The sequence below is a fragment of the Roseovarius sp. AK1035 genome, from assembly GCF_003288315.1.
Classification (GTDB): domain Bacteria; phylum Pseudomonadota; class Alphaproteobacteria; order Rhodobacterales; family Rhodobacteraceae; genus Roseovarius; species Roseovarius mucosus_A.
Genome location: NZ_CP030099.1, coordinates 843,258 through 900,928, shown reverse-complemented (window position 1 = coordinate 900,928; position 57,671 = coordinate 843,258). Strand labels below are relative to the sequence as shown.

Annotated in this window: 46 protein-coding genes and 1 riboswitch (2 of these 47 cut by a window edge); of the genes, 22 read left to right on the top strand and 24 right to left on the bottom strand. The window is 61.2% G+C overall.

Going from position 1 to position 57,671, the window contains the following annotated elements:
• The 5 genes from RAK1035_RS04380 to RAK1035_RS04360 all read right to left on the bottom strand — a co-directional run.
• Nucleotides 1-623, bottom strand: partial view of a sulfotransferase family 2 domain-containing protein gene (locus RAK1035_RS04380; RefSeq protein WP_008279728.1) — the 5' portion only. It extends 805 nt beyond the left edge of the window; 623 of the gene's 1,428 nt are visible here — the first part of the coding sequence; it begins with the start codon at nucleotides 621-623; the stop codon falls past the left edge of the window.
• 6 nt (nucleotides 624-629) lie between these two features.
• Entirely contained in the window at nucleotides 630-2,330 is a 1,701-nt protein-coding gene (locus RAK1035_RS04375; protein WP_008279727.1) for a DUF5927 domain-containing protein, read from the bottom strand.
• A 25-nt stretch (nucleotides 2,331-2,355) separates the two neighbouring features.
• Nucleotides 2,356-3,342, bottom strand: coding sequence for a glycosyltransferase family 2 protein (locus RAK1035_RS04370; RefSeq protein ID WP_008279726.1), 987 nt, complete (start codon nucleotides 3,340-3,342; stop codon nucleotides 2,356-2,358).
• Nucleotides 3,343-3,507: 165 nt separating this feature from the next.
• The gene (locus RAK1035_RS04365; RefSeq protein WP_008279725.1) at nucleotides 3,508-4,059 is read right to left on the bottom strand and encodes an ActR/PrrA/RegA family redox response regulator transcription factor; all 552 of its coding nucleotides are present in this window, start codon (nucleotides 4,057-4,059) and stop codon (nucleotides 3,508-3,510) included.
• Nucleotides 4,060-4,134: 75 nt separating this feature from the next.
• Entirely contained in the window at nucleotides 4,135-4,764 is a 630-nt protein-coding gene (locus RAK1035_RS04360; RefSeq protein ID WP_008279724.1) for an SCO family protein, read from the bottom strand.
• Between the two features lie 87 nt (nucleotides 4,765-4,851).
• On the opposite strand from RAK1035_RS04360, the gene regB reads away from it, so the two are divergent.
• The 11 genes from regB to hslU all read left to right on the top strand — a co-directional run bounded on the left by regB (nucleotide 4,852) and on the right by hslU (nucleotide 19,884).
• On the top strand, nucleotides 4,852-6,240 hold the full coding sequence (regB, locus tag RAK1035_RS04355; RefSeq protein WP_037297032.1) for a sensor histidine kinase RegB: 1,389 nt from the start codon (nucleotides 4,852-4,854) through the stop codon (nucleotides 6,238-6,240).
• A gap of 75 nt (nucleotides 6,241-6,315) precedes the next feature.
• On the top strand, nucleotides 6,316-7,842 hold the full coding sequence (locus tag RAK1035_RS04350; RefSeq protein WP_232279155.1) for a PAS-domain containing protein: 1,527 nt from the start codon (nucleotides 6,316-6,318) through the stop codon (nucleotides 7,840-7,842).
• Nucleotides 7,843-7,882: 40 nt separating this feature from the next.
• Nucleotides 7,883-8,368: a tRNA (adenosine(37)-N6)-threonylcarbamoyltransferase complex ATPase subunit type 1 TsaE gene (tsaE, locus tag RAK1035_RS04345; RefSeq protein ID WP_008279721.1), complete on the top strand. Its 486-nt coding sequence runs from the start codon at nucleotides 7,883-7,885 to the stop codon at nucleotides 8,366-8,368.
• Nucleotides 8,361-9,374: an aminoglycoside phosphotransferase family protein gene (locus RAK1035_RS04340; protein ID WP_008279720.1), complete on the top strand. Its 1,014-nt coding sequence runs from the start codon at nucleotides 8,361-8,363 to the stop codon at nucleotides 9,372-9,374. Before tsaE ends, RAK1035_RS04340 begins: the two co-directional genes overlap by 8 nt.
• Complete coding sequence (locus RAK1035_RS04335; protein ID WP_008279719.1) at nucleotides 9,371-10,054, top strand: nucleotidyltransferase family protein; 684 nt, start codon at nucleotides 9,371-9,373, stop codon at nucleotides 10,052-10,054. Before RAK1035_RS04340 ends, RAK1035_RS04335 begins: the two co-directional genes overlap by 4 nt.
• Nucleotides 10,047-12,986, top strand: coding sequence for a double-strand break repair protein AddB (gene addB / locus RAK1035_RS04330; RefSeq protein WP_008279718.1), 2,940 nt, complete (start codon nucleotides 10,047-10,049; stop codon nucleotides 12,984-12,986). Before RAK1035_RS04335 ends, addB begins: the two co-directional genes overlap by 8 nt.
• Nucleotides 12,983-16,354 carry a double-strand break repair helicase AddA gene (addA, locus tag RAK1035_RS04325; RefSeq protein WP_008279717.1) on the top strand — a complete coding sequence of 1,124 codons (3,372 nt, stop codon included), beginning with the start codon at nucleotides 12,983-12,985 and terminating at the stop codon, nucleotides 16,352-16,354. The genes addB and addA overlap by 4 nt, the downstream gene beginning before the upstream one ends.
• Nucleotides 16,355-16,413: 59 nt before the next feature.
• Nucleotides 16,414-16,734, top strand: coding sequence for a thioredoxin (gene trxA, locus RAK1035_RS04320; RefSeq protein WP_008279716.1), 321 nt, complete (start codon nucleotides 16,414-16,416; stop codon nucleotides 16,732-16,734).
• 81 nt (nucleotides 16,735-16,815) lie between these two features.
• Nucleotides 16,816-17,964: an amidohydrolase gene (locus tag RAK1035_RS04315; protein WP_008279715.1), complete on the top strand. Its 1,149-nt coding sequence runs from the start codon at nucleotides 16,816-16,818 to the stop codon at nucleotides 17,962-17,964.
• Between the two features lie 61 nt (nucleotides 17,965-18,025).
• The gene (gene hslV, locus RAK1035_RS04310; RefSeq protein WP_008279714.1) at nucleotides 18,026-18,580 is read left to right on the top strand and encodes an ATP-dependent protease subunit HslV; all 555 of its coding nucleotides are present in this window, start codon (nucleotides 18,026-18,028) and stop codon (nucleotides 18,578-18,580) included.
• Nucleotides 18,577-19,884 carry an ATP-dependent protease ATPase subunit HslU gene (gene hslU / locus RAK1035_RS04305; RefSeq protein ID WP_008279713.1) on the top strand — a complete coding sequence of 436 codons (1,308 nt, stop codon included), beginning with the start codon at nucleotides 18,577-18,579 and terminating at the stop codon, nucleotides 19,882-19,884. Before hslV ends, hslU begins: the two co-directional genes overlap by 4 nt.
• 69 nt (nucleotides 19,885-19,953) lie before the next feature.
• Here hslU and RAK1035_RS04300 read toward each other — a convergent pair whose 3' ends face one another.
• Both RAK1035_RS04300 and RAK1035_RS04295 read right to left on the bottom strand, forming a co-directional pair.
• Nucleotides 19,954-20,799: a DUF3037 domain-containing protein gene (locus RAK1035_RS04300; RefSeq protein ID WP_083803299.1), complete on the bottom strand. Its 846-nt coding sequence runs from the start codon at nucleotides 20,797-20,799 to the stop codon at nucleotides 19,954-19,956.
• Nucleotides 20,790-21,575, bottom strand: a complete 786-nt coding sequence (locus tag RAK1035_RS04295) for a HipA family kinase (RefSeq protein WP_008279710.1) — start codon at nucleotides 21,573-21,575, stop codon at nucleotides 20,790-20,792. The genes RAK1035_RS04300 and RAK1035_RS04295 overlap by 10 nt, the downstream gene beginning before the upstream one ends.
• Before the next feature lie 369 nt (nucleotides 21,576-21,944).
• On the opposite strand from RAK1035_RS04295, the gene RAK1035_RS04290 reads away from it, so the two are divergent.
• A complete protein-coding gene (locus RAK1035_RS04290; RefSeq protein ID WP_008279709.1) occupies nucleotides 21,945-22,538 on the top strand; it encodes an NYN domain-containing protein in 594 nt (197 codons plus the stop codon).
• Between the two features lie 44 nt (nucleotides 22,539-22,582).
• On the opposite strand, the gene cobN is transcribed toward RAK1035_RS04290, so the two are convergent.
• Nucleotides 22,583-26,299: a cobaltochelatase subunit CobN gene (gene cobN, locus RAK1035_RS04285; RefSeq protein WP_008279708.1), complete on the bottom strand. Its 3,717-nt coding sequence runs from the start codon at nucleotides 26,297-26,299 to the stop codon at nucleotides 22,583-22,585.
• A 92-nt stretch (nucleotides 26,300-26,391) separates the two neighbouring features.
• On the opposite strand from cobN, the gene RAK1035_RS20355 reads away from it, so the two are divergent.
• Nucleotides 26,392-26,553, top strand: coding sequence for a hypothetical protein (locus RAK1035_RS20355; RefSeq protein ID WP_008279707.1), 162 nt, complete (start codon nucleotides 26,392-26,394; stop codon nucleotides 26,551-26,553).
• Nucleotides 26,554-26,555: 2 nt separating this feature from the next.
• Here the strand turns inward: RAK1035_RS20355 and RAK1035_RS04280 are convergent, their stop codons facing one another.
• Together RAK1035_RS04280 and cobW are read right to left on the bottom strand one after the other, a co-directional pair.
• Nucleotides 26,556-27,005, bottom strand: coding sequence for a GNAT family N-acetyltransferase (locus RAK1035_RS04280; RefSeq protein WP_008279706.1), 450 nt, complete (start codon nucleotides 27,003-27,005; stop codon nucleotides 26,556-26,558).
• Entirely contained in the window at nucleotides 27,002-28,084 is a 1,083-nt protein-coding gene (gene cobW, locus RAK1035_RS04275; RefSeq protein WP_008279705.1) for a cobalamin biosynthesis protein CobW, read from the bottom strand. The genes RAK1035_RS04280 and cobW overlap by 4 nt, the downstream gene beginning before the upstream one ends.
• 71 nt (nucleotides 28,085-28,155) lie before the next feature.
• Between cobW and RAK1035_RS04270 the strand changes: the two genes are divergently transcribed.
• On the top strand, nucleotides 28,156-28,485 hold the full coding sequence (locus RAK1035_RS04270; RefSeq protein ID WP_008279704.1) for a DUF1636 family protein: 330 nt from the start codon (nucleotides 28,156-28,158) through the stop codon (nucleotides 28,483-28,485).
• Nucleotides 28,486-28,489: 4 nt separating this feature from the next.
• Here RAK1035_RS04270 and RAK1035_RS04265 read toward each other — a convergent pair whose 3' ends face one another.
• Genes RAK1035_RS04265 through RAK1035_RS04255 form a run of 3 tightly spaced genes read right to left on the bottom strand, consistent with a single transcriptional unit; the run spans nucleotide 28,490 to nucleotide 29,885 of the window.
• Complete coding sequence (locus tag RAK1035_RS04265; protein WP_037297028.1) at nucleotides 28,490-28,981, bottom strand: hypothetical protein; 492 nt, start codon at nucleotides 28,979-28,981, stop codon at nucleotides 28,490-28,492.
• A gap of 55 nt (nucleotides 28,982-29,036) precedes the next feature.
• Nucleotides 29,037-29,717 carry a CbtA family protein gene (locus RAK1035_RS04260; protein ID WP_008279702.1) on the bottom strand — a complete coding sequence of 227 codons (681 nt, stop codon included), beginning with the start codon at nucleotides 29,715-29,717 and terminating at the stop codon, nucleotides 29,037-29,039.
• A gap of 3 nt (nucleotides 29,718-29,720) precedes the next feature.
• Entirely contained in the window at nucleotides 29,721-29,885 is a 165-nt protein-coding gene (locus RAK1035_RS04255) for a CbtB domain-containing protein (RefSeq protein ID WP_008279701.1), read from the bottom strand.
• A 33-nt stretch (nucleotides 29,886-29,918) separates the two neighbouring features.
• Nucleotides 29,919-30,144, bottom strand: a riboswitch (cobalamin riboswitch).
• Nucleotides 30,145-30,355: 211 nt separating this feature from the next.
• Here RAK1035_RS04255 and smc point away from each other — a divergent pair.
• The 5 genes from smc to RAK1035_RS04230 all read left to right on the top strand — a co-directional run bounded on the left by smc (nucleotide 30,356) and on the right by RAK1035_RS04230 (nucleotide 43,082).
• On the top strand, nucleotides 30,356-33,811 hold the full coding sequence (smc, locus tag RAK1035_RS04250; protein WP_008279699.1) for a chromosome segregation protein SMC: 3,456 nt from the start codon (nucleotides 30,356-30,358) through the stop codon (nucleotides 33,809-33,811).
• A gap of 192 nt (nucleotides 33,812-34,003) precedes the next feature.
• Nucleotides 34,004-36,199, top strand: a complete 2,196-nt coding sequence (locus RAK1035_RS04245) for a mechanosensitive ion channel domain-containing protein (protein WP_008279698.1) — start codon at nucleotides 34,004-34,006, stop codon at nucleotides 36,197-36,199.
• A gap of 212 nt (nucleotides 36,200-36,411) precedes the next feature.
• The gene (locus RAK1035_RS20480; protein ID WP_008279696.1) at nucleotides 36,412-38,478 is read left to right on the top strand and encodes a calcium-binding protein; all 2,067 of its coding nucleotides are present in this window, start codon (nucleotides 36,412-36,414) and stop codon (nucleotides 38,476-38,478) included.
• A 237-nt stretch (nucleotides 38,479-38,715) separates the two neighbouring features.
• The gene (locus RAK1035_RS04235) at nucleotides 38,716-40,551 is read left to right on the top strand and encodes a matrixin family metalloprotease (RefSeq protein ID WP_008279695.1); all 1,836 of its coding nucleotides are present in this window, start codon (nucleotides 38,716-38,718) and stop codon (nucleotides 40,549-40,551) included.
• Between the two features lie 143 nt (nucleotides 40,552-40,694).
• Nucleotides 40,695-43,082, top strand: a complete 2,388-nt coding sequence (locus RAK1035_RS04230; RefSeq protein WP_008279694.1) for a calcium-binding protein — start codon at nucleotides 40,695-40,697, stop codon at nucleotides 43,080-43,082.
• On the opposite strand, the gene RAK1035_RS04225 is transcribed toward RAK1035_RS04230, so the two are convergent.
• Nucleotides 43,069-43,935, bottom strand: a complete 867-nt coding sequence (locus RAK1035_RS04225; RefSeq protein ID WP_008279693.1) for a sulfotransferase family 2 domain-containing protein — start codon at nucleotides 43,933-43,935, stop codon at nucleotides 43,069-43,071. The genes RAK1035_RS04230 and RAK1035_RS04225 overlap by 14 nt on opposite strands.
• A gap of 112 nt (nucleotides 43,936-44,047) precedes the next feature.
• On the opposite strand from RAK1035_RS04225, the gene RAK1035_RS04220 reads away from it, so the two are divergent.
• Complete coding sequence (locus tag RAK1035_RS04220) at nucleotides 44,048-45,100, top strand: hypothetical protein (protein WP_008279691.1); 1,053 nt, start codon at nucleotides 44,048-44,050, stop codon at nucleotides 45,098-45,100.
• On the opposite strand, the gene RAK1035_RS04215 is transcribed toward RAK1035_RS04220, so the two are convergent.
• Complete coding sequence (locus tag RAK1035_RS04215) at nucleotides 45,090-45,890, bottom strand: ABC transporter permease (RefSeq protein WP_008279690.1); 801 nt, start codon at nucleotides 45,888-45,890, stop codon at nucleotides 45,090-45,092. The genes RAK1035_RS04220 and RAK1035_RS04215 overlap by 11 nt on opposite strands.
• 88 nt (nucleotides 45,891-45,978) lie before the next feature.
• On the opposite strand from RAK1035_RS04215, the gene RAK1035_RS04210 reads away from it, so the two are divergent.
• Both RAK1035_RS04210 and RAK1035_RS04205 read left to right on the top strand, forming a co-directional pair.
• Entirely contained in the window at nucleotides 45,979-47,217 is a 1,239-nt protein-coding gene (locus tag RAK1035_RS04210) for a sugar transporter (protein ID WP_232279154.1), read from the top strand.
• 13 nt (nucleotides 47,218-47,230) lie between these two features.
• Nucleotides 47,231-47,905, top strand: coding sequence for an ABC transporter ATP-binding protein (locus tag RAK1035_RS04205; RefSeq protein ID WP_008279688.1), 675 nt, complete (start codon nucleotides 47,231-47,233; stop codon nucleotides 47,903-47,905).
• Between the two features lie 43 nt (nucleotides 47,906-47,948).
• Here the strand turns inward: RAK1035_RS04205 and RAK1035_RS04200 are convergent, their stop codons facing one another.
• From RAK1035_RS04200 to bluB, 9 genes are all read right to left on the bottom strand, one after another.
• On the bottom strand, nucleotides 47,949-48,788 hold the full coding sequence (locus RAK1035_RS04200) for a hypothetical protein (protein ID WP_008279687.1): 840 nt from the start codon (nucleotides 48,786-48,788) through the stop codon (nucleotides 47,949-47,951).
• Between the two features lie 11 nt (nucleotides 48,789-48,799).
• The gene (locus RAK1035_RS04195; protein ID WP_112303128.1) at nucleotides 48,800-51,088 is read right to left on the bottom strand and encodes a rhamnosyltransferase WsaF family glycosyltransferase; all 2,289 of its coding nucleotides are present in this window, start codon (nucleotides 51,086-51,088) and stop codon (nucleotides 48,800-48,802) included.
• A gap of 130 nt (nucleotides 51,089-51,218) precedes the next feature.
• The gene (glmS, locus tag RAK1035_RS04190; protein WP_008279685.1) at nucleotides 51,219-53,042 is read right to left on the bottom strand and encodes a glutamine--fructose-6-phosphate transaminase (isomerizing); all 1,824 of its coding nucleotides are present in this window, start codon (nucleotides 53,040-53,042) and stop codon (nucleotides 51,219-51,221) included.
• Entirely contained in the window at nucleotides 53,042-54,397 is a 1,356-nt protein-coding gene (gene glmU, locus RAK1035_RS04185; RefSeq protein ID WP_008279684.1) for a bifunctional UDP-N-acetylglucosamine diphosphorylase/glucosamine-1-phosphate N-acetyltransferase GlmU, read from the bottom strand. The genes glmS and glmU overlap by 1 nt, the downstream gene beginning before the upstream one ends.
• Nucleotides 54,398-54,851: 454 nt before the next feature.
• Nucleotides 54,852-55,073, bottom strand: coding sequence for a 50S ribosomal protein L31 (gene rpmE / locus RAK1035_RS04180; protein WP_008279682.1), 222 nt, complete (start codon nucleotides 55,071-55,073; stop codon nucleotides 54,852-54,854).
• Between the two features lie 11 nt (nucleotides 55,074-55,084).
• Entirely contained in the window at nucleotides 55,085-55,468 is a 384-nt protein-coding gene (rplS, locus tag RAK1035_RS04175) for a 50S ribosomal protein L19 (RefSeq protein WP_008279681.1), read from the bottom strand.
• A gap of 247 nt (nucleotides 55,469-55,715) precedes the next feature.
• Entirely contained in the window at nucleotides 55,716-56,519 is an 804-nt protein-coding gene (gene trmD / locus RAK1035_RS04170; RefSeq protein WP_008279680.1) for a tRNA (guanosine(37)-N1)-methyltransferase TrmD, read from the bottom strand.
• Entirely contained in the window at nucleotides 56,516-57,025 is a 510-nt protein-coding gene (rimM, locus tag RAK1035_RS04165) for a ribosome maturation factor RimM (protein WP_008279679.1), read from the bottom strand. The genes trmD and rimM overlap by 4 nt, the downstream gene beginning before the upstream one ends.
• Nucleotides 57,026-57,095: 70 nt before the next feature.
• Nucleotides 57,096-57,671, bottom strand: partial view of a 5,6-dimethylbenzimidazole synthase gene (gene bluB / locus RAK1035_RS04160; RefSeq protein WP_008279678.1) — the 3' portion only. 54 nt of this gene lie beyond the right edge of the window; 576 of the gene's 630 nt are visible here — the last part of the coding sequence; its start codon lies off the right edge, out of view; it ends in the stop codon at nucleotides 57,096-57,098.

Here is a 57,671-nt window from a genome sequence, read left to right as displayed (position 1 = left end):
TTCTGCTTCTTGAGCGAAGCATCCAGCGCCTCGAGCCGCGCGTCGCAGCCCAGATAGCGCGCCAGCCCGTTCATCACCTCAAGGCTCTGCAAATCCTCATAAGCGAGGTAAAACCCCGTCTGGCCCGCCGCTTGTAACCGGTTGAGCAAGAAAACCTGAAACGCCTGCAACCGCCCGACATGCAGCTCGAACTCAGCCGGATCAAAGGTGATCTTGCTGTCGCGACGCCGTTTGACATTGGTTAGCTTCCATTGCCCCGTCGCCTGCGCGATTTTCCACGATACATAGCTCTCGACCGGATTGCGCGTCAGGATGATCTTGGCACAGCGCGGATCATCCAGCATCAGGTCCAGAATGCGCGGGTCGTGATCATGGAAATAGCGAAACCCGCCGATCCCCTGTGACTGCCCCTTGACCGCCCCGATCAGACGCTCTGGCACCTCGTCGCGCTCGGCCTGTGTCAGCCCTAGCATCTCGGTCTTGTTGGGATAGCCTATGAAATGTGGGTTGAACGCCTCGCCATGGCATTCAATTCCGTCAAAGGCATTCAGGTTGGTTTCCAGAAAATTGGAGCCGGTGCGCATTTCCGCGAACACCACGAAGTAATCAAAATTGCCTGTCATTCGGCCTTATCGCACAAGATAGGGTTTGCGGGGACTGCTCTGTGGTTCGTTCATACCCTGCTCTACCGGGAAATCTCCCATCACATAGGGATGCATCCCCTGATTCTTGAGGTTCTGCAGGAACTGGCCAAAGCCGGTCAAATCGGCCATGCGCGGCACTTCGGCCAAACCGCGCAGGTTCTGCTGGCCGATTTCGTCGATGATGGTCTGCAACGGCTCCATCGGGGCCTCGATGAATTCGGCCATGGTCCAGATGCGCACCCGCGCCTTGATCCATTGCGAGCGTAGAACCTCCAGATGCTTGCTTTCGACCCGCTGCAACTGCGCCGCTTCGCGCCGGATATCCGAGAAATTGGCATTGGATTTAAAGAGCGGTACGGCCCAAGCCCCTGAAATCACAGAAACCTGTGCATTGGGATCGCGGACAATATCCCACTCGATATCCGTCAACACATCGCGCGGCCCCATCTGAAAACACTGCCGCTCGCCGCGCGTGTTCCAGATCAGATTGGCCAGAAAGGCGCGGGGGTTGTAATCGCGCAGCGCAGCACTGTCCGACAGCGCCCCATTCATCACCGTTTGCCCATCCGAAAACTCGGCCCGCTCCGGCGCAAAGAGATGGCCATGCACCCGCATGCCCGTCATCCGCGCCAGCCATGGCTCGAAATTCTCAAAGAGATCGCTGAAGCCCTCAAACACCGAATAGGGTGCGCAGGTCAGCCCGTTTTCGCGACCCTCCACCGGAAACCGGCTTTGCATATAGAGGCCCGGACGGCCGCGCGTGCGCCGCTCCACCGCCTTGGCGAAAATGCGGTCAATCTTGCCGGGGTTCGGTTCCGTGCGCTTCATTGCACTGGCCTGATCGGTCAAGAACGCCTCATAAAGACGATCCGCAAAGGGCCAGATCTTGCGCGCGACGAAACAGTCAGAGCGCCGCAAGAGTTGCAGGTGATCATCATAGAAAATATGCGGCTTGCCCTGATAGTCGAATTTCGACAGCGTCAGCGACCGGCTCTCGATCTGGCGGGAATATTGTCGTGCCAGCGTCTGAAAATAGCTTTCGTCAGGTATCCAGACTTTGGAAAAATAGCGGTCATAGACGCTGCGCTCGGGGTCTTCCAGAATGGCCGAGAGCGTTTGCCGTGTCAGGCACCACCACTGGCTGCCCATATGGGGCACGATCCCGTTGGGGATGCGCCGCTTGAACCGCACCAGCCGTTGCAGGGCCACGTATTTATCAAAGAGATAGCGGTTCTTGCGCCAAGAGAACGGAAACCGCAGCGTGAACCGTTCCTGATCCAGCCCGCCGATGGTCCAAGGTACATCTGCCGTCGTCGCGCTTTCGATGAAATCGGTATGTGGCCGCTTGCCCAGATAGTCGATCAACTCCTGCACCGGGCGCAGCGGCAGACATGAGCCAGAGGCCAGATAGACATGCCGCACGTCCTTGAAATCGCGTAGCATGATCTCAGACGCCCCTTGGGTGGCGGCCACTAGCCCCCATGTGCCCCATTCACAGCGATGGCGCGGCGCAAAGCGCACATCGCTCATGTCTGACAGCGCTTGCACAAAGGCGTTATAGGTCTTGCGCGGCACTGCCTTGTCGACATGGATCACCAGCGGACAGCCAGACGCCGCCCAATGGCGCGCCACCTGTTCGGCGCGACCAAAGGCCGTGTGAACCAGCATGATGATGCCGACGCTCATTCTGTCCCTGTATCTTTCCTCGCGCTCATGCCCAGTTCCCTTTGGACATTAACCCGAGAATTTCTAATTGCCGCCAGTTTATATATTTTTCTGACCATTTGCACCAAAGTTCGGGATTGTCCTTCACGATCTCTGCATAGGCTTTGTATTCGACGCTGCCGGAATAATGCTGGCGGCGGGTCAATTCCTCTGCGGCCTTGACGGTAAAGGTATCCAGAAACTTGGCATGAAGCAGGATGCCGCTCGCCTTTTCTCCGCCCCACTCGTCATAGGTCAGGTTCAAACCGCGCGGCAGGATCATATGGGTCGAGCTTTCATAGGCATAGCGCCGGTCCCATCGTACCAGCGGCGTCTTGTTCAGCGCTGGTGCTTTTTTGGGGTTGTCCGGGAAAAATACCCGCGCCCGTGGCCCGCCCTGAATCCAGAGATTGCCATAAAACTTGTTCTTCTCGATGATATAATTGCCCGGATCGAACCACGCGGCAATTTCCATCGGGTTTTGCCCCGGCTGGTAAGGCACCGCATCAATCCTGCCCTTGGGATACATATCCAGCAGCATCGCGCCAAAGGATTTCACCTGAGAGGTGTCCAACCAGTCGGTCAGCGCGCGAATGGGCCGCGTGTCGCAGAACGGGTAGATAAAGAATTCGTCCGGATCGACCACAAGCGTCCAATGGCCATGGCCATATTTTCCCTGCAGCCAGTTAAGCCAATCCACCCCGAACCGGGCGCGCTTGTAGCTCGACTTGGTGGACCAAAGTGACACATCCTCTTGCGCGGCCAGATACTCTGCGCCGCCGTCGGTGCTGTCATTATCGACGATCAGGAAATGCGAAATCCCCAACTCGCGGTAATACCGTAGGAAATAGGGTAGGCGGATATGCTCGTCGCGCATGGTCGAGAACAACAGCACATCGCCCGGTTTGATCCGGTCGGTGCGGTTGATGACCGGAGTGAGCGAGAAATGCTTGCGAAACGCGCGAATCTTCGCCCGTTTGCGCCGCAGTCGCATCCGATATGATTGCCATGCCCCCAAAAAATCACGTCCTGTTGCCTGCCCGAAGTGGCGTCAAACTATTCTCCAAGATTTAATACGAGCTTTTGAGAAACAATCTTAGCTAAAAATATAATTTGTTGACGCAAAAATGATCAAATTGCGCCCCTCACGGGCGCAAACTTACTTGGGCGACCGCTTGGCGAGGATACGTTGCAAGGTGCGGCGATGCATGTTGAGGCGGCGCGCCGTCTCGCTCACGTTACGATCACACAGCTCATATACACGCTGGATATGTTCCCACCGCACCCGATCTGCGCTCATCGGGTTTTCGGGCGGTGGCGGCAGGTCTGCACCAGTGGCCAAGAGGGCATTGGTGATGTCGGTGGCATCCGCAGGCTTGGACAGGTAATCCGTGGCTCCGATCTTGACTGCCGCCACAGCGGTGGCAATCGCGCCGTATCCCGTCAGCACAACGATCCGGCTATCGGGCCGTTTTTCCCGGATCACCTCGACCACGTCGAGCCCGTTGCCATCCTCTAGCCTCAGGTCGCACACGGCATAGGCAGGGGGGCGTGCCGTGGCAATCGCGCGCCCGGCTGCGACCGATCCGGCGGTTTCAACCTCGAACCCGCGCTTTTCCATCGCCTTGGCCAAACGTTTCAGAAACGCTTCGTCATCATCGACAAGCAGAAGCGACCTGTCTTCGCCGATATCCTGAACCTCGTCAGTCATGCCGTTCCTCCCGCTCTGCCGTCCTGACACAGGTTCTAGCCCGCAGCCTGACCTCCGTCAAACAAACGCGCTATTCTAACGAGCGTCAAGAAAACACTGAACACGATCAGCTATTTGCTCTGCGGTCGCGTCTCGACGGAAAAACTCGACAAAGCCATGTTCGGGCAGTGTCAGATAGGTCATCGTGGAATGGTCCACGAGATAGAAATCTTCCTCGCCCTCGGTCGGCTGATGCGCCTGAAAAAACGTGCGATAGGCCTTCGAGGCGGCGCGCACCTGTTCTTCGCTACCGGTCAGACCCAAGAGGCGGGGATGCACATAATCTGTGTATTCGGCCATCACCTCGGGCGTATCGCGGTTGGGATCGACCGAGATGAACACCGGCTTGACCATGAGGCCCCGCTCCTCCAGCAGATCAACCGCCTCGGCATTGCGCGTATTGTCGAGCGGGCAGACATCTGGACAGAACGTATAGCCAAAATAGATGAGCGACGGTTGGTCGATCACCTGCTTGTCGGTCACGGTCTCTCCGGTCTCGCTGACAAGGGTGAATTCCCCGCCGATCTGCGCCGCGCCCCCGGCAACGCTTGACGCCCGGCATTGTGCGAACTGGTCTTCTTCGCCCCCCATCATGGTCAGGGCAAAGGTTAGCCCCAGCCCGGCGACAACAGCGAGTGCAGCGGCAATGGCGATCAGGTGGGTCATGGGATGTCCTTGCGTTCGTAGGGGCAGAGTGCGACTTTGCTTATGTATCATCCCACCTCTCGCATGCAATGGGACGCAGGCGCACACATGGTCCATCTTTCGCCCGAACCCTTGAAATCCCGCCAGCGTGGTAACTGGATTCGCCTGCGCACGCTGGTCCTGTTGCGGTGGTGGGCCATCGTGGGGCAGGCCACGGCCCTGATCATCGCCGAGCGGGTTTACCGCCTTGATCTGGAGATTGGCCTTTGCTTTCTGGTGATCGGAGTTTCAATCGCAAGCAATCTTGTCGCCGCCTTCGTTTTTGCCGAGAACAAGCGTCTTTCAGAGCAAGACACCTTTCTGGTCGTGCTTTTTGACATGCTGCAACTCGGGCTTTTGCTCTATCTCACAGGGGGGCTGCACAATCCCTTTTCAATCTTGATCGTGGGGCCGGTCACGGTTTCGGCCTCTGCGCTTTCGGGCCGTTCAACCGCCTTTCTCGGTGCGATGGCGATCATGATCGTGACCTTGCTCATGCAGTTCTACTTGCCGCTGCGGCTTCAGGATGGGTTCGTTTTGGCAATGCCGGATGTGTTCCGCTTTGGAAACTGGGTGGCCATTGTCATCGCGGTGCTCTTTCTCGGGGTTTATTCGCGCTGGATCGTGCAGGAAATGCACGCCATGTCCGACGCTTTGCAAGCCACGCAAATGGCCTTGGCGCGTGAACAGAAACTGACCGATCTAGGGGGGGTGGTGGCGGCCGCCGCGCATGAGCTGGGAACGCCACTGGCGACGATCAAACTGGCCAGTGCCGAATTGGCCGAAGAGCTGACCGATCACCCGGACCTGCGCGAAGATGCGCTCTTGATCGTGCAGCAAACTGACCGCTGCCGCGACATCCTGCGCTCCATGGGCCGCGTGGGCAAGGATGACCTGCACCTGCGCACCGCCCCCCTGACCGCCCTCATCGAAGAGGCGGCAGAGCCGCATGTCGATCGTGGCAAACGGATTCATTTCGACCATGGCGTTGGGGATCTGATCACGCAACCCACCGTGCTGCGCCGCCCCGAGGTGATCCACGGGCTGCGCAACCTGATCCAGAACGCGGTGGATTTCGCCCGTGATAATGTCTGGGTCGAGAGCGGCTGGACCGAAGATGCCATTACCCTGCGGATCATGGATGACGGGCGCGGTTACCCGCCCGACATGCTGGGGCGCATCGGTGATCCTTTTATCCGCCGCCGCGCCCCCGCCAGCGATCCAGAGCGTCCGGCCTATGAGGGCATGGGATTGGGTCTCTTCATCGCCAAGACCCTGCTCGAGCGGTCGGGTGCCGATCTCACCTTTGCCAATGGCTCGGATTCTTTTCGCACGCAAGTCAGCCATGCCGCACGCACCGGCGCACTGGTCGAGGTGTCATGGCCCCGCGATGCGCTCGAGGCCCCATCCGGTCCGCTCGCCCCCGCCTTGGGTCTCAATCAGCCTTTGCGTGGGTGATCCCGGTCGGCGTTAATGCCCCCTTAACCACTCTGCGCCAGACTTACCCCCGATAACAGCCTGCGGGGGATGCAGATGCCTGAGATGACCGTTTCGGATATCGCCGTGCTCGTGCCGCTGGCCCTTCTCTTGTCGTTGGCGGTTCTCTGGCTGATCGGTGGCCTCAGCCTGCCCGTCCGGCGCGGGCAACCGGTGCCGGGCACACAGGATGCGGCCTTTCTTTTTCGCGATGGTGCGCTGCTGGATCACGACGCCAGCAGCCTGTCTCTGCCCGATGCTCTGCCCGATGGATCGCCCGAGGACAGCGATTGGTCCCGTTTCCGCCTTTGGATGGGCTTTCGCTTTGGCGATCTGCCGCAAGATCAAGAGGATATGCGCCTAGGCCAAAGCCTGTGCTTGCAGGCCGAGGATGGCGCAAGCCTCACCCTGACCCGGCAGGAACACAGCCTGCGCGCCGTGCTGCGTGACACGGCCCCCGCCGATGCTATCACCCGCCATGCCGCAGCGCAGGAGCGTTATGATCTGCTGGCGCGCGCCCTAGCCGCCGAGCATGCGCCGATGCCAGTCTGGATCATGAATGCGGCCGGCACCGTGATCTGGCACAATGACAGTGCCCGCGCAGTGCCGCCCGCCCATGTCTCGCCCCTGACCGCACAGCCCGACATCCCGCCAGAGCTGGGCGAGACCTCTTGCGTCCGGCTCGACCTTGCCGGGGATACGGGGCAGCCGGATCATATCTATGACCTGCATGTGACCCGCACCGCGCTGGGCTACATCCATCACGCACAGGACATCACCCGCCTCATTCGCGCCGAAACGCTGCAACGCGAGTTTGTCCAGACGCTGAGCAAGACATTTGCCGATCTCACGACCGGCCTTGTGGTCTTTGATCGGGCCAAGACGCTGGCAATCTTTAATCCGGCGCTGACCGATCTTACGGGGTTGCCTGCTGAATTCCTCAGCGCGCGGCCTAGCCTATTTGGATTTTTCGATGCTCTGCGCGACCGGATGGTGATGCCGGAACCCAAAAACTACGCAAGCTGGCGCAGCCAGATCACTGATATGGTCAAAAGCGCCACGGGTGGTCTGTATCACGAGGTTTGGACACTGCCTTCGGGCCAGACCTACCGCGTTACCGGACGGCCCCATCCCGATGGTGCTGTTGCCTTTCTGTTCGAGGATATCTCGCTTGAGGTGTCGACCACCCGCCGCCACCGGCTCCAGATGGACTTGCGTCAATCCGTTATCGACTGCCTGCAAGAGGGGATCGCGGTGCTGGCACAGGATGGCCGCCTGCTCTTTTGCAATACCGCTTTTGGCGAGATGCTGGGCATCGACCCGGATTCGAGCTTTGCCGATATGGGCCTGCATGACGTGATCGCGGCCTGCGCCGCGCGCTACCCCGATCCCGGCCTCTGGCCCGAGGTAGAGGATCGCATTGCCTCCCGGCGTCTGGTTGCGACCCTCCATGATCGCGCCATATCGTCGGGGCAGGCGGGGGCGGATCTTCGGGTTGTGCCCTTGGGGCGGGGTCAATCCATGCTTTGCCTCAAGGATCGCGCCCCCATCGCGGCAGACCGCGTGGATCTGCCCCTGCGCTGAACCGGGTTGCGGGCGGACGCGGCGCGTGTAGTGTCGGGGCATGTCCGATGCCCGCGCCCAAATCCTCCTTGCCAGCCCCGAGGCGACCTGCGCCTTGGCGCGCAGCTTGGCATCCTGCCTTTGCCCCGGCGATACGCTTCTGCTTTCGGGTGGTGTCGGCGCGGGCAAGACCCATTTCGCCCGCTGCCTGATACAATCCCTGCTTCTATCGCCCGAGGATGTGCCCTCGCCAACCTATACGCTGGTGCAGACCTATCAGGGCCAAAGCGGTGAAATCTGGCATGCCGATCTTTACCGTTTGGGCGATGCGATGGACCTGGTCGAACTTGGCCTGACCGACGCATTCACAGACGCCATCTGCCTGATAGAATGGCCTGACCGGCTGGGTGACCTGACCCCGCCCGATGCGCTTTTGCTGGACTTTGACACTGTGCCACGACCCGGCGCAGAGGATCACCGCCTCTTGCGGATCATGTGGCAGGGTGACAGGTGGGGGCAGCGATTGAAGGGGGTGTTGAATGAGTGACCGCAGCGCATTGATGCAGGATTTTGTCGCCAAAACCGATTGGGCAGGCGCGGCCATTGCGCCCTTGGCGGGCGATGCCTCCAACCGGCGCTACCTGCGCCTCACCCATCCCAAAACCGGGACAACCGCCGTGCTGATGGACGCCCCGCCCGAGCGTGGCGAGGATGTGCGCCCCTTTCTGCAAATCGCCCGCTACCTGACCGGCCTTGGCCTCAGCGCCCCGCATATTCTGGCGCAGGACGAGGCGCGCGGCTTTCTCATCCTCGAGGATCTGGGCGATGCGCTCTTTGCGCGTGTCATTCCGGTTGCCCCTCAGATGGAGGATCAGCTTTACGCCGCCGCGACCGACGCCCTGATCGACCTGCACCGTGCGGCACCCCCTCAAGGTCTCAAGCCTTATGGCCCCGACACCATGACAGACATGGCAGCCCTTGCCTTTGACTGGTATCTCACCGGGGCGACAGGAGAGGTGAGCCCCCAACGTGCCGAAGCCCTCGCTGCGCTCAACCGCCTCTTGCGTCAGCACGCCGCGACCACTGATGTGATCGTGTTGCGAGACTATCACGCCGAAAACCTGCTTTGGTTGCCGGGGCGCAGAGGGTCGGCGCGGGTGGGCCTGCTCGATTTTCAGGACGCCATGACCGGGCATCGCGCCTATGATCTGGTTTCGGTGCTGCAAGACGCCCGCCGTGATGTGCCCCGGGCTATCGAGACAGCGATGATCGCCCGCTATTGCCGCGCGACCGAGACGGATCAGTCCCTTTTTGAGGGGGCCTATTACTGCCTTGGCGCACAACGCAATCTGCGCATTCTGGGCGTCTTTGCCCGCCTCTGCCTACGTGATGGCAAGGCGCATTACATTGATCTTATCCCCCGCGTCTGGGACCATTTGCAGCGGGATCTCGATCACCCGGCGCTGGCCCCGGTTGCAGATCTCCTGCGTGCGGCGCTGCCTGTGCCGACCTCTGCGATCTTAGAGCGCTTGCGCGCACAACGCGCGTCATGAGCCTGCCTTTGATGCTCTTTGCCGCCGGGTTCGGCACGCGCATGGGGGCGCTGACCGCGACCCGTCCCAAGCCGCTGATCGAGGTGGCGGGCCGCCCGCTCATCGACCACGCGCTCGATCTTGCCACGGCGCATGGCGCGGCCCCGGTGGTGGCCAACCTGCACTACCTGCCCGACCAACTGGCGCAGCATCTGGCGGGGCGTAACATCCGCCTCTCTCTTGAAACGCCTGAGATTCTGGAAACCGGCGGCGGGCTTCGCGCCGCGCTGCCTCTGCTTGGCACTGGCCCGGTCTTTACCATGAATACCGATGCCGTCTGGCGTGGCCCCAATCCGCTTGACCAACTGGCTGGCCTCTGGCGTCCCGCAGAGATGGACGCGCTTCTGCTCTGCATCCCGCGGGCGCAAACCGTCGGCCATTCCGGCACGGGCGATTTCCAGATTGAAGCCGACGGGCGCGCCACGCGCGGCCCCGGTTCGGTCTATTCCGGGCTTCAGATCGTGAAGCCTGACCTGCTGCATACCATCCCCGAGCGCGTCTTTTCCCTCAACCGCCTTTGGGATCTGATGTTGTCCGAGGGCCGGCTCTTTGCAGCCGATTACCCCGGCCAGTGGTGCGATGTCGGCCACCCAGAGGGGATTGCCCTTGCCGAATCCCTGCTCGCGGCCCCCGATGTTTGATCCTTCAGACACCCCCCGCCTCTATGGCGTGCCGCCCGGTGTGGATTTCCCCCGTGCTCTGGTCGAAGGCCTGCGCGCGCACCACGCAGGAAAGCCGCCCGAGGCCCTCGCGCGCGTGCAACTCATCGTCAACACCCGTCGCATGGCCCGCCGCATCCGCGAACTCTTCGACGCAGGGCCCCCCTGCCTTTTACCGCGCATCAGCCTCCTGACTGATCTCGGAGAGTTGTGGGATCTGGCCCATATCCCCGATCCGGTGCCGCCCCTGCGCCGCAGGCTGGAATTGGTGCAGCTTATCGCGACACTTCTCGACAACGCCCCTGATCTTGCCCCCCGCAGCGCGATTTACGACCTGTCGGATAGTCTTGCGGGGCTGATGGATGAAATGCACGGCGAAGGTGTCGCACCGCAGGCGATCGAAACGCTCGATATCACCGATCAATCCGGTCATTGGGCGCGGATCAAATCCTTTCTCGGCATCGTCCGCCACTATTTCGAGATCGGCGGCGCCGCGCCCGATGTGGAAACCCGCCAGCGCCTTGTGATCGAACGGCTGGCCGCCCTCTGGGCCGATACCCCGCCCGCGCATCCCGTCATCCTCGCGGGGTCCACCGGCTCACGGGGGGCGACACAGCACCTTATGCAGGCGGTAGCGCGCCTGCCACAGGGGGCGGTCGTGCTGCCCGGCTTTGATTTTGAGATGCCCGCCCCCGTCTGGGATGCGCTGGGTGATGCCATGCTCTCTGAGGATCACCCGCAATACCGTTTTTGCCGGGTTGCCGCCGGGGCTGGAATCACGCCTGCGGACATTCGCCCATGGTCTGATATCTCCCCCGCCAACCCGGCGCGCAACGCGCTGGTGTCGCTGGCCCTACGCCCCGCCCCTGTCACCGATCAATGGCTGCGCGACGGCCCGCATCTGCGCGACATCGCCGGGGCCATGGCCAATGTCACGCTGGTCGAGGCCCCGTCGCAACGCCAAGAGGCGCTCGCCATCGCCCTGCGCCTGCGCCAAGCGGCAGAGGACGGGCGCACCGCCGCCCTCATCACGCCAGACCGCACGCTCACCCGCCAAGTGACCGCAGCGCTCGACCGATGGGATATTCTGCCTGATGACAGTGCCGGTCTGCCGCTGCATCTGTCACCACCGGGGCGCTTTCTGCGCCATGTCGCCGATCTGTTTCGCACCCGGCTCAGCGCCGAATCTCTGCTCACACTGCTCAAACATCCGCTGGCACATCAGGGGGCCGAGCGTGGCCCACATCTGCGCCTCACCCGCGAGCTGGAATTGCATCTGCGCCGCCACGGCCCCCCCTATCCGACCGAGGAAAGCCTGCGACTTTGGGCAGCCGATCAAAAAGATCCCCTTGCCCCTGAATGGGTGAACTGGCTCTGTGCTTGCTTCGTGAACAGAGACTATTCCGGCGAAATCCCTCTTGATCATAGCGTGGCCACGCATCTCGACCTCGCGGAAAAGATCGCCCAAGGCTGCCATGGCACAGGCTCTGGCACGCTCTGGCTGAAGGATGCTGGGCAAGAGGCGCAAAAGGCCGTGACCGAACTTCGGGCCGAGGCCCATCATGCGGGCGCGCTCAGCGCCAGTGACTATTCCAGCCTGTTTCACAAGATTCTGAGCGCGCGCGAGGTGCGCAATCCTGTCGATCCGCACCCCCATATCCTCATCTGGGGCACGCTGGAGGCGCGCGTTCAGGGGGCCGATCTCTTGATTCTCGCCGGGCTGAATGAAGGGAGCTGGCCCGAATCCCCCAAACCCGACCCATGGCTCAACCGCGCCCTGCGCCATCAGGTGGGGCTTTTGCTGCCCGAGCGGCGCATCGGGCTCTCGGCGCATGATTTCCAACAGGCGATCGCCGCGCCCGAGGTCTGGCTTACCCGGTCCGTCCGCTCTGCCGATGCCGAAACCGTGGTCTCGCGCTGGCTCAACCGCATTTTGAACCTGCTCTCTGGACTGCCGGATCAGGGGGGGCAGGCGGCGATTGAGGATATGCGCAACCGTGGCCGTCTCTGGCTTGACCGCGCCACGGCGCTAGAGGACCCGGGCGAGGTGCCGCGTGCCACCCGGCCTGCGCCCGCGCCGCCCGTTGCCGTACGCCCCGACCATCTGACCGTAACCGAGATCAAGCGGCTCATTCGCGACCCCTACGCCATCTATGCCCGCCATATCCTCAAACTGCGCCCGCTTGATCCGCTGATGCGCGCGCCCGATGCGCTTTTGCGCGGCACCGTGCTGCATGAAATTCTTGAGGGGTTCATTCGCGAAACACTGGATCACCCGGAGCACTGCGACCACGCCACATTGATGCGCCATGCAGAGACTGTTCTGGCCGAAAATGTCCCTTGGGCCGAGGCGCGCGCGTTGTGGCTTGCGCGGCTGGACCGTGTTGCCGACTGGTTCATCGACACTGAGGCGCGGCGTCGAACGCTGGCCCGCCCCGTGCATTTCGAGGCTAAAGGCCGCGCCACCCTGCCAGATCTGGGCTTTACCCTTTCGGCCAAGGCCGACCGGCTCGATCTCGATGATCTGGGGCAGCTGCATATCTATGACTATAAAACCGGCGCGCCCCCTTCGACCAAGGAACAGACCAGTTTCGACAAGCAATTGCTGCTTGAGGCCGCGATTGCCACCCGCTCCGGCTTTGAGGGGATGGGCCCAACCCGTGTCGCCCGCGCGGTCTTTATCGGGCTGGGTAGCGAACCCAAAGAATTGGACGCGCCGCTGGACACAGAGCCGCCTGAGAAAATCTGGGCCGAGTTCCACGCGCTGATTTCGGCCTATTTCGACCCTGATATGGGCTATACCGCGCGCCGCGCGCCGCGCAATGCCGATGAGGATGGGGATTACGACCAGCTGGCGCGCTATGGCGAATGGGACCAGACCGATACACCCGAAGTGACCAAGGTGGGCCAATGACTGCGCGTGATGCCGCCACTCAGGCACAGGTCGAGGCCGCGCGCCCCGACCTCTCGACATGGCTGTCGGCCAATGCCGGATCGGGCAAAACGCGGGTGCTTACAGACCGTGTGGCGCGGCTTTTGCTAGATGGGGTCGATCCTCAGCATATCCTCTGCCTCACCTATACCAAGGCCGCGGCAAGCGAGATGCAGAACCGTCTTTTTCGCCGCCTTGGCGCTTGGGCGATGCTGGCCGATGCCGCGCTGATGCAAGAGCTTGACCTTTTGGGCCATGAGGGCGCGATCACCGAACAGACCCTGCGCGATGCCCGCCGCCTCTTTGCCCGCGCGATCGAGACGCCGGGTGGGCTGAAAATCCAGACGATCCACTCCTTCTGCGCCTCACTTCTGCGTCGTTTTCCGCTCGAGGCGGACGTCACGCCGCAGTTCACCGAGATGGAGGACCGCACTGCCACCCTCTTGCGCGCCGAGATTGTCGAAGACTTGGCCGCCGGGCCGCAGGCCGCCACGTTTTACGCCCTTGCCAGACACTATTCCGGCGAAACTCTGGAAAAACTGACCGCTGAAATTGTCCGCAACCGCAGTGGATTTGCACAGCCGCTCAGCGATGCTGATCTGGCCGCCCTCTTTGATCAGCCCGAGGGGCTGAGCGCCCAGATGATCCGTGACGGGGTGTTTCTGGGCAGTGAACAGGCGCTTCTCGGTCACCTCATGCCTGCGCTTCAGGCCGGGTCTGCCAATGACGTCAAGGCCGCCGCCAAGCTGGCGCAAATGAGCGCGTTGGACCTGCGCGCGCTGCCCGTGCTCGAGGATGTCTTTCTCACTGGCAAAGGGGCAAAATCGCCCTTTTCCGCCAAGTTAGGCTCTTTTCCTACCAAGGCGACCCAAGGTGTCCTTGCCTCTGTCCTGCCGCAGATCGAACAATGGATGCTGCGCGTCGAAGCGGCGCGCCCGGCGCGCCTTGCCCTCCTTGCGATGCAGAAAACCCGCGCTTTGCATGACTTCGCCCGCGCTTTCCTGCCCGCCTATGAACGCGCCAAGCAATTGCGCGGCCTTCTTGATTTCGACGATCTGATCCTGCGCGCCCGCGATCTTTTGACCGATCCAGCGGTCGCGGCTTGGGTGCTCTACAGGCTTGATGGTGGCATCGACCATATTCTTGTGGACGAGGCGCAAGACACCAGCCCCGTGCAATGGCAGGTCATCGAACGTCTGGCGCAGGAATTCACCAGCGGCGAGGGCGCGCGCGCCGATGTGGCGCGCACGATCTTTGTCGTGGGCGACAAGAAACAGTCGATCTATTCCTTTCAGGGGGCCGACCCGCGCGAATTCGACCGCATGCAGCAGGAATTTGGCCTGCGTCTGAGCGCCACCAACACCCCGCTGCAATCGCGCGTTCTGGCCTATTCCTTTCGCTCGTCGCGGGCGATCCTGACCACCGTCGATTGCTGCTTTGATCAAAGCAGCGAGAGCGGTTTTACGCCGGAAGAGGGTCACAAAGCCTTCTTTGATACCCTCCCCGGTCGCGTCGATCTCTGGCCTCTGGTCGAGAAACCGGATGAGGACGAGCCGCCCGCCTGGCACATGCCCGTAGACATCCGCGCCACCAACGATCCGGCAATCCTTTTGGCGCGGCAGGTTGCGGCGGCCATGCGCGATATGATCACCGCGCGGCAGGCCATCCCCGATCCCAAATCGCCCAGCGGTTTTCGCGCCGTGCAACCCGGTGATTTCCTCATCCTTGTGCGCCGCCGGTCCGCGCTCTTTCACGAGATCATCCGCGAATGCAAGGCGCAGGGCCTGCCCATCGCCGGGGCTGACCGGCTCAAGGTGGGGGCGGAACTTGCCGTGCGCGATCTTGAGGCGCTCTTGTCCTTTCTCGCCACGCCCGAGGATAGTCTGGCGCTGGCCACCGCCCTGCGCTCGCCGCTCTTTGGCTGGTCCGAACACCAGCTCTACACCCTCGCGCAGGGCCGCAATCGTCCCTATCTCTGGGAGGAATTGCGCGCCCGCGCCGCCGAGCATCCCGACACCATCACAATCCTGCGTGACCTGCTTGATCACGCCGATTTCCTGCGCCCCTATGACCTGATCGAGCGTGTTCTGACCCGCCACGAAGGCCGCCGCCGTCTGCTCGCCCGTCTGGGGACCGAGGCGGAGGATGGCATTGACGCCCTTCTGGCGCAGGCCATGGCCTATGAACGTCGCGCGGTGGATAGCCTCACGGGCTTTCTCGTCTGGATGGAAACCGACGATCTCGAGATCAAGCGCCAACTCGACAGCGCTGGCAACCGCATCCGCGTCATGACCGTGCATGGGGCCAAGGGGCTTGAGGCGCCCGTCGTGATCCTGCCTGAATGTGGCGTTTGGCGCACGCCCCCAGCGCCACAGATCGTGACGCAAGCGGGCCATGCCCTTTGGACCGGGCGCGCCGATGACATGCCGCCCAGCTTGGCCGCAGCGCTCGATACTGAACGCCGCGCGCTTTTGGCGGAACGTGACCGCCTGCTCTATGTCGCCATGACGCGGGCCGAGACGTGGTTGATCGTTGCCGCCCATGGCGATCTGGGTAAACAAGGCGACACCTGGTATGAAAAGGTGCAGCGCGGGATGCTGGCCGCAGGCGCGCAACCCCACAGCTTTGCCCATGGCCCTGGCCTGCGTCTTGATCATGGCATTTGGGCCGAAACAGAGACTGACTCTGCGCCCTCGGCGCCCCCTCAAACAATCACCCTCGATCCGCTCTTTCAGCGCCCCGCCCCGCTCCCTGCGCGCATCAAAACGCTCAGCCCTTCGGATTTGGGCGGGGCCAAGGCGCTGCCCGGCGAACGCGGGCTGGATGAAGAGGCAGCCAAACGGCGCGGCCGTCAGATCCACCGCCTGCTTGAATTCCTGCCCACTGTGCCTGCCCATGACTGGCCCGCCACCGCTGCGCGGCTTCTGTCCAATGGGGGTGATGCCGCGACAGGCGAAGAACTCGCCCTTCTTCTCGCCGAGGCCGACAAGGTGCTGACACGGCCTAGCCTTCTGGCCCTTTTCACGCCCGCTGCGCTGACAGAGGTGGCGATCACCGCCACCCTCGACCCGCTTCAGGGGCGGCGCATCCATGGTGTGATTGACCGCCTGATTATCGACGATACCCGCATCCTCGCCGTTGATTTCAAGACCAACGCGCTGGTGCCCGACACGCCCGCCGACTGCCCTGATGCCCTGCTGCGGCAGATGGGGGCCTATGCCCACGCGCTCGGGCAGCTCTACCCGGATCATCGCATTGACACCGCGATCCTCTGGACCCGCACTGCCACGCTCATGCCCTTACCCCACGATCTTGTGACTGCGGCGCTGGAATCCACCACCATCGCTTGACGCGCCGCGCCCGGCTCCATAGGTTCACGACCGAAACCCTGACCACTAGGAGACAGATCATGGCCACCGTTGCCGTCACCGACGCCACATTCGACGCCGAAGTCAAGAATTCCGACATTCCCGTCGTCGTGGATTTCTGGGCCGAATGGTGCGGCCCCTGCAAACAGATCGGCCCGGTTCTGGAAGAACTGTCAAGCGAGATGTCCGGCCGCGTCAAGATCGTTAAGGTCGATGTGGATAGCAACCCGAATTCCGCCGTCGCCATGGGCGTGCGCGGCATCCCGGCGCTCTTCATCTTCAAGGACGGGCAGGTTGTTTCGAACCGCGCTGGTGCTGCCCCCAAGGCCGCCCTCCAGAGCTGGATCGAAGACAGCATCTGAGCCTGCAACGCCACAAGATCAAAAGGGGTCGCGCCGGTCGCGGCCCCTTTTCTTTGGCCACAAAACCCGCATGATCACACCATGACCCTGACCAATGCTGACATTACAGAGCTGACCGCGCTACGCCACCTGCTGCACCAACACCCCGAAGTGTCTGGACAAGAGCAGGGGACAGCCCGGCGTGTTATCACGGCTCTCACGGACCACACGCCCGATCGCGTGCTGACGGGGCTTGGCGGGCATGGCGTGGCGGCTGTCTACGACGGTGAGGGTCAAGGGCCAACGCTCCTCTTTCGCTGCGAACTCGACGCGCTGCCGATCACCGAGCAGAGCGATCTGCCCCACCGCTCGACGGTGCCGGGCACGGGGCATCTTTGCGGCCATGATGGGCATATGACGGTGATTCTGGCGCTCGCGCGTCTCTTGTCTCGTCAGCGCCCTGCGCGGGGTCGTGTCGTGCTGCTGTTCCAGCCCGCCGAGGAAACCGGCGCAGGCGCAGAGGCAGTGCTGCGCGATCCAGAATTCGAGACTATTTCACCTGATTATGCCTTTGCCCTGCACAATATGCCGGGCCTGCCCTTGGGGCATGTCGGCCTCATCCCCGGCCCGGTCAATTGCGCCTCGCGCGGTATGTCCATTACCCTCAGCGGAAAATCCGCCCATGCGTCAGAGCCAGAGAATGGCCGTTCGCCGATGCAGGCGCTGTCGCATCTCATGCCCGCGCTGACCGCCCTCAGCCGGGGCACACCACAAGATCACGATTTCACTCTGGCCACCGTCACCCATACCAGCATGGGCGCGCCTGCCTTTGGCATCGCACCGGGCGAGGCCACGCTCTACGTTACGCTGCGCACTCTCGTTGACGCTCAGATGCAGGCGCTGTGTGATCGTGCTGAAACGCTGGTGACAAACACCGCAGCGGCGCACGACATCAGTGTTGAAATCAGCTATCACGATATTTTCACGCATTGCGCAAATGATCCCGATGCGACTCTGATTTTGCGCAAGGCGCTCGATGCGCTGCACGTGCCCCATGACGCGCGCGGCTTGCCAATGCGCGCGTCCGAGGATTTTGGCCGCTTTGGTCAACGCGCCCGCGCTGCCATGCTCTTTCTTGGCGCAGGTTCCACCCATGCCGCGCTGCACAATCCAGACTACGATTTTCCCGACGACCTCATTCCCATTGGGGCGCGCATCTTTCATCAGGTCGCCCGCGACATGCTGGGTTAGCCTGCCCTTGCGCCCTCTCCCGACCCCTTCCATATAGGGGACACAGAATAAGGAGGCCCAAATGAGCGATTTTCCCGGGTGGCACGGCACCACCATCATCGGTGTGCGGCGCGGCGGCGAGGTTGTCGTTGCCGGGGATGGGCAGGTCAGCCTTGGACAGACGGTGATCAAGGGTACCGCCCGCAAGGTGCGCCGCCTGTCGCCCGGGGGGCATCCGGTGGTCGCGGGCTTTGCCGGGTCTACGGCGGATGCCTTTACCCTGCTCGAACGGCTGGAAACCAAACTTGAGGCGACACCGGGCCAATTGCAACGCGCCTGCGTGGAATTGGCCAAGGATTGGCGCACCGATAAATACCTGCAAAAGCTCGAGGCGATGCTCATCGTCACCGATGGCGATCAGCTCTATGTCATCACCGGCGCGGGCGACGTGCTCGAGCCAGAGCATGACGTGGCCGCCATCGGCTCGGGCGGCAACTTCGCTCTCGCTGCGGCGCGCGGTCTGGCCGAGAATCCCGACCTGAGTGCCGAGGATATCGCCCGCCGCGCCATGGCCATCGCCGCCGATATCTGCGTCTACACCAATGGCAAGCTGACGGTGGAAAGGATTTCCAAATGACCGACCTGACCCCGCGCGAGATTGTCTCGGAGCTTGACCGCTACATCATCGGCCAGAAAGAGGCCAAGCGCGCCGTTGCCGTCGCCCTGCGCAACCGTTGGCGGCGCAAGCAGCTCTCCGATGACCTGCGCGACGAGGTGTATCCCAAGAATATCCTCATGATCGGCCCCACCGGCGTTGGCAAAACCGAAATCTCCCGCCGTCTCGCCAAACTCGCCCGCGCGCCCTTTATCAAGGTCGAGGCGACCAAATTCACCGAAGTCGGCTATGTCGGCCGTGACGTCGAACAGATCATCCGCGATCTTGTCGACAGTGCCATTGCCCAGACCCGCGATTGGATGCGCGACGACGTCAAAACCCGCGCCGAACAGGCCGCCGAAGAGCGCGTGATCACCGCCATCGCTGGCGAGGATGCCCGCCAAGGCACCCGCGATATGTTCCGCAAGAAGCTGCGCGAAGGGCTGCTTGACGACACCATGATCGACATCGAGGTGGCCGATACCTCTAGCCCCTTGGGCATGATGGATATTCCCGGCCAGCCCGGCAGCCAGATGGGCATGATGAACCTTGGTGATATCTTTGGCAAAGCGTTCGGCCAGCGCACCACAACCAAGCGTGTCAGCGTTGCCGATAGCTACGCGCTTCTGATTGGGGAAGAGGCCGACAAGCTTCTTGATGATGAAACCGTCCACCGCACCGCACTCGAGGCGGTCGAACAGAACGGCATCGTTTTCCTCGATGAGATCGACAAGGTCTGCGCCCGCTCTGATGCGCGCGGCGCCGATGTCAGCCGTGAAGGCGTGCAGCGTGATCTCTTGCCGCTGATCGAGGGCACAACCGTTTCGACCAAATATGGCGCGGTCAAGACCGACCATATCCTCTTCATCGCGTCTGGGGCCTTTCACATCGCCAAACCGTCAGACCTCTTGCCGGAATTGCAAGGCCGCCTGCCCATCCGGGTTGAGCTGCGCGCGCTGACCGAAGGTGATTTCGTCCGCATCCTGACCGAGACGGACAATGCCCTCACCCTGCAATACACCGCCCTCATGGGCACCGAAGAGGTGACGGTCAGCTTTACTGAGGATGGCATCGCCGCCCTCGCCCATATCGCGGCAGAGGTCAATCAATCGGTCGAAAACATCGGCGCGCGGCGGCTCTACACCGTCATGGAACGGGTATTCGAAGAACTGTCCTTCACCGCCCCCGACCGCGCCGGCGAGACCGTGACGGTCGATGCGGGCTTCGTCGAGGCGAACTTGGGTGAGCTGATGAGGTCTGCGGATTTGAGCAGGTATGTGTTGTAGGGGGGGGATTTTCGATTATGAGACAGGAGGCAGATGTCGAGCGCACTATTTCTCGGTAGTTTTTGTAAATTAGTGAACGCGGCTAGCCGCCTTTATCAAAGCATCAGCCACTATTTGACTTTCATCTTCGTCAACAATTGCTTCGGCAACCTTAGCCTCTCGTAGCAAGGCAAGAGCTCCCTCGTATTCACGTCGAAGCTCGTCCTTACTAGGTGCCCCCGCGACAATGTAAGAGCAAACCTCTGGGTTCTCTCTCAGCCGCGTTAAGGTTCCAACTAATCTCGAAGCCTTTCCGAAAAGAGTATCAGCGTTCGCCATGTCCAAAGAGATGGGTTGCACGACATGCAACCGACCATTCTGATAAGCGTGCTTAAAGCGAACCTCCCCGAAACGAGGAGTTTTTACGATTTTTTCTTCGAGCATAAGGTCCACTGGCGCAGTTCTTAGCTTCCGTTGGAAAACAGAGTATACGTCCTCATCTGATCGAGATTCACGTCCAATGTCCGCGTCCCATCTACTCACATAACGAGAAAACAGCCGGTCAAGCTCGTCTTTGGGGCACGACGTAATTCCCGCTCCAGGCTCAAGCCAGCGGAGCGAGCTATCGTCCTCAGGTAATAGTTTTCTGGCAATACTGTCTGACGTAAGCTTGCTATCAAACAACGAGCCTTGCTCGATCTTTTGCCCAATTGAAGTGACCTTTGCCTCAATTGCGCGGATAAGCTGCCGGAACCCGTTTGCCCCTAAATCTGGATAGGCCTGCGTTAGCCGTGGGCTCGCTGTCCTGCCCCTCATTCTAAGAAAGCCTTGCTCTGGCGCAGACAGCAAAACACCAACATTCAATGCTTCACCTATCCATGCATCATGACGATACTGGAGTACAGAAAACGTGTAGATTGTCTGACTCAGTTGCATCTGTTCGCTTCAACCTGCATGTGAACGGCGTCAATATTATCAACAGCCTCGAGAAGATACTCTATAATTTTGTTCGCAACGTGGCGGGACCACTCGTCGAATACTGGTTCGTTCGCATACCCTAGAACTTTGGTAGTGGGCAAGGACTTCCAACGCTGAACGCTCTTGTCAAATGACGCTTTTCTATTCAGCTTTATCCCCCGCCATAACGGATGCTCGTTGATCTCCCCAACATCGTTCACCACACCGCCCTCCTTCCATGGCTTCGGTGTGATCGCACGTTCTGCATCTGTGCCGGCTGCTTCCACAAAGCTTTCTTCCTGATCTATCATACCATAAGTATCATTTTTTATCAGAAGGTTAGGATTTGGTATAACACGGTCCCAGTTTTGGATCATCGTGTCGAAGAAATAAATCCCTGTAGCCATTTCGAGCTGAACATCGCGTACGCTCATCGCTTGGGACCATTCTGACCACCCAGGACCTAGGGAGACCGAGCCAATCAATAGCTTTGGGCCCGAAACCAAGCGTTGCGCGAGTGTTGGGCCAGACTCGGTCTTAATGGGGGTATGATCATAGATAGCAGAGGCCATCTGAACAAGCTCCGGTGTGACTTCAACCGGAACCACTCTGGCGCACGGCAAACCTAAGTCCTGAGCCAAGCGAGTCGCGATCCATTCTCTCTCGAGGCAGTATGGGGACTTTGCTTCATGGAACTCAGGAGATTTTAGATACGCTTCGTTGGTCTTGCCAGTCGCATCTACCAGCTCCACCATTGGTGGCCGAGCCCTACCACTCTCCGCACGTCCATGGATAATCGATACCCGCCACCGCATACTGCCCTCAATCCCACGCTGTACTCGGTAAATGTCCAAGCAAGCCGATCATCCGTTTCTACTCAGTGTTTAAACAAATACATATTCCTAGCCCTAGTCAACGTTCGCTAAACGAGGCGCGCAGCCGCCTAACAAGGGTGGGGTGGGCAGTCCTGCCTTTGGCATCCGTCTTTCCCGCGCCGGCGGGAATCTATCTCATGTTGCGGCCACCTCACAAGACCCCCGCCTTCGCGGGGATGATGTCTCTGACATCGACGGGGCCCAAATCCCCCACTTCCCCCTCCGCATCCCCCGCGCTAAACACCCCTTATGGTTGTTCCGGTTCTCCTTCTTGCCCTCTCCCTCATCGGCGTTGCCGTGGCGCTTTTGTTGCCCGGCTATGGCGATCTGATCCTGCTGGCGGGGCCTTGCACCATCGCGGCTTTGATCCTGCTTTGGCGCGCCCTTTTTCTGAGGATCACGGCCCCGGCTGCGCCCGAGCCCGAGACAGAGCCGAACCGCATCCTGATCGACGGTTCCAACGTCATGTATTGGCGCGACAACACCCCAAGGATCGAAACGCTGCGCGAGGTCATCGGGCAGCTGCGCCGCATCGGCTTTGCGCCGGGGGTCGTTTTTGATGCCAATGCGGGCTATCTGCTGACCGGCAAATACAAACATGATGATGCCATGGCCGGCTATCTGGGGCTGGCCGAGGATTGGGTGATGGTCGTGCCCAAGGGCACCGTTGCCGATCGCTACCTTCTGACCGTTGCCCGCGATGTCGGTGCGCCCATCGTCACCAATGACCGCTACCGCGATTGGGCCGCTGACTATCCCGAAATCAAACAGTCGGGGCGTCTGATCCGGGGGGGCTATCGTGACGGGGCACTCTGGTTCGAAGGCATGGACATACCGACGTAAGACCGACACGATACTGACGCAGATTTCCCCCGGTTTTCAGCGCACTACCGTCCCCGCGCCCCGTCGATCCGCGCCCGCGCGGAATTGGAGCGCGGCATCCACAGCCCCCGATCAATGGCCTCTGCCAGCCGCTCCGCCAACTCGCGCAGGGCCGATGGGTTATGCGCCGCGATGAAGGCCCGCGTATCCTCATCCTCTAGGAACGCGGCCTCTACCAGATCAAAGTGATGCCCCCGCACAGCGCCAGTTGTGGCCGCAAAAGCAAAGAGATAGTCCACCGTCGCGGCAATCTCGAACGCGCCTTTATAGCCGTGCCGCTTGACCCCTTCGATCCACTTCGGATTGACGACGCGGGATCGCACCACCCGCCCGATCTCATCCTCGAGCGTGCGGATCACCGGGCGTTCGGGGCGTGAATGATCGTTATGGTAAACCGGCCGGTCGCGCCCCTGCAAGGTGCTGACCGCCGCCGCAGCGCCCCCCTCGAACTGATAATAGTCGTCAGAATCAAGAAGATCATGCTCGCGGTTGTCTTGGTTCTGCACAATCGCCTCAGTCTGCCGCAGCCGGGTTTCAAACCCCGCCCGGTCCGGCGTGCCCGCCTCTTTGGCCCCATAGGCATAGCTGCCCCAAGTCAGGTACGCCTCTGCCAGATCGGCCTTGTCCGCCCAGAGCCGCTCGTCGATCATCGCTTGCAGGCCCGCGCCATAAGCCCCGGGTTTTGCGCCATAAATACGCGGGCCAATCCCCTCGCTCCGCGCCCTCGCGGCGGCGGGATTGCTGTCTTCGGCCTCGTCCAGCGCCTGAACCGCCCGCGCCGCACTGTCAAACAGCGCGATAAGCTGCGGAAACGCATCACGGAAAAACCCCGAGATGCGCAGCGTCACATCCACCCGCGGCCGCCCCAGCACGCCCTCGGGCAGAATCTCGAACCCGGTCACGCGCCGGTTGGCGGCATCCCATTTTGGCTTGACCCCCATCAGCGCCAGCGCCTGCGCGATGTCATCGCCGCCCGTGCGCATATTGGCCGTGCCCCAGGCGGTGATCAGCAGGGCGCGCGGCCAATCACCATGGGTTTGCAAATGCTTCTCAATCAATAGATTGGCAGATTTCCAGCCCAAGGCCCAAGCGGTCGGCGTGGGCACGGCGCGGCTGTCCACACTGTAGAAATTGCGCCCGGTTGGCAGGGTATCGAGCCGCCCGCGCGTGGGTGCGCCCGAGGGTCCGGGGGCAATCGCCCGCCCGTTCAGCGCGTGCAACAGCCCCGCGCCCTCGTCCGGCCCACAGGCGGCAATGGCGGGGCGAATGCGCGCCGCCATCTCTGCCAAAACCGCCGACGTATGCGGTCCGATCTCTTGGTCGCCCTCCCTCAAGAGGCGCTGCGCCATAAGTTCCAGCCGCTCCACCGTGTCGCCATTGCTGCGCCATGGATCGGCGCAGAGACCGGCCAGCGCCTGCGGCTTTTCAGTGGCGGCCCCGGCCATATCGCAATCAAGCGGATCAATGCCCAGCCCGAAATCACGCGCCAGCGCCCGGATCAGCGAGGCGTCTCCCCCTTGGCCATCGCCGCGCGGCACCCGGGCCAAGGCAATGGCCAGATCAATCTCTTGCTGCCCTGTGGGCGATTGACCGAATACATGCAGCCCATCGCGGATCTGCGCCTCTTTCAACTCGCAGAGATAGGCATCAAGCTGCGCCAGATCAGACTCTTCATCCGCCCCGGACATGCCGACATCCTTATCGAGCCCGGTGGCGGAACTCAGTGTCAGGATCTCGCGCCGCAGATGGGCGATGCGGCGTGGATCGACCCCGGCGGCCTCGTAATACTCATCCACCAGCGCCTCGAGATCGCGCAGCGGGCCATAGGTTTCGGCGCGGGTCAGAGGCGGAGTAAGGTGGTCGATGATCACCGCCTGCGCGCGGCGTTTGGCCTGCGTGCCCTCGCCGGGATCGTTGACGATGAAGGGGTAGACATGCGGCATCGGCCCTAGCACCGCTTCAGGCCAGCATTCGGCGCTCAGCGCCAGCGCCTTGCCCGGCAACCATTCAAGATTGCCATGCTTGCCCATATGCACGATCGCGTGGACGCCGAAATGGTGGCGCAGCCAGATGTAGAAGGCGAGGTAATTGTGCGGCGGCACCAGATCGGGGGCATGATAGGTCTCGGTCGGGTCGATGTTATAGCCCCGTGCGGGCTGCAACCCGACCACGACATGCCCGAAGGTCAGGATTGACAGGGCAAAGCCTGCACCGGTGCTGCCGTCGGATTTGAGAATTTGGGGAACAATGAAAGGGTCCGTCTCAGGCGCGCCCCAACGGGTCGTCATCGCCTCGCGCAGATCCCACGGCAGGGCGTTGAAATGCTCCAGATAGATATCCAGCGGCAGGGTTTCACCGCCGTCGCGCGATGCGCGATCCGTGAGCCAGTTGGTCGGCCCCGCCATCACCGCGCGCATCAGGGCGTCGCTATCTTCTGGCGGATTGGCGACGGTATAGCACGCCTCGGCCATCAGGCGCAGCGTGTGCACCGTGGCCGCAGGCGTATCAAGACCCACACCATTGGCCAGCCGTCCATCCTTGTTTGGGTAATTGGCAAGGATCAGCGCCACCCGCCGCTTGGGCGCAGGCGTCTGGCGCAGTTTGGCCCAATTGGCGGCCAGCTGCGCCACAAAATCTACCCGGTCGCCAACCGCGCGATACGTGGCGATGGCGCATTCTGTGGATGCGTCGAAAAACGCCTCGCCCTTGAAACTGATGGCACGGGCAAGAATGCGGCCATCGACCTCGGGCAGGGCCACGTTCATGGCGATGTCGCGGCCTGAAAGGCCCGTGAGCCCCTTGGCCCATGCCTCTTCGGTCGATCCTGCCAATACCACCTGAAACACCGGGGCGCTATTGGCGGCGGGCATGGCCAGCGGATTCTCTGGGTTTTCGTCGCCCGCATGTGGCGAGCCTACGGCAAAGGCGGTGCAGTTCAGGATCACTGCAGGTGGTGCCACGCTGAACAGATGCTCCAGCGTTGCCACCGATACCGGATCTTTGAGCGATGCGACAAAGACCGGCAACGGATTAAGCCCGGCGCGCAACAGCGATTTCACCAGCCGGTTGATCGGATGAAGCCCGGCCCCCTGCACCAGCGCACGGTAAAAGATAACGGGCACCACCGGCTGGCCGGCACCCCAAGCCTCTTGCGCGGCACTTAGGCCTGCGACACCCGCACCCGGCCAATAGACGCCCGCGCGCAGCAGCGGGCTGGCGGTGGCAGGGGGTTCGCCGCCCTCCAGCATGGTCTGCGCATAGCGCAGGAAATTCCCGGCATTTTCCGGCCCACCTTCCACAAGATAGGACCAAAGCGCATCGTAATCCGCATCCGACACCGTGGACAGGCCGCGCAATTCTGCGTCTGGCTTGTCATCGCCGGGCAAGAGCGCCAATGGCACGCCGGCCTCATGCAGACGCGCGGCATATTGTTCGGCCCCGTATTTCCAATAGCCCACACCGCCCAGAACCCGCGCGATCACCAGCCGCGATTTCGTGGCGCAGTGATCGAGATGCAAGTCGACGGACATCGGGTGCTGCAAATGGCTGAGATTGGCCAGCCGAAGACTGGGTGGGTCTGCCATTTCGCCGCGTGCCTCGCTCAGTGCCGCAAGCTCGGTATCGGCGGCCGAGACAAAGACCACATCGGCGGGGGTTTGGCCCAGATCGACGGGCTCTTTGCCATCCTCGATGGCCCCGGGGGTGGCGGCGAGAAGATGCATCAGACGGTTCCAGCTTGAACGGGGCGGTAATTTGCGGCAATAGCGGCGTTAGAGCGGCCCCATCTGGGGGGCCGGGCCGAAAGGGCAACGACATGGATTACAACGCATTGGGCGCCTCCAAGAAAGGCGGCAAGATTCCCCGCCACAAGGAGCATAACGCACCGGGTACGGACAAGAACCCGTTTGGCAAGCGCCCCTCCAAGGAAGAGCTGATCGCGCGCCTCAAGGCGAAGGCCGAGAAGTCGTCGAAATAGGCTCATAGCCGCTTTTCCATGAAAATGGACGAGGGCGCGTTGGGATAATCGCCGAACGGGCCCCTTGGCATGAAACCGTGCCGGGCATAGAGCTTGTGGGCTGCGGTTAGCAAATTGCCGGTTTCCAGTCGCAGGCAGGGCAGGGCGTGGGTGCGCGCCTCGTCCTCGATCTGGCGCAACAGGGCGTCTGCTACGCCCTGTCCACGCGCTGTCTCAGCCACGAACATGGATTTCACCTCGCCATAGCCATCGCGCAATGCAAGCGCGCCGGTGCCAAGGATTGTGGTGCCGATGCGCGCAGCAAAAAAGCGGATATCGGGCGCGCAGAGCGCGTCGATATCGAGAAAGAAGTTATCCTCGGGCGGAAACAGCGATTCCATCAGGGCATGGCTTGCGCGCAAGAGCGCGCTGGCCTCTGGATGCCTTGGGTCTACCGCCTCGACGATGATCATGCCAAGAGCGCGGAGGTGATCGCCGCCCGGTCCATCCCGGCCTGACCGATCACGACCAGCCGCGTTTGGCGCGGACCGGACCCAAAGGGTTGGTCGAAATAGCTGTCGACACGCGGCCCAACCGCCTGAATCGTCAGACGCATCGGCTTGCCCGCCACGGCGGCAAAGCCCTTGAGCCTCAGGATATCATGCGCGCGGATCACCTCTGTGATCTGACGGGCAAAGCTGGCCGGATCGGTGATCTCGGGCCGCGTCACCACAAAGCTCTCAAAGGCGTCATGGCCATGGTCATGATGGTGATCATGGTCATCATCGTCGTCGTGATGATCATCATCGTCGTCATGGTCATGGTGATGATGGTGCAGTTCATGCCGCGCCTCCATATCCGCCTCGGCGCCGATACCCTGTCCAAGCAGCACCTCGACCGGCAGCGCGCCCATCGTCGCGGTCACGACCTGCACACCATCACGCGAGTCTGCGCGCAGCCGCGTTGTAAGCGCGATGCGCTCCTCCTCGGTCAGCAGATCGGATTTGTTGATCACGATCATATCGGCACAGGCCATCTGATCCTCGAAGAGTTCCGATAGTGGCGTTTCGTGGTCAAGGTTTTCATCAAGCTTGCGCTGGGCATCGACCGCCGCCACATCATGCGCAAAGCGTCCTTCGGTGACGGCCTTGCCATCGACCACTGTCACCACGCCATCAACCGTCACCCGCGTGGAAATCTCGGGCCAGTTAAAGGCCCGCACCAGCGGCTGCGGCAGCGCAAGACCAGAGGTTTCGATTACGATGTGATCGGGCGCGCGGTCGCGGTCCAAAAGTTTTTGCAGCGTGGGAATGAAATCCTCTGCCACGGTGCAGCAGATGCAACCGTTTGACAATTCCATCACATCCTCGTCTGAACAGGTCTCGATCCCGCAGCCCTTGAGGATGTCGCCATCAACGCCCAGATCGCCAAATTCGTTGATGATGAGCGCAATGCGCTTGCCGCCCGCATTCTCGAGCATATGCCGGATCAACGTAGTCTTGCCGGCCCCGAGAAATCCTGTGACGACGGTGGCGGGAATCTTGGCTTTCATGTCTTGGCTCCTTCAGGGGCTTGCATCGGGCGGGGCGGCTGGCCTAAGCCCGGTGGAAAAGGGGATCGGGCATGATGCACCGGATTGTGGTCTGTTCTACGTGCGAGGGCACGGATGGCAAGGGCTTTGCGGCCCGGTTGCGCGCGGCTTTCAGCGAACGGGGTATGGAGTTCACGGTGCAGGACCATGACTGCATGTCCAATTGCGCCCGTCCGCTCAGCGTGGCCTTTTCCGCGCCGGGCAAGGCCACGTATCTGTTTGGCGATATAGACCCCGCAGGCGATCTTGAGGATACGCTGGCCTTTGCCGCGCTATATGCCGAGTGCGCCGATGGCTGGATCGAGGATGCACGCCCTGCCGGACGGCTCCGGCATTGCCTGATCGGGCGCGTGCCGGGCTGAGGGATCATTCGATCACCACCGCAATCGTGGCCTCTATGGGTACGCCGCCCACGGCCAGTTGCGTATGGTCATTGGCATTCAAAGTCACGCGTAGCTCATGGCTGCCGACAGGCAACGCATCCAGCTGCATCCATGGACCATAGGCACGCGCGATCTTGATCCCGTTGAGATAAAGATGCGCATGTCCATGCCCCGGCATATGCGGGCCATTCACCCCCTCGGGATCAAAGGTAAAGTTCTCTACCCCGATATGCAGGTTGCGGCTCTGCGCTCCATCAGCGTGCAACGTCAGGTCCAGCATCGGGGCAGGCGTGCCCGCTTCGGTCAGTGTGGCATGAGCGCTGCCGCCATGATCATGCGCGCTGTGGTCGTGCACTGCCGCACCGTGATCGTGGTCATGCCCCTCAAGCTGCGCGCCCGATGTAGCGGCAATCAAAAACCCCAGACCTGTTCCGAAAAAAAGGCCGATGCCGAGAAAGGCAAATGGTTTTGCCATAATATCGCTCTCCTTGCGGATGGCCCCGGCACCGTGATGCCGGGGTGATGTCATGTCAGGCGGTGGCGCTTTCACGTTGCCAGAAATACCCGGCAAGCGCGCCAAGACAGACCCAAGCCGCCATCCCGACGCCAAGCGCACGCGCAGCAAAGAGCGCGGCCAGTTCCGGTGGCACCGGCCCGGTAAAGCTTTCGGGTTCAGGCGCGCCGATCAGATGCGGTGCCGCCAGCAGCGCGATCGCAACCGCCAGCATCACAGGCCCTTTGCCAAAGGCCATCAAGCCAAGCCCCACCGCCGTGGCAATCACTGTGCCCCACCACCAGATTTGTCGTGCGGTGATGTCGGTATAGGCCACGCCCGGCACTTCCGGCGGCAGCGACACAGCGGGTGCGAAATGCAGCGCGACAAATCCCGCCAAACCCCACATCACACCGCGACGCGCGTCGATGCGCACGCCATATTCCGCCGCCATCCCCATGCAGGCCACCAGAACCAGCCCGTAGCCCACGTAGATCAGCGCCGCAAACAGGATGCTTAGCCCGTCGCGCATCACGTCAAACCCCGGCAATTCGGGCGTGGCGCTGATCGCCTCTGCCCCGAAATGCACAAGAGTGCCCCCTTCATACAGCTCGGCGTGCAAAAGCACGGGCTGAATGAACACCATCTGCAACAGGGCGGCTATCAGCCCTGCACAGAAACCAGCGAACAACGCGCTGGTCGCAATTTTTGAGAACATAGGTTAGTGGCAGGGAAAGCCGGTTGCGTGGCGCACATCGTGCGCTGCGTCATGCAGTGCCGAGGCTTGCACATGGCCTGCGACGGTCACGATGCCCAAGCCCAGAAAGAGCGCGGCAACGAACGGCAGGACGGTAGATTTTGCAGCAGTTTGAACCAATGTGGTCATGGCGATATCTCCTTTGCGCCTCTCACCCGAGGCGGGATTGACGAACGCAGGGCTGGTCTCCTGGCTCGCGGGTCGTCGCCTGTCTGCCGCCTTCCCAAGGTCATAGGCACCTCAGTGGCATCTGGCAGGGGCTCGCCGCTTACAGTCGCGGGGGCGGCTGACGCATAGGCGCCCTAATTGGGTCCACCGGCACGTCATTCCCATTTCATCCCCGAGGCGCTTTGCGCCCAAACGAGGAACCTTGCACGTCCGGTATGCAGGCTGTTCTGCGACCCGTCAAGGAGGATTGCGACCGCTTTTTGGCAATCCGCGGCATTCTTTCTGCGGCGCTTGGCGGCGGTTCGCCCAATATCATGTGGATAAATGCTGTGACCGCCCCATATCATGTGGTTGGTCGTTGACAGGCCCGCCCCTCAGACATCACAATTCTACGACAACGGAATCACCGGACACGAAGGGCGCGCGCGCAGGTGCAGTTCTCGAAACTCAGATTGACCGGCTTCAAAAGCTTTGTCGACCCGACCGATCTGATCATCGCGCGTGGTCTTACCGGTGTTGTTGGTCCCAATGGCTGTGGCAAATCCAACCTGCTTGAGGCGCTGCGCTGGGTGATGGGTGAAAACCGTCCCACTGCGATGCGCGGCGACGGTATGGAGGATGTGATCTTTGCCGGGGCCGCAACCCGGTCTGCCCGCAACTTTGCCGAGGTGGTGATTCACCTCGACAATTCCGACCGTCTGGCGCCCGCCGGGTTCAACGAGGCCGATCAGCTTGAGATCACCCGCCGTATTACCCGCGATGTGGGCTCTGCCTATAAGGTGAATGGCAAGGACGTGCGCGCCCGCGACGTGCAGATGCTCTTTGCCGATGCCTCAACCGGCGCGCATTCGCCCGCTTTGGTGCGTCAGGGGCAAATCTCGGAGCTGATCAACGCCAAGCCGAAATCGCGGCGGCGGATCCTGGAAGAGGCCGCTGGCATTTCCGGCCTCTATCAGCGCCGCCATGAGGCCGAATTGAAGCTGCGCGGGGCCGAGGCCAATTTGACCCGTGTCGATGACGTGGTCGAGCAACTGGCAAACCAACTGGCGCAATTGGCACGACAGGCCAAGCAGGCGGCACGCTATCGCCAAATTGGTGAAGAACTGCGCTTGGCTGAGGGTCTGTTGCTCTATCGCCGCTGGAAAGAGGCCGATTTGGCCCGTGCTCGTGCCGAGGATGACTTGCGCGAGCGCACCACAGTCGCCGCCCGCGCAGAGTTGGCTGCACGCGAGGCGGCCAAGGAGCGCGCCCGCGCCGAAGATGCCCTGCCCAAGCTACGCGAAGAAGAGGCCATCGCGGCGGCAATCCTGCAACGCCTGAGCGTGCAGCGTGACACCCTGACCGAACAAGAGGCGTCCGCCCGCGACCGCATTGCCACGCTGCGCAGCCGGATCGAGCAACTCGCCCGCGACATGGAGCGCGAGGCGGGGTTGAACCGCGACGCAGGCGAAACCATCGCGCGTCTGGAATGGGAGGCCGGCGAACTTGCCAAAGGGGCCGAGGGCCACGATGCCCGGCTTGAAGCGGCCCAAACCGAGGCGCGCGAGGCTGCGCAAATCCTGCAACAGCGGGAAAATGATCTCAGCCAGATGACCGAGGATATGGCGCGCCTTGCCGCCCGCCACCAATCTGCACAACGCCTTCTAGAGGATAGCCGCAAGACCTTGATCAAGAGCGAGGCCGAGGCCGAACGTGCCCGCGCCGCACAAGCCGATTTGCGCGCGGCCCTAACGCGCGCCGAGGCCGACCACACCGCCGCCCAAGAGGCCGAGGCCGAGGCGGTCGCCCGCGCAGAGGCGGCGGAATCCGCCCTGTTCGCCGCTGACGAGGCGCGCGCCGAGGCTCAGGCTCAAGAGGCCGAGGCGCGTGCCGCGCGCTCTGAGGCCGAGGGCGAATTGGGGGCCTTGCGCGCCGAGGTCACGGCCTTGGCCAAGCTGGTGCAGCGCGACACGGCCGAGGGCGGGCAGGTGATGGACCGCCTTCAGGTGCAACAGGGCTTTGAGAAGGCGCTGGGCGCTGCCCTTGCCGATGATCTGCGCGCCCCCGAAGTCGAGGCCGATGGCCCCTCTGGCTGGACCGTGTTGCCTGCTTATCACACGCCGCAACCCCTGCCCGAGGGGGTGACCGCGCTCAGCCGCCATGTCTCGGTTCCCGAGGTGCTGGCCCGGCGCATGTCGCAGATCGGGTTGATCGATCCCGAGGATGCAGCCCGTCTGCAACCCCTTTTGAAACCCGGTCAGCGTCTGGTCAGCACCGAGGGGGATCTATGGCGCTGGGACGGATTTCGCGCATGGGCCGAGGATGCCCCCTCTGCCGCCGCCCTGCGTCTGCAACAGCTCAACCGGCTTGAGGAACTCAAGCAACAGCTTGAACACACCACAGCGCGCGCAGAGGGGGCCGTGCGCGGCCACGAGGCGCTGCGCGAGGCGCTGATCCGTCGCACCGAAGAGGACCGCGCCGCCCGTGAGGCCCGCCGCTCTGCCGATGCCGCCGTCAACGAGACCAATCGCGCCCTCAGCCGCGCTGAGGCGGATCGCAACCTTGCCGGATCGCGGCTGGAATCATTGGGTCTCGCGGTCACCCGCCATGACGAAGAGGCGATGACCGCCCGTCAGAGCCTGTCTGAGGCGGAAAAGGGTCTGGCGGGACTTGGCGATCTGGATGCCACCCGCGCCGATCTCGAAGATATCAAGATGGCCGTCGAGGCCGCGCGCATGACCATGATGACCAAACGGTCAGGGGCCGACGAACTGCGCCGCGAGGGCGAGCGCCGGACGCGCCGCAGTCAGGAAATCACCAAGGAAGTCAGCGGCTGGCGGCACCGGCTCGACACTGCCGAGCGTCGGATCGCGGAACTGGCAGAGCGCAAGGAAGAGTCCGAAGAGGCCCTCGCTGATGCCAGTGCTGCACCCGAACTTCTTGCTGCCAAGCGCGCCGAACTGGGCGAGGAAATCACCCGCAGCGAGGCCCGTCGCGCCGCCGCCGCCGATGCGCTCTCGACTGCTGAAGGGGCCGCGCGCCAAGCCGCGCTGGACGAGCGCGACTCCGAACGCCTGGCCTCAGAGGCTCGTGAAATGCGTGCTCGGGCCGAGGCCCGGCTGGATGCCGCGCGCGAGACCCGAGACTACGCCGCCGAGCGGATCAACGAGACGCTGGAGCAAACCCCCGAGGCCCTCTTGCAGAGCCTCGCGGTCGATCCCGACACCATGCCCGCCTCTGATGCAATCGAGGCTGATGTGAACCGCCTTAAACGACAGCGCGACGCACTGGGGGCCGTGAACCTGCGCGCCGAAGAAGACGCCAAAGAGGTCGAGGCCGAGCATGACAGTCTGATCAAGGAAAAGACCGATCTTGAAGAGGCGATCAAGACCCTGCGCAGTGGTATTGCCAGCCTCAACCGCGAAGGGCGCGAGCGGCTTTTGACCGCGTTCGAGACGGTCAATTCCAACTTTAGCCTGCTCTTTCGTCACCTTTTTGGCGGTGGCGAAGCCAGTCTTGTGCTGGTCGAGAGCGAAGACCCATTGGAGGCGGGGCTTGAAATCATGTGCCAACCGCCGGGCAAGAAGCTCTCGACACTCAGCCTCTTGTCGGGCGGAGAACAGACCCTGACCGCGCTGGCGCTGATCTTTGCCGTGTTTCTCGCCAATCCCGCGCCAATCTGTGTGCTGGATGAGGTGGACGCGCCCCTTGACGATGCCAATGTCACCCGCTTCTGTGATCTCTTGGACGAGATGTGCCGCCGCACTGAAACCCGCTTTCTCATCATCACCCATCACGCCGTGACCATGAGCCGGATGGATCGGCTTTTTGGCGTTACCATGGCCGAACAAGGCGTAAGCCAACTGGTTTCGGTCGATCTCAAGAAGGCGGAAGCAATGGTCGCCTGAGCGAGGTAAGACGGCGGATGCATGCGCGCCTTTGCGTGGCGTCATCCAACCCCGGGCTTGACCCCAGGGGATATTCCAATAGGTTTTACGCCCCTGACGCCGAATGGCGCGGCGCGCTTTTCACATCCCTGCGCGCCATCACGGGCGCGTCCATGTGCCCAAAATTCAAACGGGACATGGAGAGCCTTTGTCATGCTACGATTTTTTGTGCAGTTTCTTGCCGCCCTTTTTTTGACCATCACCACCGCCACAGCTCAAACCCCACAAGAGCCTGCGGTTGATCCCGATACCGCGCGTTCCAGCGTCGATGTGCTGATCGAGGTGATCGAGGATGAGGCCGCGCGCGCGGAACTGGTCGAGCGGCTGCGCTCCGCCGGTCTGCCTGAGGCGGTCGAGGCGGTGGTTCCCGCCGCTCCACCGCCCTCGGACGTGTCCTTTGGCCGTCGGGTGGCCGAGATCACGCAAGCCGCCGCCGAAGATGTTGCTGATTGGGTTACGCATGTCGCCCGCCAGATCACCCGCGCGCCCAATGTGCTTGACGGCCTCAGCGGTGGAGAGGTCGCCGTGCTGCTTACGGCTTTGGCGGATCTTGCTGTGGTGATCGTGGGCACTGTTGTGGCCTTTCTGGTTTTGCGCGGGCTTGGCAAAACGCTCTACGCCCGCATGAGCGCCTCTGCCCGCGATGGCGGCCTCGCGCGGACCGTCTTGCTCTTTCTCGCCTCTGCCATCACGGATGGGGTGATCGTGCTTATCGCTTGGGCGGCGGGCTATGCGCTGGCAATCCTTGCCTTGGGCGAGTTTGGCCAGATTGGTATTCGCCAAACCCTCTATCTCAACGCCTTTCTGCTGGTGGAAATGGCCAAAGTCGCGGTCAGGCTGGTGCTTTCGCCTTCGGCGACTGCGCTGCGCCCGCTGCCGATCAGTGATCGCGCGTCGGCCTATCTGTGCTCTCGCATCAACCTCATTGTCGGGATTGTGGGATATGGGCAATTGCTGGTCGTGCCGATCATCAACGGCAATGTGTCCTTTGCCGCCGGTCGGGCGGTTTCGACGCTGATTGCCGTGGCGGTTCTGGCGCTGGCGATTGGGCTGGTGCTGCGCAACCGGCGGGCGGTGTCCGACTGGCTTTTGGGCGCGCAAGTGGACAGTGCAACGCCGCCCAAGGGCGCATTGGCCTATCTGGCGCGTCACTGGCACTGGCCCGCGTTGACCTATCTTTTGGCGATGTTCGTGGTCGTGCTTGTGCGGCCCGGCAATGCGGTCTTTCAGACCTTTCTGGCCTCTGGTCAGGTGCTTGTTGTTGGGCTTGTCGGATTTTCTGTTGCGACATTTCTCAGCCGCATGATGGTGCGCGGTGTGGCGCTGCCGCCGGGCATTTCGGCACGGGTGCCGCTTTTGCAGGGGCGGCTCAATGCCTTTGTGCCCAAGACACTTTTCGTCCTGCGCGCGGTGATCTTTGTTCTGGTCGTGCTTTTGGCCCTGAACGCGATTGGCCTTATTGACCTGCGCGGCTGGATGGTCAGCCAGTTTGGCCTCCGCCTTACCGGTATGATCCTGTCGGTGTCGCTGGTGCTGCTGGTGGCCTTTGGTCTCTGGCTGGCCTTGACCTCTTGGGTCGATTACCGGCTGAACCCTGAGTTTGGCAAAGTGGCCACCGCGCGGGAACAGACGCTTCTGACGCTCTTGCGCAATGCCGCCACGATTGCGCTTGTCGTCGTGACGCTGATGTTCGTTCTGGCCGAAATCGGCCTTGATATCGCGCCGCTTCTGGCCTCTGCCGGGGTTCTGGGTCTTGCCATCGGTTTCGGTGCGCAAAAGATGGTGCAGGACATCATCACCGGTATTTTTATTCAGTTCGAGAACGCGATGAATGTCGGCGATGTGGTGACAGTGGGCGGTGTCACCGGCACCGTCGAGCGGCTGACGATCCGTTCGGTCAGCCTGCGTGATGTGCAGGGCGTCTATCATATCATTCCGTTTTCTTCGGTCGATATGGTGTCAAACTATGTGCGCGATTACGGCTATTTCGTCTGCGACATGGGCGTGGCCTATCGCGAGAATGTGGATGAGGTGAAGCAAGCGATGCTCGATGCCTTCGCCGAACTGATGGGGGATCCCGATCAGGCAGATGGCATTCTGGATGAATTGGAATGGTTCGGCGTCAACAGCTTTGGCGACAATGCCGTGATGCTGCGCGCCCGGATCAAATGCGTGCCGGGTCGGCAATGGAGCATTGGACGCGCCTATAATGGCGTGTTGAAAAAGGTGTTCGACGCTCGCAACATCGAAATCCCCTTTCCGCATCAGACGATCTATTTCGGCGAAAGCAAGACAGGCCGCACACAAAGTCTGAGGGTCGATATGGATGCAGAGCGCGCCAAGGCGTGATCCGCTTGCCATGGATCACACGCCGATCACGAAAGCGTGTTAATCCCTGTTGACTTATCGCGCAGACCAGAGAAATTCCAACCAGGACACGCGGCGGGATCCCGCCGCGTGACGTAATGCAGACCTGTGGCATTGTTGAAAACAATGTTGAAACCTGTGGTCGCGGCGGCTTTTTCGCAGCGACTTCTTTGATTGAATAAATTGGAGCGAAAATGAATTCCACCGAAGTCCTGCGCCTGTCTAACGGAAACTTCTTCAGCTTTGAGACCGTTTTCGCTGCGCCCTCACCGGGTGCCGCGTTTGAGCAGGTTCTCACTGTGACGCTTCATGGGGTTGACGGTTCTCAGATCGGCGATCCGCTGCGTCTGCGTGTCGGCGAGTTGCCCGAAGCTGAGGTGGGGCTCTATCGCAACAGCGTCGAGTTCTCGATTGCCCAGCCGGATGGCGGTGCGGTGATTTATCTTAATGAGACGACTGACGGTATATTCGATTTTGAAGCCAACACTTTTTTGGTCTCCAGCACATTCAGCGACTTTATTGTCAGGCTTGATGCACAGGGTGTGATTTCCAGTGTCGCGCCGCTGTCGGAAAGCTTGGCACTACGCGGCTTTTTTCGTGATCCGGGCACGGTCATTTCCTTATCAGATGGCTCGGGCCTTATCGTCCACAATGTCTTGGCGAAAGTCTCGGCGGATGGCACCGTGGGCGATGTCTTCTTTCAGATCGATCCTGCAGAGATGACCGCTGGCACGATCATCAACACCGGGGCCGTAGCCTTGCCCGATGGTGGCTTTTTCGCCATTGGCTACACCGATCCGTCGGCCCGTGCCAGCACCGGCAATTTCCTATATGGCAGCTTTGTTGACGCGGACCTTGCCGCCGTCGGCGATCCCATCGTTCTTCTGGATGATACTTTCTTTCCCGAGGCGATTTTTGGCGAGTTGGATGACTACGCCATTCTGCGGCTGCCCAATGGCCGTATCGCGATTGCCGTCAACACCTACGATTCCGCCGATGCGCTCAGCCGTGTCAGTGAGATGACGCTACTGATCCTCAACCCGGATGGCACGGTGAACACGCCCGCCTTCAGGGCCAACGGCGGCGGTGAACGCGCGGCGCGTCAATTTGAGCCGGAATTGTTCCTGTTGTCCGATGGCGGATTTGCCTTGGCGTATCAGACAGGCAATGAATTTGTGAGCAGCATTGATTTGCATGTGCGCCGCTTCAGCGCAAATGGTGTGTTTCAAGAAGAGATCGTGGTGGTGGACGGCGGCATTGTGGGTGGCTTTGATCCCGATATCGTGGAACTGCATGTCAATCCCAATGGCGATATTCTGTTCTTTGGTGTCTTCGGCGATGCGGCCTTGCTCGGTCAACTGGCAGTCGGCACCGTTGTAGAGCCGGAACCCACCGATGTGATCACCGGCACCGATGGCGATGACACGCTCGCGGGCACGGATGGCGGCGATCAGATCGCCGCAGGGGCAGGCAATGACAGTATCGACGGTGGGGCGGGAAATGACTCGATCTCGTCCTCCGATGGCAACGATCAGGCCATTGGCGGTGCTGGCAACGACAATATCGGCGGGGGCCAGGGCGATGACACCATCGACGGCGGGGCCGGTGACGACATCATCGGCGGTGGCTTTGGCGCCGATAGCATCATGGGCGGCGCGGGCAATGACGTTGTTGCAGGCGGGGCGGACAATGACACCCTGTCCGGCGGCGACGGCAATGACAGCATGTCGGGCAGCTTCGGCAATGACAGCATTGATGGCGGTGAGGGCGCGGATGATATCGGTGGCGGCACCGGGCGCGATACGATTGACGCAGGCGCAGGGGATGATCGCGTGGGCGGTGGCGAAGGCGATGACAGTATCCTTGGCGGTGACGGCGATGACTTCCTCGCTGGTGGCGGGCGTAACGATCTGATCGACGGCGGCGCAGGCAGTGACACGATCAACGCGGGCGCTGGAAATGACACGATCACTGGCGGTGCGGATGCTGATCTGTTTGTCTTTTCGTCCTTCTTCGATGGCGAGGCCGATATCATCACCGATTTCGAGGATGGTTCAGACAGTTTCCTGATCCGCCGCTTCGATCCCGATACCGGCGTTGAGAATATCAACAATGGCGGCAATGGTCTGGCGGGCTTTGTTGCCGCGATGAACATCGTCGATGTGGCGGGCGGCGCGCAGATGACCGTGGGCGGCAATACGATCCTCGTTGAGGGGGTCACCGCTGCGCAACTCACAGTGGATGATTTCACGTTCCTCTAACACGAAAAGGCATGGCTCGCCCAGAACAGGGCGGGCCATTGCATTTTGGGACAAACCCCGTCCCGCCTATTCTGATACATGCTGTCGCAGCCCTGCGCAGCTGGCGCTTTTGGCTTCTCTGAGCATCTCATTTTACACTAATCTTTAGTCTCGAAAGGATATCTTTTCGCGAGATGCCTCTGGCGTGTATCTTGCGCCTTTGAACACAACCGAGACTAGGAATCGGAGAACAATGCCATGCCGGAGCTGAGCGGCACAAAATGGGGCTCGCACCTGCTGGGCACGGCAGGTGGCGTCGTGACATGGAGCATCGCGCCCAGTGGTCAGGATATCTATTGGTTCACTGACGAAGATCCCGGCACCAGTTTTTCCGTTGATCCTGCCTCTGTCTACACCTTCGATGTCGAGGCCGCGCTGCGTCTCGCCTTTGCTGAATGGTCGCGCTATGGCGATATCGAATTTTTGCAGGTCCAAGATCCCGGTGGTGCCGCCGGAGGTCAGATAGACCCCGATATTCGTATCTTCTTTGCTCCGATTCCCGGCAATACATTGGGGTTCGCGTTCTTTCCCTCGCCCCTAGAGGTGCCCATCGCCGGAGACATCCTTCTCGATGTGGATGCATCGCTGAATTTCGATGTGCCGCTCTTCGAGGGGTTGGCAATCCACGAAATCGGCCATTCGCTCGGGCTTGAGCATATCGAAACCGTCGCTGCGATCATGAACCCGATCCTGACTCAGCCTGATATTCTCGCCGATGACATCTCCGGTATCCGCCAAATCTATGGGGCGCAGGATGGTGCGGCGGTGGTCTATACCATGCCGACGGGGCTTCGGGATCTGACCTTGCTGCACAATCCCGAAGATTTGACCGTTCTGGGAAACAACTTTGGAAACCGCATTACCGGAACCGATGCGGATGAGACCCTGAATGGGCTGGTGGGCAATGACACCCTTGATGGTGGCGCGGGCGACGACCTGCTGATTGGCGGTGTCGGAAACGACTGGGCCGAGTTCAGCACAATCGCCCGCTCTGCGGCTGCGTTTAGTGTCGTTGAGAACGGGCTACAGGTGGTCTCGTCTCTTGGCACTGACACGCTGATTGACATCGAATGGATCCAATTTCTGGACGAGTCGATCCGCGTGGCCGAGGTGATCACAGCGATCAGCGGTCCGATTGGGCTTCAACTGATTGGCAGCGGTCTCTCGGACAGCCTGATGGGCACTGATGACAATGACACCCTCAGTGGGGGTGCTGGCGATGATGTGCTCGCAGGCGGTCTGGGGAATGACTCGCTTGACGGGGGCGATGGCAATGATCGGATTTCTGCCTCCGATGGCAATGACATCGTGTTTGGCGGCCTTGGCAACGACAGTATCGGCGGCGGCCTTGGCAATGACACTATCGATGGCGGGGCCGGTGATGACATCATCGGCGGTGGCTTTGGTGCGGATAGCATCACGGGCGGCGCTGGCAATGACGTGATCGCGGGCGGGGCGGACAATGACACCCTGTCTGGCGGCGATGGCAATGACAGCGTGTCGGGCAGCTTTGGCAACGATCTGATTTTTGGCAACGGGGGCGCGGATGACATCGGCGGCGGAACCGGGCGGGATACGATTGACGCAGGTGCAGGGGATGATCGCGTGGGCGGCGGCGAAGGCGATGACAGTATCTCGGGCGGTGACGGCAACGACTTCCTCGCTGGCGGTGGGCGTAACGATACCATCGACGGTGGCGCAGGCAGTGACACGATCAACGCGGGCGCTGGAAATGACACGATCACCGGTGGCGTGGATGCTGATCTGTTTGTCTTTTCGTCCTTCTTCGATGGCGAGGCGGATGTCATCACCGATTTCGAAGACGGCATCGACAGCTTCCTGATCCGCCGCTTTGATCCCGATACCGGCGTTGAAAACATCAACAACGGCGGCAATGGTCTGGCGGGCTTTGTTGCTGCGATGAATATCGTTGACACCGCCTTGGGCGCGCAAATGACGGTGGGCGGTAACACCATCCTCGTCGAAGGCATCTCCGCCGCGCAACTCACAGTGGATGATTTCACCTTTATCTGAGTGATGACTCGACTTTGGGCATCACCGATTTCCCTTTAACTTTCGGTAAATGCCGCAAGGCTGCCATGATTTGTTAAGCGCATGGCAGCCTTGCTTTGCCACCTTGGGTCTTGCGTGGGGACGCGGGAAACGGGTGGATATACATGGCAGTCAGGCTGACGCATGTCGGGACGAATCGTGCGGCAAATTTCGAGGTCGCGCGTGCGGTGGTGGCAATCACGCCCCTGCCGGACGGGGGGTTTATACTGGCCGACTTCGCCGCCGGTCAAAGCCGCGTGGTGCGCGCCACCGCCGCCGGTCCACTGCTTGAAGCGCCGTGGTTTCACGAGGCAACGCCACGCATCGCCGTGACGGTCGGCGATATGCAAGGCGCGCTGCCACCGCTGCTCTTGTCCGATCTGCGCGCGGCTTGGGATGCCGGATTGCGCAGCGCTGTGCCGGGGTTTCTGGGCCAAGGCGGGGTGCAGCCGCAGGCCGCAACCCTGCTTGCTGCGCGGCTTGCGGGGCGCGATGTTGTGATTGCTGCCGCCGCTGATGGTCAGGGTTTGTCCGTCCTGTCGCTTGGTCCGGATCAAAGCATCGCGGCGGTGACGACCATGATGGACAGCGACAGCCACTATCTGCGCGCCATTTCCGATATCGCGGTCATCGAGCGGCCCGGTGAAGTGCTTGTCTTTGCCGCCTCTGCGCAAGAGAGTGGCATAACGGCCCTGCGCCTCTTGGAAGAAGGCGGGCTAGAGCCTGTTGCCAGCCTTGGGCGCAATGACAGCCTGCCGGTCCAGACGATCACGGCGCTTGCCCCGGCAGACATCGCCGGGCGTGCGTTTCTGATCGTCGCTGCGGCGGACAGTTCCAGCCTGACCGTGCTTCGCGTCGGTGACGGGGGCACGCTTGATGTCGCGGATCACGTTATCGACGGGCTTGCGACCCGGTTCGCCGGGGTATCGCATCTCGAAGTGGTGTCCGTAGACGGGCATGTTTTCCTGCTGGTCGCAGGCCGGGATGCGGGGCTTAGCCTTTTGCGCCTGACCGCCGAGGGGCGGCTCTTGCATATTGATACGCTCGCGGATGAGGTGGCCTTTGCCCTCAACGGTGTCTCAGGCCTTGCGGCACAGGTCCGGGCGGGCGGGATCGACATTCTGGTCACTGCGGCGGGCGAGGCGGGGCTAAGCCTCTTTCGTGTCGATCTTGGTCCTTTGGGGCTGGTCTTGCACGGCAATGCTGCACGGATCGAAGGCGGCATGCGCGATGACCTCTTGTCGCGCAGCGGCGGCAACGGCGTGCTTGACGGCGCAGAGGGGGACGATACGCTCAGCGATGGTCCCGGCGCGGATACGCTTGTGGGCGGCACGGGGGCCGATGTCTTTGTCCTGCGGGGCGATGGGCAACGCGATGTCATTGCCGATTTCACCTTGGGTGAGGACCGGCTCGACCTCTCGCTCTGGCCAATGCTGCGCAATCTTGGGCAGTTGGCGTTTACTCCGACAGCTACGGGGGCCTTGCTGCGTTTTGGCCTTGAAGAGGTGGACTTGCGCAATGCCGCAGGCGGGGCCTTTGTTGCCACGGATCTGCCCGGTCTGCTTTTGCCATTGGTCTCGCATTTCGACGTAGTTCTGGGGCCGTTGCAGGTGGCACCCCCTTCGGTGCGCCTGCCTCCCTTGCCGCCGCCCCCGCCTGTTCTGCCCGAGGTCGCCGCCCTCCTGCGGGTGGGGGGGGCGGGCGATGACTTGCTTCAGGGCGGACCCGAGGACGACACGCTTGCAGGCAATGCGGGCAATGACACGTTGCGCGGTAATGCGGGCAACGACCGTCTGGCCGGGGGTGATGGGCGTGATCAGATCGACGGTGGCGCAGGCCATGACAATATCGGGGGTGGTCTGGGGGCAGACCGGCTTTACGGGCAGGCGGGGGATGACACGATCGGCGGCGGCGCGGGGGACGATATGCTCTTTGGCGGCAACGGTGCCGATATCCTGAGTGGCGGGCCGGGCAATGACCTGCTTGAGGGCGGGGCGGGCAATGACCGCCTTGCCGGTAGCTTTGATCACGACACGGTGCGCGGCGGTCTTGGCGATGACCGCATCGGCGGCGGTCCGGGGCGCGACCTGCTCGACGGCGGCGAGGGCAATGATGAGCTTGGCGGTGGCGAGGCCGATGATACCGTGTTGGGCGGTGCCGGGGATGATTTTCTGGCCGGTGGTGGCCGGAACGACCTGCTTGATGGCGGCACCGGCAACGATACGCTGAACGCTGGCGCAGGCCATGACCGGCTGATCGGTGGCGAGGGGGCCGATATCTTTGTCTTCAACGATTTCACGGTTGGCGAGCGCGACGTGATTGTAGATTTTCAATTCGGAGAGGATCGCATCCGTCTGACCGGCATCGAGGGGCAGGGGCCAACCGGCCGCTTTCTCGCGCTCGACATTCAAGACACCGACGCAGGCGCTGTCCTGCGCTATGCGGGCCATGAGATATTGCTCGAAGACGTGACGGCATCCAGCCTCTCACGTGACGATTTCATCTTCCTGTAAGGCGGCCCAAGGCTGGGAAAGTGCGGTTTAAAACACCCACCCATCCGCTGCCATGAAAGCCATCCCTCGGATCTAGCGGATAGTCGAGGGTTCTGAAATCAATGTCATAAATGCTTTGAATCGTCGCCAGCGTTTCGGGGGTGATGAAATTGTCATAGTTAAAATTCATCTCGCTCAGCGCGCGGGCAGGCAGATTGCCCAGATACCCCGCGACCGGGCTTTCGGGCAGGCGGGTGCGGTTCAGCACGCGCGGTGTATAGTTTAGCCCCAGCTTTCGCGCGACCCGGGGCAATTCCACATCCAACCGTTCGACATGCACGACAAAATCATAATGGATGCCGACCTCTTTGTAGAACGCAGGCACCTGCGTTTCCCAATGCCCGTTGATCAGGTTCTCAGGGCGCGGTCGGCTTGCATGCAGATGCGCGACCGTGTCCAGAAACGCCTCAAAGGATATGCTGTTATCGTCGGGATCGGCACCGGTGCGCGCGCAGTAGAGGTCATGCAACTCCTGAGCAAAAGGCTCCAGATCCGCACGACAGAGCAATTGCCGGCCGCGATAGATGCAGAATTTGTTGAAATAGGCGCTGATGATCCGTGTCACTGGATGCCGAACCAGAATCACCGAGCGATAGTTGCGCGCCGATAGCGCCTCGGCGCAGCCACGAAAGGGGGCGCTGTTGGTGTGGAAATACTGCTTGCGGGCCGGGCGTGACGGCATGTTATCGGCCAAAAAGTTGAACAGCGTGGTACAGGCCGCCTTTTGCGACCAAAAGAACACCGTTTTGCTGTCATCATGAATATAGCCGCGCCAGCCCATGCGCTCCGCCTTTGGCCAAGGGTCGTCCCCCATGGCTTAATGCGCGGGGCCTGCCTTGGCAACGCGCGGGTGGGGTTTTTGCGCCTTGTCTCGCGTGGCATGGGTCACTAGGTTGCGCCAGACCGATTGGAGGGCTTCGTTCATCATGGCCAAGCGCCTTTTTCTGCATGTCGGGATGCCAAAATGTGCGACGACGTCGATTCAGGCCTATCTCGCGGCTCATGCAGACGATCTGGCCGCGCGCGGCCTGAATTATACATTCGCACCCGGAGAGCAAATTCCAGAGCAGGGTAATGCCAGCCATCTGGCCAATGCCCTCATCACGGGCGACACGCGGCGCGGCTGGGAACTGCTGGATTACTTTCTGCGGCCCGAGGGCAATGTGATCCTCAGTTCCGAGTATCTTTTTGGGGTCTCTCGCGGGGCCGTCGCGGAAGAGTTGATTACGCGCATCCGTCAGGCCGGTTTCGACGTCTGCGTGATCTGTTATTTCCGCCGACAAGATCTGTGGATCGAATCCGACTACAAGCAGCATGTCAAAAGCGGTGCAGACTGGCGTCGGGGAATCGTGGCCCTTCTGAACGAGCGGGTCGAAAAACAGGTGCTCAACTACAACGCGATGCTGATGAACTGGGCGCGCTTCGTGGGGCATGACAATGTGCTCGCGGTGCCCTTGCGACCAGAGCAGGGGCCTGACTATGCGGTGCGCCGCTTTCTTGAAGCGCTCGATGTTGCGGATATGCTGCCGCAGGGGTCTGCCGGTCCAAAGCATCACAATGTCAGCCCGCCGACCGGCCTGATAGAGCCTGCGCGCTATCTCAAACGTGCGATGCTGGATCGGGGCGTATCACTATCGCTGGTCCAGCAAGAGGTGGATCGCTTCTTTGACGTGGCCCCACGGCTGGTCCGCGTGCCGCAGCGCCGGTTCCTGTTGACCCATATTCGTCGGCAACGCTTGTTGCGAAATTGCGAGACCTCGAATGCCGCGCTCGCACGCAATTTTCTCGGGGGCATACCAGCCTTTGACATGGTGCCAGAGGAGGATGCGCCAAGCGAAATTCCGCTAGGCGCAGAGGCGGCCGGCATCCTTGCAGCCTATCACGTGGACAGCCAAAATAACCTGTTCGCGCGCGGGACCATCGAGCGTGGATTGGGTCTGCTCAGGCGCTCTGTGACGGCACTGCGCGTCAGAAATTGATGATATCCCGGTGATACCGGCGGAGCAGCAGTAGCCCAAGCGCCAGTGTTATGCCCGATACGGCCATCACGAAAACCGAAGAGACATAGGTGGCGTCATAGGTGCTGTAGATGCCCTTGCGCACCAGCCCGATAGGATGGATCAGCGGATTCCACCACATCCAATCCCGATAGGGCAGCGGGACGGTATCGAAGAGAAAAATCACACCGGAAATGATCAAAAGGGGGCGGTTCAACACGGCCCAAGCCCGTTCCCAGATTGGAAATACCGACAACAAAAAGCAGTTGAGCGTGCCAACCCCGGCCCCAAGCGCAAAGGTAAGCGTATAGCCCCACGCAATAGCCCTCATGTCGACGATAACATTAAGATCATAAACAATGATAATCAGAGGCAACAGGATCACCGCGATCATGATGCTGGTTATGACGTTCAGAATGAACCGTGCAATCAGGGCATCGGTGTAGGTCACACCGGGATAGAACAACAACTGCTTGGAAAAGCGCAGCGAGACCGACATTTTATTGCTGATGTCCATATAGGCCATGAACGGCAGAATGCCGGTTGCAAAGAACAAGGGAAAATTGGTGCCGAGACTTGGGCTTTTGAATCCTAGGGAAAAGATAAAGGTCAGAAGGAAAATCCCTGCCACCGGCTCAAGCACCGCCCACAGGTATCCAAGCGCCGAACGCCCATAGGTCGCCGACATCTCGCGCAGCATCAACGCAATCACGGTCTGAACGGTGCCCGTGCGCTTGCGCGGCAGGGCCGGGGCAAAGGTTACATTTGTCATCTTGACGGATGGTGTATCACCCTGTCCTTTGATAGAAAATCCCCATCCGACAGATGTGATCGGACAACAACAGACCAAAGAGCAAGATTTGAACCAGTCCAATTCTCCTGCGGAAAAAGCGGCTCAACCCTCTGAACAGGGTGCCGCCCCCAAGACTGGGCCGGGTCCGAACGTGGTTCAGGCCCCTTCCGGCAAGATGTCCTTGCGTCCGCCTGCAAGGCCGGCGGGTATTCGCACGCGGCATGTTCTCATTGCCCTCAGCTTTGTGATTTGGGTGATTCTGCCAGTCGTAGTGTCGGGCGGGTATCTCTACACAGTCGCACGTGACCAATACGCAAGCCATGTCGGCTTTTCGGTGCGCACAGAGGAAATCGGTTCTGCCATCGAGCTCTTGGGCGGCATCACCGAATTGTCGGGGTCCAGCTCTTCGGACACGGATATTCTCTACGAATTCATCCAGAGCCCGCAAATCGTGCGCGCCGTCCACGATCAACTTGATATGGCACGGATTTATCAGCGCTCCGGCGATCCGGTTTTCACGCTCGGCGAAGATACAAGGATCGAGGCGTTGCTGTCCTATTGGCAGCGCATGGTCAAGATTTTCTATGATCGCAGCAGTGGTCTTGTGGAAATCCGCGTGCTCGCCTTTGAGCCGCAAGACGCCAGAGCCGTGGCAGAGGTTGTGTTTGCCGCGAGCAGCAACATGATCAACCAGCTGTCGGCCATCGCCCGCGCCGACGCCATGCGCTACGCCGAAGAAGAACTGGCGCGCGCCGAGGATCGGCTCAAAGTATCCAACCGGTCGCTCACCAGTTTCCGCAACCGGACACAGATCGTCGATCCGGCGGCCGATGTTCAGGGGCAAATGGGTCTGTTGAATTCGCTCAGCGCACAGATGGCTGAGGCACAGATCGAGCTTGAGCTTTTGCTCGATAATGCCAACGAAAGCGACCCGCGCGTCAATCAGGCCAACCGCAAGATTGCGGCGATCCAGAAACTGATCAACGAAGAGCGGTCGGCTTTCGGTGGCGCTTCTGGTGTGTCCGGGGTTCAGCAGTATTCTGAATTGATCGAAGAGTATCAGGCTCTCGAACTTGAACGGCAATTCGCCGAAAAGAGCTATCTTTCTGCGCTTGCCGCGCGCGACGTTGCCTTGGCCGAAGCGCAGCGGCAATCGCGCTATCTGGCCACCCATATTTCCCCGACCTTGGCCGAAACTGCCGAGTATCCACAGCGCGAATTGCTGTTGCTGATGATCTCAGGCTTCCTGCTCTTGTCCTGGTCGGTCCTGGTGATGGTCTATTACTCCTTGCGCGACAGGCGCTGAGCGGACACGTCCGATGATCGAGATACGCAACCTGTGCAAGACCTTCGTGCTCAACGGGCGGCGCAAGGTGGTTGCTGACAACATTTCCGCGGTTTTCCCGGATCGCACGGCGGTGGCCATTCTCGGTCGCAATGGTGCGGGCAAGTCGAGCCTGCTCAAGATGTTGTCGGGGTCCATGGACCCCGACAGCGGAGAGGTGATCAGCACCGGCACGATTTCTTGGCCAGTGGGCTTTGCCGGTAGCTTCCATCCTGAGATGACCGGGCTACAGAATGTCCGCTTCATTGCCCGGGTATATGGCGTCGATACTGCGGAACTTGTCGATTTCGTCGCTGATTTCGCGGGGCTGGGCCAGCATTTCAACTTGCCGGTGCGCACCTATTCCTCAGGCATGCGCTCGCGCCTCGCGTTTGGGGTGTCGATGGGCATCCACTTTGAAACCTATCTCGTGGACGAGGTGACAGCGGTCGGCGATGCTGCCTTTCGTGAAAAATCCGAATTGCTTTTTGCTGAGCGGATCACGCAGAGCGGGGCGATCATGGTGACGCATAACATGGGGCAGGTTAAACGCCTCTGCTCGCTTGCCGGTGTGCTCGAGGATGGGCATCTCAGCCTTTATGACGATGTCGACGCGGCCATCGCGCACCATCAGGAATTGATGAAAAGCGACAAGGCGGCTTCGGGCTGATCACGCCCTGACCGCGCAAACGCTTCTGTTACACCGGCGTTTTTCAGGCGTCCGTGTCACGGGGCACGGGGGCGCGGTTGTCAAAGCCGAATTGCGCCAGAAGAGCCTCGTTATGCGGTCTAAACTGCTCTTCCAGCCAAGCGACCCGTTCTGGATTGCGGCCCATATCCGGTTCCTGCGTGTGGTGAAACGCATTAAGAAACATTTGCTTAATGTCGTCATCAGCACAGGCCGGATCCAGCATGGATGCCGCGATGATATCGCAGTCCTGCATCCTTAAAGAGGGGTTGGTCTCGTGATGCGGAACGTCCCAGACCATATCTTGAGGCTGACCCAGAACGGTATCGAGAACAGATTTGATGTTGCGATGGCTGTCCAGAATGATCGGTAGCTCGGGAAACAGCTTGCTCCAATTCGTCAGATAGGCGGCGGGCTTCATCGTGTCGATCCGACGTTTGGCAAAGGTCTCGAAATCGCGGCCCCCATAAGGTTTGCGCTCTGCCAGAAAGGTATCGAAAAACTGCTTCATGAATTGCGAATAGTCACCAAACACGAAATCACTGAATGGGCGCAGGAAGACCAGCAGTTGCACAGCAATCCCGGCCTTTTTGGTGATCTCGGCAAGCGCAATGCCCCGCTTTGACAGCGAATAGAGATCCTCATGGCTCAGCACCACCGTATGCGCCCCCTCTGCGAACATGGCGTCGATCTCGGCTTGGCTGATCTCTGCCAGATGCGCAGCATTGCCCGGATGCGAGCCCTCAGGCGCAGGATAGTGAATGCCCTGCCGCAAGAGCGTCTCAGAATTCTGCACCATCACGCGCTGGAGGTAGGTCGAGCCACATTTGGGCGAGCCGATGTGCAGAATGATCTTTTGTGCCATGGTGCAGATATCTAGATTCGTGCAAGCTGTGTGGCAAGCCGATTGGCAAGATCGTCGATCATGTCTTCGGGATGACTGCCTAGATCGCGCAGATCAATCTCGCGTTCAGATCGGCTCACGGGTGCTGCGTGCCATGCGAGGCCAAGTGCGTCGGCCAAATCCGGTGCCGTGGCAGGCACCGACAGGATGGCGGGGCTCAACCGGCTCAGGTCCTTTGGGCCAAATCCATTGGTCACAACCCGTACCCCGGCCGCAGCCATTTCCAGCGGTGGATGACTGGGATGAGGCGAATACATCAGCGACAATCCCAAATCGACTGTACCTAAATAGTCGGGATAATCTTCCCAAGGCAACTTACCGAGGCTCCGCAAAACATGCCCGCCCGGCAGGGCGACATCACTGTGATGCTGGCCGATGGATACAAGCTCGATATCCTCAGGGCCCAAATTCTCTTTGCTGACAAACCGCGCAAGCGCCTCGATTGCGGTGGCATACATATTGCGCGGCACATCTGGCCGCCCATAGAGCGCCAGACGGCGCGGCCCCTTGCCCGCTGCCCGGCGCGTGACATGACTATAGCGTTCAATGTCGATTGAGGGGTGAAACGCCAGAACATCCCCGGTGGCAAAGCCGAACCCCTGATTAGCGAACCAATCGCGCAACAGGGTCGTGTTGAACACCGGCTCGAAATCAAAGTGATAGCTGGCCATGGCATCGGCGAATTCCGGGCCCCAGGCATAGAAATGCGGCTCGTAATCCTGAATGAGATAGAGAAACCGGGTTTGCGCCATCTCATGCCGCCGGATCAACCTTTCGGCGACATGCGCGCTCCACCATGCCGTGGCCATGAACATATCCCCGGAATGGAGCGGTAGGGTTTCGTTCTGCACGCCGCAGAGCAGGCTGATGCGCGCGGCTGTCGCTTCCCGGTCCTGACCCTGCCCAAGGCGCCCCAACACAAAGCTGCGTGAGGTGCCCGGAGAGGACATCGGGAGATCGGTGGCAATGAAGCGCACAGGATAACCCCGCACCGCAAGACCCAGCCCGATGTCCAACGCTGTGGCGATGCCTGCAAAAATCTCAGTCGGGTTAAGCGTCGGCACCAGAATATTCAGCGCGGCATGGGGTGCAGTGAACTCCGGCACAAAGCGCGGTTCCTTGCGCAGATCAACAATGCTCTCGTGCTTGACCGGTGGCTTTGCCGGTGCTGTCAGGTTGCGCGGCGGACGCGGTGACATCCCCGGCGAGAGCGAATAAAGCCGTGTGTCAAATCCGTCGATCGCGCTCTTGAGGCCTGGCCCAAACGCTTCCCGCAGCGTCCAGACGGCACGGCCGATACTGACCACGGCAAATCCCGCTGCGATCCGTGCTAACCCCGCATGCCCCTGCAGGCCCAACACAACCGCATCGCGCAAATGTGTCCCCATGCCGCGCATCCGCCGCAGATAGGGGCGCAGCGGCGCGGTTTTGGCCTCGCCATGGCTCAGGCTGCCATCGGTGACGGCATCGCTCAGCCGGTTATAGGTCGATTGCCCAAGGTATCGCGCCAGCGCATAGGCAGTCGCCTCCTTGCGCATCCACATGGCATCGGGGCGCTTCCAGCGCGGTCCTCGGGGCTGGATGCGGTCAATCGCGCCCATCACATTGCTTTGATGCTGGCGATAATCGACGAGGGCCGCGTCGATCAGATGCACGCCGCCCGTTGCCGCAGCCAACAGGCCAAGCCAGAGGTCATGGTAAAAATGCACCCCGCTCTGCGGCGGAAAGGGTAGCGCCAACCGCACCAGCCGGGGCCGCATCAGCGTGGTCATGCCGGTGATGTTATTGCGATAGAGCAGGCCGCGCAGGCCGGGGTTTTTCTTGCGCCGCTCAAAGGCGAACATCGAGCGGTGCAGCACGGTTGTGCCATCCGGCCCGACGAGGCGCGCATCGCTATGCACAAGATCGGCACCGCTTTTGACCAGGGCTGCAACGCCGCGCTCCAGACGATCCGCATGCCAGATGTCATCCTGATCGCAAAGGGCGATGAGCGCTGCGTCTTCGCCCAGCCCCTCGGCGTCGATCAGGCGCAGCGCCTCGCTTAGCCCCGCCTCAAAGGCGCGCACAGAATCTAGCGCGACATCGCCGGAAACCAGCGTCAGCGGCAGGCCCGGTGCTACAGCCATCGCCGTCTCGAGGACCAGATCCTTTGAACAGGTGTCCGCGATAACGGCCACCAAATGACAGTCGGTATGAGACTGCTCCGCAAGCGACCGGATCTGCTGCGCCAGATACTCAGGCTCCGGCTGAAATACAGCCATTATGATGAAAATGCGAGGCGTCATCATGTCCTGAGTGATCGAAATAGTCTCTGCGCTCTAACCGAGCCCTCCTGCCAATGCAAGCCACGCACGTCCGACATGGGGGGTTCGGCCTGCGTCACCTCTCTTGTCATTCGACCGTAACAGATTTTGCAAGGTTTCTGGGCTGATCCACATCGGTCCCTTTGGCCACGGCGGTGTGATAGGCGATCAACTGTGCGGGCAGGGCATAGAGGATGGGTGCCAGAATGGGATCGGTATCGGGCAGGGTGATGGTCTGCCACACGCAATCGCCTGCCTGCGTCACACCCCGCGCATCTGACACCAGCAGGATACGACCGCCGCGCGCCATAACCTCTTGCATGTTGGAAACGGTCTTGTCGAACAGCGCATCGCAGGGTGCCATAACAACCACCGGCATCGTCTCGTCGATCAGCGCAATTGGTCCATGCTTCAACTCGCCCGAGGCATAGGCCTCGGCATGAATATAACTGATTTCCTTGAGCTTCAGCGCTCCCTCCAGCGCCAGTGGATACATCAATCCACGCCCGAGAAACAGCGCACTAGGTGCAGTCGCAAGCTGGCGCGCGATGGCTCTGATCTGTTCGTTGCGTTCCATCGCGGTATTGAACGTGGCGGGCAAGGCGCGCAGCCCGGACAAGAGATCCGCCAGACGTTCCGCCCCGACATGGCCCCGGTCCTGGGCCGCCTTGAGCGCCAAAAGCAGGAGCACGGTCAACTGACAGGTAAAGGCCTTGGTCGAGGCCACGCCAATCTCGGCCCCGGCATGAATCGATAGCGCCAGATCGCTTTCGCGGGCGATGGAACTCTCGGGCACATTGACCACGGACACGATTTTTGCCGCGCGCCCCTGCATATAGCGCAGTGCTGCCAGCGTATCGGCGGTCTCGCCGGATTGGCTGACAAAGAGCGCGGTTGTGCCTGGGCTCACGGGCGGCTCACGATAGCGGAACTCAGAGGCGATATCGACTTCGACCGGCAGGCGTGCCAATTGTTCGAACCAGTATTTCGCAGTGAGACAGGCGTAATAGGCGGTGCCACAGGCCACCAGAGTCAGCCGCTCCACTTTTGCAAAGTCTGGCACGCCTTCTGGCAGGGTCAGGCGGGTTCCATCGCTGCTCAGGTAATGCCCAAGCGCCGCGCCGATCACCGAAGGTTGTTCGGCGATTTCCTTGGCCATGAAATGCCTGTGCCCGGCCTTGTCCACGCGGGCGGCCTCGATCTCGATGGTCTTGATCGGGCGGTTGGCCAGATGGCCATTGACGTCTGTGATCACAAGGCTGTCGCGCGTTACGACGGCAATGTCACCCTCTTCCAGATAGGTGATCCGGTCGGTCATCGGGGCCAGAGCGATGGCGTCTGAGCCCACGAACATCTCACCGTCGCCATGGCCCACGGCCAACGGGCTGCCGCGTCGCGCCGCGACCAAAAGATCAGCCTCGCCTTCAAACAGAAAACAAAGCGCATAGGCCCCCTCTAGCCTCGCGATTGTGGCGCGTGCCGCTTCGACCGGTCCCATGCCCTGCTGCATGAAATGATGCGCAAGAAGGGCCACGGTCTCGGTGTCGGTTTCAGTCTCATGGGCGATGCCATGCGAGGCCAGTTCTGCCCGCAGCGCCCGGAAATTCTCGATAATGCCATTATGCACCACGGCCACCGGGCCAGAACGGTGCGGATGCGCATTGGCCTCAGTGGGCGCGCCATGTGTGGCCCAGCGGGTATGGCCAATCCCCGCCTTGCCCGCCAAGGGATTATGGACCAGCAGATCGGCCAGATTCACCAGCTTGCCCACCGCGCGGCGGCGATCTAGGCGCCCGTCGTTGATCGTGGCGATCCCGGCGCTGTCATAGCCGCGATATTCCAGCCGCTTGAGCGCTTCAACCAGCAGCGGTGCCGCCTCGTGATCCCCCAGAACTCCGACAATCCCACACATCAGTTTGATCCTTTGTCGCGTTTTCCGGCGCGTGCTTTCAACATATCGAACAGCTTGCGCGCGCGCCCCGGCATGTCCACCTGTGGGGCGCGTGCAATGGCCAGCGCGTCCGGGGCCACATCGCGCGTAATCACCGATCCCGAGCCGGTCATCGCCCCGTCCCCCAGTGTCACCGGGGCCACCAGCATCGTGTTCGAGCCCACGAAAACCCGCGCACCGATCACCGTTTCATGCTTGCTTACACCGTCGTAATTGCAGGTGATGGTGCCCGCGCCGATATTGCTCTCGTCGCCTACACGCGCATCGCCGATGTAGCTCAGGTGATTGACCTTGGCCCCCTCGCCGATCAGCGCATTCTTCACCTCAACGAAATTGCCAATGCGGGAATGTTCCGCCAATTCAGTGCCGGGGCGCAGGCGGGCATAGGGGCCCACCACCGCGCCACGCGCCACATGACAGCCCTCAAGATGGGAAAAGGCGCGGATATGCGCGCCCGTCTCGACCGTGACGCCGGGGCCAAAGACCACATAAGGCTCGACCAGACTATCGCGGCCCAACCACGTGTCATAGGCAAACTGCACCGTATCAGGCGCGACAAGCGTCACGCCAGTTTCCAGCGCCTCGGCCCGTTTGCGCGTCTGAAACGCGGCTTCTGCCCGTGCGAGTTCGGCGCGGGAATTGATGCCCATCGTCTCGGCCTCGTCGCAAGTAACAGCGGTTGCCGATAACCCCCGCGCCCGCGCCAGACCCACGATGTCGGTCAGGTAATACTCGCCCGCCGCATTCGCATTGCCCACCTCTGAAATCAGATCGAAAAGCAGCGCTGCCGGTGCCAGAACCACGCCGCTATTGCAGAGCGTGATCGCGCGCTCGGCCTCGGTCGCATCCTTGAATTCGACAATTTTAACAAGGTCTTGTCCCTGCATCACCAACCGGCCATAGCGGCCCGGATCAGCCGCCTCGAACCCCAGCACAACAATGTCATGGGCGGCGCGCGCCGCCTGCATCCGTTCCAGCGTTTCAGGCTGAACAAAGGGTGTGTCGCCATAGAGCACCAGCGCATCGCCCGGATAATCCACCAGACGCGGCGCGGCTTGCGCCACCGCATTTGCAGTTCCCAGTTGCTCGGACTGGATTACGATCTCTGCGGTCTCGTCAAAGTCATGGGCCGCTGCACGCACCGCCTCGGCCCCGTGCCCGGCCACCACGATCACCTGATCTGGCTCCAATGTCGCGCCTGCCTGCATGGCATGCCCTAACATCGGCGCGCCGCCGATAGGATGCAGCACTTTGGGAAGGTCGGAATTCATCCGCGTCCCCTGACCTGCTGCCAATATGATCAGTGCCGTCGCCATTCTGCGCCCTTTGCCCGTATGCCTGTCCGTTTTATCCGGTTGCGGCACAGGTGCAAGGGTGGGGGCTGGTTCAGCTAAAAATCGCCCAGATTATCGACAACTTTAACCTCTCCTTCACGCCAACCGGGTGCTGTAGTCCTGCTGCAACCCATTGCAGCGCAAGGAGGTGAGGAAACTGAAAGAACCCGACTTTCGGAAATGGATGGTTTTACTTGCAGCGGGCACGCTGCTCGTTGGGATCATCCGGCTCTTGATGGGGATCTAACCCCTGAAAGAAAAGACCCTGCGGAGTAGCAGCTCCGCAGGGTCACGTTTTCGGTGAGGACACTGAAAACCGATTTTCGGATGTCCTGTTTATACCCCAATCCTTACCAAAAAGTAAAGCTGCGCCGGTGCCCCATGCAAAACGCCGCCCCAAAGGGCGGCGTTTGTCGTATCCGGCTGGAAACAGGGTTTAGAACCCGAGACCAGCGTATTTGTTCTTGAACTTGGACACACGGCCACCGGCATCCATCAGACGCGAGCTGCCACCGGTCCAGGCGGGGTGCACCGTGGGGTCGATGTCAAGCGACAGCGTGTCGCCCTCTTTGCCATAGGTCGAGCGCATCTGAACGATGGTGCCGTCGGTCATCTTGACGTCGATGACGTGATAATCGGGGTGGATGTCTTTTTTCATCGTACCAATCCTTACGCGGAAGCGCCCGATTGGGCCTTGTAGTTGGAATCCTCTGCAATACGCGCAGACTTGCCGCGACGCGAGCGCAGGTAATACAGCTTGGCGCGACGTACGCGACCACGGCGAACAACCTCGATGTTGTCGATGTTGGTCGAATAGAGCGGGAACATACGTTCCACACCTTCGCCAAAGGAAATCTTGCGGACCGTGAAAGAACCGGCGATGCCCTTGCCATTCTTCCGGCTGATGCAGACGCCTTCAAAGTTCTGAACGCGGCTACGGGTGCCTTCGGTCACTTTGTAACCGACGCGGATCGTGTCGCCGGCTTTGAAATCGGGAATGGTCTTCCCGAGGGCGGCAATCTGTTCCGCCTCCAACTGAGCGATAATATCCATCGCTTCTCTCCTGATTTGCTTGCGGTTTTTCCCGCAAAGATGTCTCGCGTCCTCAGAGCTCTTGGTCTTCTTCCGGGTCCGCAGATGCGCCCGCCAGAGTTCAGGTCGTCCTTGTCTGTGATCCGTTTGCCGGGGCTGCCGCAGGCGACCGAAGAAAGTCTGGCGGGAGATTTAGCCAATAACAAACGCACCCGGAGCCGCAACCGATTCCAAGCAAGGCGGTGTATAGGCGCAAGCGTGGGCTGGATCAAGCCTTGTCAGGATGGGTTCTGCGGTGTTTTCCCCACAGATCGGGGCGTCGTTCGGCGGTCAGCCGCTCGGACATCGCGCGCCGCCATTCCGCCACCTTGGCGTGATCGCCAGAGGTCAATACCTCGGGGATGACCCGGCCCATCCATTCGGCGGGGCGGGTATAGTGCGGATGCTCCAGCAACCCGTTGGAATGACTTTCTTCTTCCGTGCTCTCGGCATTGCCCAGAACACCGGGCAACAGGCGCACACAGGCGTCGATCATCGCCTGTGCGGCTATTTCACCGCCGCTCATAACGAAATCGCCCAAAGACACCTCTTGGATGCCATAATGCTCGATCACGCGCTCATCCAGCCCCTCGAACCGGCCACAAATAAGGGTGACACCGGGGCGTTGCGACAGGTCTTGTGCCATGGCCTGATCAAACCTACGACCACGCGGGCTCAGGTAAATCAGCGGCCAGCCGGGCGGGGTGCCCGCCATCACCTCGTCAATCGCACGCCCCATCACATCCGCGCGGATCACCATGCCCGCGCCACCCCCGGCGGGCGTATCATCGACATTGCGATGTTTGCCCTCGCCATAGGGGCGCAAGTCAATGGCATCGAGCGCCCAAAGACCGTTTTGCAGCGCGCGTCCTGTCAGGCTCTCGCCCAACACACCGGGAAAGGCTTGTGGGACAAGGGTAATCACCCGCGCTGTCCAAACCCCCGCCAGTTCCGGCGTGGGCGTGATCAACTCGCGCGGGGTCATGGTGGCGCGGATGGATTTGCGCCCATGCGAGCGGGGGGTATCGCTCATGTCAGGCCATCGGGCGGATCGGCGATGATGCGCCCTGCGGCCAGATCGACGGTCGGCACCGCTTCGGTGGTAAAGGGCAACAGGATGGTTGCAGACATCCCCGGCGCATGGATTTCCAGAATGTCGGACGCGCCGTGGTTGAGCACGGCCTTGACCCGCCCCAATACCGCGCCGCCGGTGTCATACACCTCAAGCCCGATCAGATCAGCGTGATAGAATTCATCATCCGGCAGATTGGGCAATTGCGCGCGCAGCGCATAGAGCCGCATGCCGCGCAGCGCATCGGCGGCCTCTTTGGTGCTGATGCCAGAGAGTTGCGCGGTCAAGCCATTGGTGGTCTGGCCCGTCAGGGTCACGTCAAAGGCGCGTGCGCCATCCTCGGTGCTCAGCGGGCTATAGGCCGCGATGTCTTCGGGCATGGCGGTAAAGCTCTTGAGCCGCACCTCGCCACGCACGCCGAATGCGCCGCCGATGGCACCTACGCAAATGCGGTCACTGTCGCTCATGGGGTTGTCTCCGGTTGTGCGGATAGGGGGATGATCCGCTCAATTCCCTTGATGCGCAACAGGGTCATGCTCAGCGCACCTCGGTTGGCAGGGTTGGACGGCGGGTTTCCCATCCGGCCAGCTCTAATTCGGGTGTGTCGCTCGCGGTCTCGGGCCAGCCGACGCACAGATAGGCCACCAGCGCCCAGTCAGCGGGTACCTCAAGATCGCGCGACAACTGCTCAGGGTCGAGGATCGACACCCAACCCACGCCCAGGCCCTGCGCGCGCGCCGCCAGCCAGAAATGCGTGATCGCGCCCACCACCGAATAGCGGCGCATCTCTGGCATGGTGCCGGCCCCCAGACCTGCGCCCTTGTCGGTTGCCTCGTCGCAATAAATCGCCAGTTGCACCGGGGCCTCTTGCATCCCCGATAGCTTCAAGCCCGCGTAAACGCGCGCCTTGTCGCTCTCATAGCCCGCCAACGCCTGCGCATTGGCTGTGGTGAAATTCTCTAGCGCCGCAGCGCGCGCGCCGGGCGATTGCACCCGGATCACGCGCCATGGTTCGCTCAGCCCCACAGAGGGCGATAGAAGAAAGGTGTCGAGGCAGTCTTGCAAGACAGCCTCTTCCACCGCGTCCCGGCGAAAGCGGCGCACATCGCGCCG

Bases quoted from the DNA above. Each gene is read 5' to 3' on its own strand.
- RAK1035_RS04375 (WP_008279727.1), bottom strand. From the start codon at position 2,330: ATGAGCGTCGGCATCATCATGCTGGTTCACACGGCCTTTGGTCGCGCC.
- RAK1035_RS04370 (WP_008279726.1), bottom strand. From the start codon at position 3,342: ATGCGACTGCGGCGCAAACGGGCGAAGATTCGCGCGTTTCGCAAGCAT.
- RAK1035_RS04365 (WP_008279725.1), bottom strand. From the start codon at position 4,059: ATGACTGACGAGGTTCAGGATATCGGCGAAGACAGGTCGCTTCTGCTT.
- RAK1035_RS04360 (WP_008279724.1), bottom strand. From the start codon at position 4,764: ATGACCCACCTGATCGCCATTGCCGCTGCACTCGCTGTTGTCGCCGGG.
- regB (WP_037297032.1), top strand. From the start codon at position 4,852: ATGGTCCATCTTTCGCCCGAACCCTTGAAATCCCGCCAGCGTGGTAAC.
- RAK1035_RS04350 (WP_232279155.1), top strand. From the start codon at position 6,316: ATGCCTGAGATGACCGTTTCGGATATCGCCGTGCTCGTGCCGCTGGCC.
- tsaE (WP_008279721.1), top strand. From the start codon at position 7,883: ATGTCCGATGCCCGCGCCCAAATCCTCCTTGCCAGCCCCGAGGCGACC.
- RAK1035_RS04340 (WP_008279720.1), top strand. From the start codon at position 8,361: ATGAGTGACCGCAGCGCATTGATGCAGGATTTTGTCGCCAAAACCGAT.
- RAK1035_RS04335 (WP_008279719.1), top strand. From the start codon at position 9,371: ATGAGCCTGCCTTTGATGCTCTTTGCCGCCGGGTTCGGCACGCGCATG.
- addB (WP_008279718.1), top strand. From the start codon at position 10,047: ATGTTTGATCCTTCAGACACCCCCCGCCTCTATGGCGTGCCGCCCGGT.
- addA (WP_008279717.1), top strand. From the start codon at position 12,983: ATGACTGCGCGTGATGCCGCCACTCAGGCACAGGTCGAGGCCGCGCGC.
- trxA (WP_008279716.1), top strand. From the start codon at position 16,414: ATGGCCACCGTTGCCGTCACCGACGCCACATTCGACGCCGAAGTCAAG.
- RAK1035_RS04315 (WP_008279715.1), top strand. From the start codon at position 16,816: ATGACCCTGACCAATGCTGACATTACAGAGCTGACCGCGCTACGCCAC.
- hslV (WP_008279714.1), top strand. From the start codon at position 18,026: ATGAGCGATTTTCCCGGGTGGCACGGCACCACCATCATCGGTGTGCGG.
- hslU (WP_008279713.1), top strand. From the start codon at position 18,577: ATGACCGACCTGACCCCGCGCGAGATTGTCTCGGAGCTTGACCGCTAC.
- RAK1035_RS04300 (WP_083803299.1), bottom strand. From the start codon at position 20,799: ATGCAACTGAGTCAGACAATCTACACGTTTTCTGTACTCCAGTATCGT.
- RAK1035_RS04295 (WP_008279710.1), bottom strand. From the start codon at position 21,575: ATGGTGGAGCTGGTAGATGCGACTGGCAAGACCAACGAAGCGTATCTA.
- RAK1035_RS04290 (WP_008279709.1), top strand. From the start codon at position 21,945: ATGGTTGTTCCGGTTCTCCTTCTTGCCCTCTCCCTCATCGGCGTTGCC.
- cobN (WP_008279708.1), bottom strand. From the start codon at position 26,299: ATGCATCTTCTCGCCGCCACCCCCGGGGCCATCGAGGATGGCAAAGAG.
- RAK1035_RS20355 (WP_008279707.1), top strand. From the start codon at position 26,392: ATGGATTACAACGCATTGGGCGCCTCCAAGAAAGGCGGCAAGATTCCC.
- RAK1035_RS04280 (WP_008279706.1), bottom strand. From the start codon at position 27,005: ATGATCATCGTCGAGGCGGTAGACCCAAGGCATCCAGAGGCCAGCGCG.
- cobW (WP_008279705.1), bottom strand. From the start codon at position 28,084: ATGAAAGCCAAGATTCCCGCCACCGTCGTCACAGGATTTCTCGGGGCC.
- RAK1035_RS04270 (WP_008279704.1), top strand. From the start codon at position 28,156: ATGATGCACCGGATTGTGGTCTGTTCTACGTGCGAGGGCACGGATGGC.
- RAK1035_RS04265 (WP_037297028.1), bottom strand. From the start codon at position 28,981: ATGGCAAAACCATTTGCCTTTCTCGGCATCGGCCTTTTTTTCGGAACA.
- RAK1035_RS04260 (WP_008279702.1), bottom strand. From the start codon at position 29,717: ATGTTCTCAAAAATTGCGACCAGCGCGTTGTTCGCTGGTTTCTGTGCA.
- RAK1035_RS04255 (WP_008279701.1), bottom strand. From the start codon at position 29,885: ATGACCACATTGGTTCAAACTGCTGCAAAATCTACCGTCCTGCCGTTC.
- RAK1035_RS04245 (WP_008279698.1), top strand. From the start codon at position 34,004: ATGCTACGATTTTTTGTGCAGTTTCTTGCCGCCCTTTTTTTGACCATC.
- RAK1035_RS20480 (WP_008279696.1), top strand. From the start codon at position 36,412: ATGAATTCCACCGAAGTCCTGCGCCTGTCTAACGGAAACTTCTTCAGC.
- RAK1035_RS04235 (WP_008279695.1), top strand. From the start codon at position 38,716: ATGCCGGAGCTGAGCGGCACAAAATGGGGCTCGCACCTGCTGGGCACG.
- RAK1035_RS04230 (WP_008279694.1), top strand. From the start codon at position 40,695: ATGGCAGTCAGGCTGACGCATGTCGGGACGAATCGTGCGGCAAATTTC.
- RAK1035_RS04225 (WP_008279693.1), bottom strand. From the start codon at position 43,935: ATGGGGGACGACCCTTGGCCAAAGGCGGAGCGCATGGGCTGGCGCGGC.
- RAK1035_RS04220 (WP_008279691.1), top strand. From the start codon at position 44,048: ATGGCCAAGCGCCTTTTTCTGCATGTCGGGATGCCAAAATGTGCGACG.
- RAK1035_RS04215 (WP_008279690.1), bottom strand. From the start codon at position 45,890: ATGACAAATGTAACCTTTGCCCCGGCCCTGCCGCGCAAGCGCACGGGC.
- RAK1035_RS04205 (WP_008279688.1), top strand. From the start codon at position 47,231: ATGATCGAGATACGCAACCTGTGCAAGACCTTCGTGCTCAACGGGCGG.
- RAK1035_RS04200 (WP_008279687.1), bottom strand. From the start codon at position 48,788: ATGGCACAAAAGATCATTCTGCACATCGGCTCGCCCAAATGTGGCTCG.
- RAK1035_RS04195 (WP_112303128.1), bottom strand. From the start codon at position 51,088: ATGGCTGTATTTCAGCCGGAGCCTGAGTATCTGGCGCAGCAGATCCGG.
- glmS (WP_008279685.1), bottom strand. From the start codon at position 53,042: ATGTGTGGGATTGTCGGAGTTCTGGGGGATCACGAGGCGGCACCGCTG.
- glmU (WP_008279684.1), bottom strand. From the start codon at position 54,397: ATGGCGACGGCACTGATCATATTGGCAGCAGGTCAGGGGACGCGGATG.
- rpmE (WP_008279682.1), bottom strand. From the start codon at position 55,073: ATGAAAAAAGACATCCACCCCGATTATCACGTCATCGACGTCAAGATG.
- rplS (WP_008279681.1), bottom strand. From the start codon at position 55,468: ATGGATATTATCGCTCAGTTGGAGGCGGAACAGATTGCCGCCCTCGGG.
- trmD (WP_008279680.1), bottom strand. From the start codon at position 56,519: ATGAGCGATACCCCCCGCTCGCATGGGCGCAAATCCATCCGCGCCACC.
- rimM (WP_008279679.1), bottom strand. From the start codon at position 57,025: ATGAGCGACAGTGACCGCATTTGCGTAGGTGCCATCGGCGGCGCATTC.